General features: G+C 32.6%; 53 protein-coding genes, 1 tRNA gene and 1 other RNA gene (1 of these 55 running past the window's edge). 12 read left to right on the forward strand and 43 right to left on the reverse strand.

Going from position 1 to position 57,671, the window contains the following annotated elements:
* Window positions 1–433: 433 nt before the first annotated feature.
* The 12 genes from ssrA to HMPREF2897_RS02935 form a co-directional block, all read right to left on the reverse strand.
* Window positions 434–795: a transfer-messenger RNA gene (gene ssrA / locus HMPREF2897_RS02880) on the reverse strand.
* Between the two features lie 105 nt (window positions 796–900).
* Entirely contained in the window at window positions 901–1,371 is a 471-nt protein-coding gene (smpB, locus tag HMPREF2897_RS02885; RefSeq protein ID WP_001829588.1) for an SsrA-binding protein SmpB, read from the reverse strand.
* A gap of 24 nt (window positions 1,372–1,395) precedes the next feature.
* Window positions 1,396–3,774 carry a ribonuclease R gene (gene rnr, locus HMPREF2897_RS02890; protein ID WP_070592641.1) on the reverse strand — a complete coding sequence of 793 codons (2,379 nt, stop codon included), beginning with the start codon at window positions 3,772–3,774 and terminating at the stop codon, window positions 1,396–1,398.
* A 34-nt stretch (window positions 3,775–3,808) separates the two neighbouring features.
* The gene (locus HMPREF2897_RS02895) at window positions 3,809–4,549 is read right to left on the reverse strand and encodes an alpha/beta hydrolase (RefSeq protein WP_002457574.1); all 741 of its coding nucleotides are present in this window, start codon (window positions 4,547–4,549) and stop codon (window positions 3,809–3,811) included.
* Between the two features lie 299 nt (window positions 4,550–4,848).
* The gene (gene secG / locus HMPREF2897_RS02900; protein WP_001829669.1) at window positions 4,849–5,082 is read right to left on the reverse strand and encodes a preprotein translocase subunit SecG; all 234 of its coding nucleotides are present in this window, start codon (window positions 5,080–5,082) and stop codon (window positions 4,849–4,851) included.
* 68 nt (window positions 5,083–5,150) lie between these two features.
* On the reverse strand, window positions 5,151–5,609 hold the full coding sequence (locus tag HMPREF2897_RS02905) for a hypothetical protein (RefSeq protein WP_002445967.1): 459 nt from the start codon (window positions 5,607–5,609) through the stop codon (window positions 5,151–5,153).
* Between the two features lie 165 nt (window positions 5,610–5,774).
* Window positions 5,775–7,079 carry a surface-displayed alpha-enolase gene (gene eno / locus HMPREF2897_RS02910; RefSeq protein WP_001829595.1) on the reverse strand — a complete coding sequence of 435 codons (1,305 nt, stop codon included), beginning with the start codon at window positions 7,077–7,079 and terminating at the stop codon, window positions 5,775–5,777.
* Between the two features lie 138 nt (window positions 7,080–7,217).
* Complete coding sequence (gpmI, locus tag HMPREF2897_RS02915) at window positions 7,218–8,735, reverse strand: 2,3-bisphosphoglycerate-independent phosphoglycerate mutase (RefSeq protein ID WP_070592642.1); 1,518 nt, start codon at window positions 8,733–8,735, stop codon at window positions 7,218–7,220.
* A gap of 2 nt (window positions 8,736–8,737) precedes the next feature.
* A complete protein-coding gene (gene tpiA / locus HMPREF2897_RS02920; RefSeq protein WP_002476189.1) occupies window positions 8,738–9,499 on the reverse strand; it encodes a triose-phosphate isomerase in 762 nt (253 codons plus the stop codon).
* A 130-nt stretch (window positions 9,500–9,629) separates the two neighbouring features.
* Window positions 9,630–10,820 (reverse strand): phosphoglycerate kinase, encoded by a 1,191-nt coding sequence (gene pgk, locus HMPREF2897_RS02925; protein WP_002445963.1) that lies wholly within the window; start codon window positions 10,818–10,820, stop codon window positions 9,630–9,632.
* A gap of 193 nt (window positions 10,821–11,013) precedes the next feature.
* Window positions 11,014–12,024 (reverse strand): type I glyceraldehyde-3-phosphate dehydrogenase, encoded by a 1,011-nt coding sequence (gene gap, locus HMPREF2897_RS02930; RefSeq protein WP_001829667.1) that lies wholly within the window; start codon window positions 12,022–12,024, stop codon window positions 11,014–11,016.
* A gap of 51 nt (window positions 12,025–12,075) precedes the next feature.
* On the reverse strand, window positions 12,076–13,089 hold the full coding sequence (locus tag HMPREF2897_RS02935; RefSeq protein WP_002476209.1) for a sugar-binding transcriptional regulator: 1,014 nt from the start codon (window positions 13,087–13,089) through the stop codon (window positions 12,076–12,078).
* 353 nt (window positions 13,090–13,442) lie between these two features.
* Here HMPREF2897_RS02935 and HMPREF2897_RS02940 point away from each other — a divergent pair, with 353 nt between their 5' ends.
* On the forward strand, window positions 13,443–13,679 hold the full coding sequence (locus HMPREF2897_RS02940; RefSeq protein ID WP_002476210.1) for a hypothetical protein: 237 nt from the start codon (window positions 13,443–13,445) through the stop codon (window positions 13,677–13,679).
* 172 nt (window positions 13,680–13,851) lie between these two features.
* Here the strand turns inward: HMPREF2897_RS02940 and HMPREF2897_RS02945 are convergent, their stop codons facing one another.
* Complete coding sequence (locus HMPREF2897_RS02945; RefSeq protein ID WP_002491243.1) at window positions 13,852–14,463, reverse strand: DUF4887 domain-containing protein; 612 nt, start codon at window positions 14,461–14,463, stop codon at window positions 13,852–13,854.
* 865 nt (window positions 14,464–15,328) lie between these two features.
* Between HMPREF2897_RS02945 and HMPREF2897_RS02950 the strand changes: the two genes are divergently transcribed.
* Complete coding sequence (locus tag HMPREF2897_RS02950) at window positions 15,329–16,228, forward strand: TIGR01777 family oxidoreductase (RefSeq protein WP_070592644.1); 900 nt, start codon at window positions 15,329–15,331, stop codon at window positions 16,226–16,228.
* A gap of 30 nt (window positions 16,229–16,258) precedes the next feature.
* Window positions 16,259–16,450, forward strand: a complete 192-nt coding sequence (locus HMPREF2897_RS02955) for a hypothetical protein (protein WP_002476206.1) — start codon at window positions 16,259–16,261, stop codon at window positions 16,448–16,450.
* A gap of 152 nt (window positions 16,451–16,602) precedes the next feature.
* On the opposite strand, the gene clpP is transcribed toward HMPREF2897_RS02955, so the two are convergent.
* Window positions 16,603–17,187: an ATP-dependent Clp endopeptidase proteolytic subunit ClpP gene (clpP, locus tag HMPREF2897_RS02960; RefSeq protein ID WP_001829659.1), complete on the reverse strand. Its 585-nt coding sequence runs from the start codon at window positions 17,185–17,187 to the stop codon at window positions 16,603–16,605.
* Between the two features lie 189 nt (window positions 17,188–17,376).
* Between clpP and HMPREF2897_RS02965 the strand changes: the two genes are divergently transcribed.
* Window positions 17,377–17,448: transfer RNA gene (locus HMPREF2897_RS02965), tRNA-Arg, on the forward strand.
* 67 nt (window positions 17,449–17,515) lie between these two features.
* Here HMPREF2897_RS02965 and whiA read toward each other — a convergent pair.
* The 19 genes from whiA to fakB1 form a co-directional block, all read right to left on the reverse strand.
* Window positions 17,516–18,460 (reverse strand): DNA-binding protein WhiA, encoded by a 945-nt coding sequence (gene whiA / locus HMPREF2897_RS02970; RefSeq protein WP_002445957.1) that lies wholly within the window; start codon window positions 18,458–18,460, stop codon window positions 17,516–17,518.
* 130 nt (window positions 18,461–18,590) lie between these two features.
* Complete coding sequence (yvcK, locus tag HMPREF2897_RS02975; protein ID WP_002499912.1) at window positions 18,591–19,586, reverse strand: gluconeogenesis factor YvcK family protein; 996 nt, start codon at window positions 19,584–19,586, stop codon at window positions 18,591–18,593.
* Window positions 19,586–20,494: an RNase adapter RapZ gene (gene rapZ / locus HMPREF2897_RS02980; protein WP_002457583.1), complete on the reverse strand. Its 909-nt coding sequence runs from the start codon at window positions 20,492–20,494 to the stop codon at window positions 19,586–19,588. The genes yvcK and rapZ overlap by 1 nt, the downstream gene beginning before the upstream one ends.
* 175 nt (window positions 20,495–20,669) lie before the next feature.
* On the reverse strand, window positions 20,670–21,602 hold the full coding sequence (trxB, locus tag HMPREF2897_RS02985) for a thioredoxin-disulfide reductase (protein ID WP_002438914.1): 933 nt from the start codon (window positions 21,600–21,602) through the stop codon (window positions 20,670–20,672).
* Between the two features lie 64 nt (window positions 21,603–21,666).
* The gene (locus HMPREF2897_RS02990; protein WP_070592646.1) at window positions 21,667–23,106 is read right to left on the reverse strand and encodes a tetratricopeptide repeat protein; all 1,440 of its coding nucleotides are present in this window, start codon (window positions 23,104–23,106) and stop codon (window positions 21,667–21,669) included.
* Window positions 23,073–23,609: an acyltransferase gene (locus tag HMPREF2897_RS02995; RefSeq protein WP_083310219.1), complete on the reverse strand. Its 537-nt coding sequence runs from the start codon at window positions 23,607–23,609 to the stop codon at window positions 23,073–23,075. Before HMPREF2897_RS02995 ends, HMPREF2897_RS02990 begins: the two co-directional genes overlap by 34 nt.
* Window positions 23,606–24,445 (reverse strand): prolipoprotein diacylglyceryl transferase, encoded by an 840-nt coding sequence (lgt, locus tag HMPREF2897_RS03000; protein ID WP_002499910.1) that lies wholly within the window; start codon window positions 24,443–24,445, stop codon window positions 23,606–23,608. Before lgt ends, HMPREF2897_RS02995 begins: the two co-directional genes overlap by 4 nt.
* A gap of 5 nt (window positions 24,446–24,450) precedes the next feature.
* Window positions 24,451–25,383, reverse strand: coding sequence for an HPr(Ser) kinase/phosphatase (hprK, locus tag HMPREF2897_RS03005; protein ID WP_002445950.1), 933 nt, complete (start codon window positions 25,381–25,383; stop codon window positions 24,451–24,453).
* Between the two features lie 352 nt (window positions 25,384–25,735).
* Entirely contained in the window at window positions 25,736–28,570 is a 2,835-nt protein-coding gene (gene uvrA, locus HMPREF2897_RS03010; RefSeq protein WP_002486662.1) for an excinuclease ABC subunit UvrA, read from the reverse strand.
* Window positions 28,571–28,577: 7 nt separating this feature from the next.
* Window positions 28,578–30,563, reverse strand: a complete 1,986-nt coding sequence (gene uvrB / locus HMPREF2897_RS03015; protein ID WP_002445948.1) for an excinuclease ABC subunit UvrB — start codon at window positions 30,561–30,563, stop codon at window positions 28,578–28,580.
* Window positions 30,564–31,119: 556 nt separating this feature from the next.
* Window positions 31,120–31,353, reverse strand: coding sequence for a CsbA family protein (locus HMPREF2897_RS03020; protein ID WP_002445947.1), 234 nt, complete (start codon window positions 31,351–31,353; stop codon window positions 31,120–31,122).
* A gap of 5 nt (window positions 31,354–31,358) precedes the next feature.
* On the reverse strand, window positions 31,359–32,000 hold the full coding sequence (locus tag HMPREF2897_RS03025; RefSeq protein WP_070592648.1) for a YfbR-like 5'-deoxynucleotidase: 642 nt from the start codon (window positions 31,998–32,000) through the stop codon (window positions 31,359–31,361).
* A gap of 308 nt (window positions 32,001–32,308) precedes the next feature.
* Window positions 32,309–33,109 carry a COG3942 and LysM peptidoglycan-binding domain-containing protein gene (locus HMPREF2897_RS03030; RefSeq protein WP_070592651.1) on the reverse strand — a complete coding sequence of 267 codons (801 nt, stop codon included), beginning with the start codon at window positions 33,107–33,109 and terminating at the stop codon, window positions 32,309–32,311.
* A 346-nt stretch (window positions 33,110–33,455) separates the two neighbouring features.
* A protein-coding gene (prfB, locus tag HMPREF2897_RS03035; protein WP_141751279.1) for a peptide chain release factor 2 occupies window positions 33,456–34,572 on the reverse strand; the annotation gives its coding sequence in 2 pieces (ribosomal slippage) (window positions 33,456–34,499 and window positions 34,501–34,572; 1,116 coding nt in all).
* Window positions 34,573–34,767: 195 nt separating this feature from the next.
* The gene (gene secA / locus HMPREF2897_RS03040) at window positions 34,768–37,302 is read right to left on the reverse strand and encodes a preprotein translocase subunit SecA (RefSeq protein WP_002476191.1); all 2,535 of its coding nucleotides are present in this window, start codon (window positions 37,300–37,302) and stop codon (window positions 34,768–34,770) included.
* Window positions 37,303–37,969: 667 nt separating this feature from the next.
* A complete protein-coding gene (gene hpf, locus HMPREF2897_RS03045) occupies window positions 37,970–38,539 on the reverse strand; it encodes a ribosome hibernation-promoting factor, HPF/YfiA family (RefSeq protein WP_002445942.1) in 570 nt (189 codons plus the stop codon).
* 60 nt (window positions 38,540–38,599) lie between these two features.
* Complete coding sequence (locus HMPREF2897_RS03050; protein WP_070592653.1) at window positions 38,600–39,274, reverse strand: ComF family protein; 675 nt, start codon at window positions 39,272–39,274, stop codon at window positions 38,600–38,602.
* Window positions 39,267–40,349 (reverse strand): DEAD/DEAH box helicase family protein, encoded by a 1,083-nt coding sequence (locus HMPREF2897_RS03055; protein WP_070592654.1) that lies wholly within the window; start codon window positions 40,347–40,349, stop codon window positions 39,267–39,269. The genes HMPREF2897_RS03050 and HMPREF2897_RS03055 overlap by 8 nt, the downstream gene beginning before the upstream one ends.
* 323 nt (window positions 40,350–40,672) lie before the next feature.
* Window positions 40,673–41,539, reverse strand: coding sequence for a fatty acid kinase binding subunit FakB1 (gene fakB1 / locus HMPREF2897_RS03060; protein WP_002445939.1), 867 nt, complete (start codon window positions 41,537–41,539; stop codon window positions 40,673–40,675).
* Window positions 41,540–41,683: 144 nt separating this feature from the next.
* Here fakB1 and HMPREF2897_RS03065 point away from each other — a divergent pair, with 144 nt between their 5' ends.
* Window positions 41,684–42,325 (forward strand): YigZ family protein, encoded by a 642-nt coding sequence (locus HMPREF2897_RS03065; RefSeq protein WP_002445938.1) that lies wholly within the window; start codon window positions 41,684–41,686, stop codon window positions 42,323–42,325.
* Window positions 42,326–42,384: 59 nt separating this feature from the next.
* On the opposite strand, the gene HMPREF2897_RS03070 is transcribed toward HMPREF2897_RS03065, so the two are convergent.
* Complete coding sequence (locus HMPREF2897_RS03070; RefSeq protein ID WP_002457593.1) at window positions 42,385–43,464, reverse strand: glycosyltransferase family 4 protein; 1,080 nt, start codon at window positions 43,462–43,464, stop codon at window positions 42,385–42,387.
* A gap of 341 nt (window positions 43,465–43,805) precedes the next feature.
* Here HMPREF2897_RS03070 and HMPREF2897_RS03075 point away from each other — a divergent pair, with 341 nt between their 5' ends.
* The 4 genes from HMPREF2897_RS03075 to pepT all read left to right on the forward strand — a co-directional run bounded on the left by HMPREF2897_RS03075 (window position 43,806) and on the right by pepT (window position 47,602).
* Complete coding sequence (locus tag HMPREF2897_RS03075; RefSeq protein ID WP_002457594.1) at window positions 43,806–44,876, forward strand: GGDEF domain-containing protein GdpS; 1,071 nt, start codon at window positions 43,806–43,808, stop codon at window positions 44,874–44,876.
* Between the two features lie 195 nt (window positions 44,877–45,071).
* Complete coding sequence (locus HMPREF2897_RS03080) at window positions 45,072–45,833, forward strand: threonine/serine exporter family protein (RefSeq protein ID WP_002445935.1); 762 nt, start codon at window positions 45,072–45,074, stop codon at window positions 45,831–45,833.
* Between the two features lie 15 nt (window positions 45,834–45,848).
* Window positions 45,849–46,343 carry a threonine/serine exporter family protein gene (locus tag HMPREF2897_RS03085; RefSeq protein WP_002445934.1) on the forward strand — a complete coding sequence of 165 codons (495 nt, stop codon included), beginning with the start codon at window positions 45,849–45,851 and terminating at the stop codon, window positions 46,341–46,343.
* Between the two features lie 20 nt (window positions 46,344–46,363).
* Entirely contained in the window at window positions 46,364–47,602 is a 1,239-nt protein-coding gene (gene pepT, locus HMPREF2897_RS03090) for a peptidase T (RefSeq protein WP_002499906.1), read from the forward strand.
* 91 nt (window positions 47,603–47,693) lie between these two features.
* Here the strand turns inward: pepT and HMPREF2897_RS03095 are convergent, their stop codons facing one another.
* The 3 genes from HMPREF2897_RS03095 to HMPREF2897_RS03105 form a co-directional block, all read right to left on the reverse strand.
* Complete coding sequence (locus HMPREF2897_RS03095; RefSeq protein WP_070592656.1) at window positions 47,694–48,824, reverse strand: glycerate kinase; 1,131 nt, start codon at window positions 48,822–48,824, stop codon at window positions 47,694–47,696.
* A 270-nt stretch (window positions 48,825–49,094) separates the two neighbouring features.
* Window positions 49,095–49,415 carry a bacillithiol system redox-active protein YtxJ gene (gene ytxJ, locus HMPREF2897_RS03100; protein ID WP_001829675.1) on the reverse strand — a complete coding sequence of 107 codons (321 nt, stop codon included), beginning with the start codon at window positions 49,413–49,415 and terminating at the stop codon, window positions 49,095–49,097.
* A 148-nt stretch (window positions 49,416–49,563) separates the two neighbouring features.
* Window positions 49,564–50,454: an EMYY motif lipoprotein gene (locus tag HMPREF2897_RS03105; protein ID WP_070592658.1), complete on the reverse strand. Its 891-nt coding sequence runs from the start codon at window positions 50,452–50,454 to the stop codon at window positions 49,564–49,566.
* A 116-nt stretch (window positions 50,455–50,570) separates the two neighbouring features.
* On the opposite strand from HMPREF2897_RS03105, the gene HMPREF2897_RS03110 reads away from it, so the two are divergent.
* The 3 genes from HMPREF2897_RS03110 (at window position 50,571) to HMPREF2897_RS03120 (ending at window position 52,483) form a co-directional block, all read left to right on the forward strand.
* The gene (locus tag HMPREF2897_RS03110; RefSeq protein WP_070592660.1) at window positions 50,571–51,098 is read left to right on the forward strand and encodes a GrpB family protein; all 528 of its coding nucleotides are present in this window, start codon (window positions 50,571–50,573) and stop codon (window positions 51,096–51,098) included.
* 116 nt (window positions 51,099–51,214) lie between these two features.
* Window positions 51,215–52,147, forward strand: a complete 933-nt coding sequence (gene murB, locus HMPREF2897_RS03115) for a UDP-N-acetylmuramate dehydrogenase (RefSeq protein ID WP_002445929.1) — start codon at window positions 51,215–51,217, stop codon at window positions 52,145–52,147.
* Between the two features lie 21 nt (window positions 52,148–52,168).
* The gene (locus HMPREF2897_RS03120) at window positions 52,169–52,483 is read left to right on the forward strand and encodes a CHY zinc finger protein (RefSeq protein ID WP_001829567.1); all 315 of its coding nucleotides are present in this window, start codon (window positions 52,169–52,171) and stop codon (window positions 52,481–52,483) included.
* A gap of 150 nt (window positions 52,484–52,633) precedes the next feature.
* On the opposite strand, the gene HMPREF2897_RS03125 is transcribed toward HMPREF2897_RS03120, so the two are convergent.
* The 6 genes from HMPREF2897_RS03125 to nrdF form a co-directional block, all read right to left on the reverse strand.
* The gene (locus HMPREF2897_RS03125; RefSeq protein ID WP_070592661.1) at window positions 52,634–53,677 is read right to left on the reverse strand and encodes a ferrated catecholamine ABC transporter substrate-binding lipoprotein SstD; all 1,044 of its coding nucleotides are present in this window, start codon (window positions 53,675–53,677) and stop codon (window positions 52,634–52,636) included.
* Window positions 53,678–53,756: 79 nt separating this feature from the next.
* Window positions 53,757–54,536, reverse strand: a complete 780-nt coding sequence (locus HMPREF2897_RS03130) for an iron ABC transporter ATP-binding protein (protein ID WP_001829596.1) — start codon at window positions 54,534–54,536, stop codon at window positions 53,757–53,759.
* Entirely contained in the window at window positions 54,533–55,492 is a 960-nt protein-coding gene (locus tag HMPREF2897_RS03135; protein ID WP_046044482.1) for an iron chelate uptake ABC transporter family permease subunit, read from the reverse strand. The genes HMPREF2897_RS03130 and HMPREF2897_RS03135 overlap by 4 nt, the downstream gene beginning before the upstream one ends.
* Window positions 55,476–56,450 (reverse strand): ABC transporter permease, encoded by a 975-nt coding sequence (locus tag HMPREF2897_RS03140; protein WP_002491228.1) that lies wholly within the window; start codon window positions 56,448–56,450, stop codon window positions 55,476–55,478. Before HMPREF2897_RS03140 ends, HMPREF2897_RS03135 begins: the two co-directional genes overlap by 17 nt.
* Window positions 56,451–56,513: 63 nt before the next feature.
* On the reverse strand, window positions 56,514–56,735 hold the full coding sequence (locus HMPREF2897_RS03145; RefSeq protein WP_002445924.1) for a hypothetical protein: 222 nt from the start codon (window positions 56,733–56,735) through the stop codon (window positions 56,514–56,516).
* Window positions 56,710–57,671, reverse strand: the 3' portion of a protein-coding gene (nrdF, locus tag HMPREF2897_RS03150) for a class 1b ribonucleoside-diphosphate reductase subunit beta (protein WP_002445923.1). The gene runs 7 nt beyond the window's last position; the window shows 962 of its 969 coding nt (coding positions 8–969); its start codon lies off the right edge, out of view; the stop codon is at window positions 56,710–56,712. The genes HMPREF2897_RS03145 and nrdF overlap by 26 nt, the downstream gene beginning before the upstream one ends.

Raw genomic sequence — 57,671 nt, forward strand, 5'->3', positions numbered from 1 at the left:
ATTGTAGCCATTTTTATTATTTTGGATGAAAAACGTTTTTTGGAATTTTCCATTTTTATAATGTGCAACTACACTACGCCTTTTACTAATATCAACACCTAAGTAATCGATAAAAAAACCTCCTTTGAATAGTTGAGAAGCTAAAAACTTTACTTAACCTTTCTCATTTCATTTTCCTATACACGGTTTCAGGAACCCAACATACTACAAACGAATTTCAAAAGGCGAGAGTAAAGCTGACTTGTTTTTTATACGGATTTAAAATCCAAGAGTCTGGACAGTCTACTCCTCTCTATAACTATAAAAAATAGCTATGAAAAAATCTATCGTCATAGATTTCTTCATAGCTAATCTTAGTATGTTTTTTATGTGCTGTGCACTTTTTGTGGACCCAAAAACAAAAAGCCCACAACCACATGGGTTGCAGGCTACATAATGGAGACGGCGGGATTCGAACCCGCGTCCAGAGGTCCTGATACAAATCTTTCTACGTGTGTAGTTTATTGATAATTTTCGCATCATGCTAAGCAATAAACAACCAACATGATACTAGCTTGATTATATTTCATCTAAACAGACTTCAAGCGGCAGTGTTTAGCATATCCTACTAGGGTTGAATCGCGTTAACAGCACGTAGGAGATGCTGTTAGGCGATGCAGTGGCTATTACGCAGCTACTGCGAAATTATTGTTTGATTTGTCAGTTATATTTAACCGAAATGTGTTGATAACGGAGACAGCCCTCCGACACGCTTAATAAGCTCGGGGGACCCCTGTCGAATCCAAGAACGTCCCCTCAATTCAAATCAATCTAACAAAATACTTTGTTAAATCATTAATAAAACAATTTGACACTGCAATCAATCATATCAAAGATGGCCCGATTAAGCAATGATATTGCTTAATAACGGGCTTTAACTGCGCGATCAATATCTCGTTTTACCGCTTTTTCTTTAAGTGCTTGACGTTTGTCGTATTTCTTTTTACCTCTAGCAACGCCTAATAAAACTTTACATTGACCATGTTTTAAATATAACTTCAACGGAATAATAGAGTAACCTATTTCTCGTGTACGCTCACCTAATTTTTGAATTTCTTTTTTGTGCAATAGTAATTTACGTGTACGTAAAGGATCATGATTAAAACGATTTCCTTCTTCATATGGTGCAATATGCATATTATTCAGGTACATTTCGCCTCGTCTCACTTGCGCAAAGCTATCTTTTAAATTGGCACTACCACGACGTATGGATTTAATTTCAGTACCTCTTAAAGCAATACCCGCTTCAATTGTATCTTCAATATTGTAGTCATGTCTTGCTTTACGGTTTTCAGCTAACGTACCTGGTGATTTTGATTTTTTCTTAGCCACTATTACTCACCTCATCTTTGCTGACTATTTTTTCTTTCGACGTGATTTCTTCTTCACACTTTTATCTTTATAAAAAGGTTTGTGGTGCGTATTACCTTGTTTATCTTTTTTACGAGCATTTTTACCTTTACGTTGCTTACGCTTTTTCTTTTTACCTTTACCATTACGATCACTTTTAGTATGGTCTAAAGACTTGCCACGTGTTTTAGCTTGAATGGTTTTCTCACGAGCAGGTCGTTGTGATGATGTTTTTTTAGGTAATGGCATGCCAACAATTTGGAAATCTATCATGCGTTCTTCCACATCAACATGTGTCACTTTAACTTTGACCTCATCACCAATGCGAAAGACTTTTGCTTGACGTTCACCGATTAGTGCCATTTGTCGTTCATCAAAATGATAATAATCGTCTGTCATATTAGCGATATGAACCATACCCTCAATAGTATTAGGTAATTCTATAAACATACCAAAATTAGCAACCGAGCTAATGATACCTTCAAATTCATCACCAATATGTTGAATCATATACTCAGCTTTTTTCAATTCATCAGTATCACGTTCGGCTTCAATGGCACGACGTTCACGTTGTGATGTGTGCTCGGCTAATTCTGGCAACGTCTCTTCCCAATGACGTATTTCTTTCTTATCCATGGAATTCTCTATTAAATATTTACGTATTAATCTATGCACTGTTAAATCAGGATAACGGCGTATTGGAGACGTAAAGTGAGTATAGTACTCAGCAGACAAACCAAAATGCCCTAAATTAACATCATCATAATGTGCTTGTTGCATAGAACGTAACATCATGGTTGAAATAACCATTTGTTCTGGTCTACCTTCAACTTCTTCTTGAATGTTTTGTAATGTTGTCGGATGAATATCTTCACCTGTACCTTTAATCATAATACCAAAATTGGTAATAAAGTCGAAGAACTGTCTTAATCGGTCAGATTTTGGTTGTTCATGAACACGATAAATAAATGGTACTTCCAATTTATTGAAGTGTTCAGCTACTGTTTCATTGGCTGCTAACATGAACGATTCAATTAAACGTTCTCCTTCGCCGCGTTCTCTCATTAGCACTTCTGTTGGAATACCTTCGTCATTCACAAGTACTTTCGCTTCATTAATATCAAAATCAATTTCTCCACGACGTTTACGCATACGAATTAATCTATTTGATAAATCTTGCGCTAAATCTAACATAGGTGTTAAATCTTTATATTGTGAACGTATTTCAGAATCTTGATCAGTGATAATTTTGTTAACTGCATCATATGTCATTCTGTAGTTTGAATGTATTACACTATCAAAGATTTCATGCTTTACAACTTCGCCTCGTTCATTTATTTCCATTCGACAACTTAATGTTAAACGATCTTCTTCCGGATTTAATGAGCATATTCCATTACTTAGACGATGTGGAATCATCGGGATTACTCGATCGACAAGATACACACTTGTCGCACGATCATATGCTTCTTTATCTAAAGCTGAGCCTTCTTTTACATAGTAACTTACATCTGCAATACTAACTGTAAGCTCGGTGTTGCCATTTTTTAATTTTTTTACAGCAATGGCATCATCTAAATCTTTAGCATCTGCACCATCTATAGTGATTGTTAATTCATCTCTTAAATCACGACGCCCTTCGATTTCAGAGGGTTCTATTACATCTGGTACTTCTTCAGCTTCTTGTAATACAGCATCTGGAAACTCGATTTCTATTCCATGCTGGTAAATGATGGAAAGTATATCTACACCTGGATCATTTTTATGACCTAATATTGCTGAAACGTGGCCTTCTGGATTGTCTGTACTATCGGCATACTTCGTAATTTGTACTAATACTTTATGCCCATCTACAGCACCTAAATTTTGTCCTTTAGGTATAAAGATATCTTGCATGATACGTTTGTCATCCGGTAATACAAAACCAAAATGCTTTGCTTCGCTATACGTTCCAACAACTTGTGTAACTGAATGCTTTTCAATAGATTTTACTTCACCTTCAATTTTACCTTTATGTTCTCCACGAGATTTTTGAATTTCCACGATGACGGTATCTCCATCTAATGCTCTATTGATTTTAGTTGGTGGAATAAAAATATCGTCCATCTCGTCATCTTCAGGTCTTAAAAAAGCAAAGCCTTTTTTGTTTTGACTTAACGTTCCTTTGATTAGTTTTGAATTTGTTTTGTTGGATTGTTTACGTTGATATCTGTCTGTTCTTGTACGTTCAATTAAACCAGACTGTTCTAATTCAACGAGTATTTTAATTAAATCTCTAAATGAGTCGGCACTGTTTAAACCTAACGCATCTTGAAAGTCAGATACTGACATGGGTTCATAGTCAGGTTGTTTTATCATTTCTTCGATGGATTGCTTTAAATTCATTATGCCCCTCCTTTCTCTCCTACATCTTTATTTTTTACTCTGTCCATTCCAATGATTCTAAAAATTGATATACATCTTCAAAGACTTTCTCTTTTTCTTTATCAATGGTAATCACATGACCTGAATGTTGATACCATTTGATTTCTTTCTCATCAGAATCGACATGATTATATATATAATTTGCTGATTGAGGATCAATCATTGTATCTTGTTCTGCTTGTACGACAAGTATTGGATCAATTACTTCATCGACATGTTCTTTAACTCCATTTAGTGTGTCACTCAGTTCTTTCAGTGTTTCAGTTGGATGAAATTGTTCCATTTCTTGATCAATCGTTTGTTGATCTTTGCCTTCATATTTTTTAAAGTTACGTGCATATTCAAGAAATCCTTCATAAATCGAACCTTCTGTTTTATTCTCCATAGGTGCACACATAGTTATAATCCCCTTCACATCACGATTTAAACTTAGTTTTAATGCGAAGGCGCCACCTAATGATAAACCAGCTACTGCTATTTCTTCGTAACCTTGGTCTACTAAATAATCATAACCATCTAAAACATCTTTAAACCAAACAAAAGGGCTAGATTTTAATATTTCTTCTGGAGGCGCTGCATGTCCTTCATATTGTGGAGCATAAGATGTATAGCCCTTTTTTTGAAGGTAACGCCCAAGTTGTCTTACATCAGCAGAGTTACCTGTGAAGCCGTGAAGAAGTAACACTGCACGTTTACCTTCTTCAAAAAAGAATGGTTTTGGTAGTTTAATTTGCATGATTAAAATCCCTCTCCCTTATGATAAGTACTCAATCTATCCTAAATAAGTTAAGTCTTTCATCATATTTGATATATTTAAAAACTCTTCATTATTATCAAAATTACTTGATAAATCATTATTCCCTTTAACATATGATTTAAAAACATGGTTGTCTTAATTATAAAATAAAAAAGTCCGACAAGTATATCGTCGGACTCAGGCTGATAATACTTAATAGCAAATGTGATTCATTTGCCCTATCATTTATCAGTCTTGGTTAAGATTCATTTACTTCATTAAAACAAATATAATATTCTCTACATACCTAAGTAACTAATACAAAACATAAGTACAAAGAATAAAATAGCTAAAATTATTGTTAATCTATGCAAGAATAAATCGACGCCACGTTGTTTTTGTTTACCAAACAATTGTTCAGCGCCACCACTAATAGCACCTGAAAGTCCATTACTTTTACCTTCTTGGAGTAATACAACAGTCACTAATGCAATACAATCTATTATTAATAAAACGATGATTAATGTATGCATAAAAATTGTCCTCCGTTCATTATATACGAAAGAAATTATAACACATCTTTATTGATGTAATCAAACTTCTATCTATTGAAAGTACTTTTACGTTTAATAGAAACAACTAGCATATAAATTGCTAGAATAATAGATCCAATCACTACAATTAAAATTGGTAAAACTGCAAGTACATTTTTTACATCTAAAATACCTTGAATAAATAAGTAAAGATTTACGAGTGTAAATAGTGCATTAGAAATATATACGGCAAACATAAACCACCATAAATATGGATGGCGATTCCAGAAAGCAACAGTACCTGCCAAATAAGCTAAAATGTACATAATGCCAGTGTATCGGTCACTATTTAAAATGTTTTTTACTGCTGTATCTGATGTTTTTTGACCAGCTAAAGATAAAATTGATTTAGCTGTTGATTCATCTAATACAATAAAGTGGTGAAGGATAAGTAAAATACAAAACACTAATGAACTTATCGCAATTAAACGTCCCGTTCTTATTTCTTTAGCATTTGAGTCTGTCATAATTGTACTCCTTTTACAAAATTACTCACATTATTATATCAGTTTACATTAATAATTTAAAATGTACTTAACTAAAAAAGCCCGTTGCAGCCTCAACTCTGCAACGGACAATTCAATTAAGATATTAAATCATAAGCGTGAACTCTTATAAAAATTAAAGAGATATTATTTATCTAAATTGTAGAAAGATTTAATTCCTTCAAATTTAGCTGTTTCGTATAATTCATCTTCAATACGTAATAATTGATTGTATTTAGCAATACGGTCAGTTCTAGATAATGAACCTGTTTTAATTTGACCTGCATTTGTAGCAACTGCGATATCAGCAATTGTAGTATCTTCAGTTTCACCAGAACGGTGAGATACAACCGCAGTATATCCAGCTTTTTGAGCCATTTCAATAGCATCGAATGTTTCAGTTAATGTACCGATTTGGTTTACTTTGATTAAGATTGAGTTACCAATACCTTGTTCGATACCTTTAGATAAAATTTCAGTGTTAGTTACGAATAAATCATCACCAACTAATTGAACTTTATCACCGATACGATCAGTTAATTGTTTCCAACCTTCCCAATCGTTTTCATCCATACCATCTTCAATAGTGATGATTGGATATTTACCAATTAATTCTTCTAAGTAGTCAACTTGCTCTGCTGCACTGCGTTTAGCGCCGTGTTCACCTTCGAATTTAGTGTAATCATAAACACCATTTTCGTAGAATTCAGAAGAAGCACAGTCAAATCCTAAGAATACATCTTCACCTGGTTTGTATCCTGCTTTTTCGATAGCTTTAATAATAGTTTCAACAGCGTCTTCAGTACCTTCAAATCTAGGAGCGAAACCACCTTCATCACCTACTGCAGTTTCTAAACCGCGTTCACTTAAGATTGATTTAAGGTTATGGAAGATTTCCGCACCCCAACGTAATGATTCTTTGAATGATTCTGCACCTACAGGTAAAATCATGAACTCTTGGAAAGCAATTGGTGCATCTGAGTGAGAACCACCATTAACAATATTCATCATAGGCACTGGTAATTGTTTACCATTGAATCCACCTAAATATTTATATAATGGTTGACCTAATAAATCAGCAGCTGCACGAGCTACGGCAATAGAAACACCTAAAATTGCATTTGCACCTAATTTACCTTTGTTGTGTGTACCGTCTAATTGAATCATCATTTTGTCAATAGATACTTGATCTAAAACTGAAAATTCACCTTCAACGATTTCTGGTGCGATCATTTCGTTAACATTTTCTACCGCTTTAGTCACACCTTTACCTAAATAACGTGATTTATCTCCATCACGTAATTCAACTGCTTCATGTTCACCAGTAGAAGCACCAGAAGGTACTAATGCACGTCCGAAAGCACCGCTTTCAGTTAATACTTCAACTTCAACTGTTGGGTTACCACGTGAGTCTAAGACTTCGCGAGCGTAAACATCTGTAATAATTGGCATGTTTAATATCTCCTTTAATTATATTATATGACTATTATAGCCTTTTTCTAAACTTTTATAAAATGATAATACATATAAAATCAAGAAAATTTGAACATCTATACGTTGCTGTAAATTCTTAACCTTAATGCATCTATACTAATTTTTAATCAATGATTCACCTGTCATTTCAGATGGTTGCTTAACGTTTAATAAATCTAATAATGTCGGCGCTAAATCTCCTAAGCGTCCAGTTTCTCTTAATGTAACACCGTCTTTAGTTACAATAACTGGAACAGGATTAGTTGTGTGTGTCGTCATAGGTTGGTCGTCATCAGTTAACACTTGATCTGAGTTACCGTGATCTGCAGTGATGATGGCATGACCACCCATATCAATAATTTTGTCAACGACTTCACCAAGACACTCATCTACTGCTTCGATTGCTTTAATTGTTGGTTCTAGCATACCACTATGTCCAACCATATCTGGGTTAGCAAAGTTCAATAGAATTAAATCTAAGTCACCTTTATCTAACTCTTCTAATAATGCATCTTTAACTTCATATGCACTCATCTCAGGTTTCAAATCGTAAGTCGCTACTTTAGGAGAATCGATGAGTCTACGACGTTCTCCTTCAAATTCTTCATTTCGTCCACCACTCATAAAGTATGTCACATGTGGATACTTTTCAGTTTCAGCGATACGTAATTGTTTCAAGCCATTATCTTGAGCAACTTCACCGATTGTATTATTTAAGTCAACTTTTTCAAATACAATTTCAGCATCTACATTGTCATTATATTTCGTGAATGTAGCGTAGAATAAGTTGTCCACTTGTTCAACTTTAAATCCATCAAACGCTTTATTAGTAAAGATTTCTGAAAGTTGAGCTGCTCTATCTGGACGGAAATTATAGAAGATTACTGCGTCACCGTCGTTCACACCATCATTTTGGCCCTCAACTATAAACGGTTCGACGAATTCATCAGTCACATCATTTTTGTAATTAGCTTCAACGCCTGCTTTAGCTGAAGTAAATGTAGGACCTTCAAAGTTACGAATAGCATTATATGCACGTTCCTCACGATCCCAACGCTTGTCACGATCCATAGCATAATAACGTCCTGAAACCGAAGCGAATTGACCTACACCTAATTCCTTAAATTTATCTTCAGTTTCCTCTATATATTTCAAAGCAGATTTTTGATCAACATCACGACCATCTAAAAATGCGTGGACATATACTTTATCTATTCCTTGCTTTTTAGCTAATTCTAAAATAGCAAATAGATGCTTATAATGACTGTGTACACCACCATCAGAAAGCAATCCGAATACATGAAGTGCAGAGTCATTGTCTTTAACATGTTTAACAGCGTTATTTAATACAGTATTATCGAAGAATTCTCCGTCTTCAATCGATTTATTAATACGAGTTAAACTTTGATATACGATGCGTCCTGCACCAATATTCATATGTCCTACTTCAGAGTTACCCATTTGACCTTCAGGAAGACCTACATCTAAGCCACTTGCTTCTATTTGTGTTGTAGGATATTTTTCATAATATCGATCAAAATTAGGTTTGTGTGCTTGCTTAACTGCATTGCCATGTTCACTTTCACGATTTGCAAAACCATCTAAGATGATTAAGGCAGTTGGTTGTTTTGCCATAATTATTTTGCACCTTCTAACAATTGTACGAAATCTTCAACTTTTAATGATGCGCCACCTACTAGAGCACCATCGATATCTGATTGAGCCATATATTCTTTAATGTTATTAGGTTTAACACTACCACCATATTGAATACGTGTAGCGTCAGCAACCTCTTGACTAGATAAGTCAGCTAATGTTTGACGTACGTGAGCACACATTTCATTTGCATCTTCAGATGTAGATGACTTACCAGTACCGATAGCCCAAATTGGTTCATATGCAATAACAACTTCTTTAAGTTGATCATCTGATAAACCTTCGACAGCTTTTTTCACTTGATTACCTACGATTTCATTTGCTTTACCAGCTTCACGTTCTTCATCAGATTCACCTACACAAATAATAGGTGTCATACCGTGATTGAAGATAGCATGCGCTTTTTTGTTTACTTCTTCGTCAGTTTCGTGGAAATAGTCACGACGCTCTGAGTGACCAATCACTACATATTTAACACCTAATTCAGATAATGCTACTGGTGAAGTTTCTCCAGTATAAGCACCACTTTCTTCAAAGTAAGCGTTTTGTGCCCCAATTTTTAACCCTTTTGCTTTACCATCTTTAACAGCTGTTACTAAAGCGTCTAATTGGATTGTTGGTGCACAAATAACTGATTCTACTTCTTTAGGATCAGGTAATGTTGGTAATTCGTTTACAAAGTCTTTAGCTTCTTGAACTGTTTTATTCATTTTCCAGTTTCCGGCTATAATTGGTGTTCTCATTCATTACACTCCTTAATTTTTAGTGTTAAATTTGTAAGCTTTTATCCAAATACTTGCTTATTTCGAAATAAACATTGAAAGCAAAAATAACTTTCTCTTGTTTTATTCCCACATCAAAGTATTTAAAAACTTATTTATCATTAATAGCTTTTATACCAGGTAATTCTTTACCTTCTAAGTATTCTAATGATGCTCCTCCACCAGTAGAGATATGTGTGAAGTCATCTTCGAAACCTAATGAAATTGCTGCTGCAGCAGAGTCACCACCACCAATAATAGTAGTAGCGTCTTCCAATTTAGCAATAGACTCACATACACCGATTGTACCTTTAGCAAAATTACTAAATTCAAATACACCCATAGGTCCATTCCATACTACAGTATGTGCACCTTGTAATTCTTTATTAAATAATTCTACTGTTTTAGGCCCAATATCCATTGCTTCTTGATCTGAGGGGATTTCATTGATAGATACTTCAGTGATTTTTGCATCATTAGAAAATTCTTTAGCGATTTTACAATCTACAGGTAATACTATTTGATCGCCATTATTCTCTAACAAGTCTTTAGCAAAATCAATTTTATCTTCTTCCAATAATGAAAGACCTATTTCCTTACCTTGCGCTTTAATAAACGTATAAGCCATACCGCCACCGATTAAGATTTTATCTGCGATATTAACTAAATTTTTGATAACATTAATTTTATCTGAAACTTTAGCGCCACCTAAAATAGCAACTACCGGTTTTTGTGGATCATTCACTACGCCACCAATAAATTTAATTTCTTTTTCCATTAAATAACCGGCTGCTGTTTCTAAATGAGTAGAAATACCTACATTTGACGCATGTTCACGATGCGCTGTACCGAATGCATCATTAACAAATACATCACCTAATGACGCCCAATATTTACCTAATTCAGGATCATTTTTAGACTCTTTTTTACCATCTAAATCTTCGAAACGTGTATTTTCAACTAATAAAACATCGCCTTCATTTAAGTTTTCAATTGCTGTTTCAAGTTTTTCGCCACGTGTTTCAGGAACGAATATAACTTCTTTACCTAATTGCTTAGATAAGTTTTCAGCAACAGGCTTAAGTGAAAGTCCTTCTTTATCACTTTCTTCTTTAACTTTACCTAAGTGAGAGAATAAAACTAATTTACCACCTTGTTCAATAATGTATTTGATTGTTGGTAATGCTTGAACAATTCTGTTGTCATTAGTGATTTCACCATCTTTAATTGGAACGTTAAAATCAGCGCGCTCAAGAACAACTTTACCTTTTAAATCTAAGTCTGAAACGATTTTTTTAGCCATTATCTATTTCCTCCTTCGTATAGGAAAACTTTATATAAAAATAAGCGGAGAAGCGTATGTGCTCCCCGCTTACTCATAAGCTTATATATCTAATTAAACAGTACAGAGCACTAGTCAAATTATGAACGTATAGAAGAGCTTTACACTCTTCACGCTATAACTTTAAATAACGTGCTTATCCGTTAAGCTTCAATTATTTAGAAAGTTCAGCTAAGTGAGCTAATGTACGTACTAATTGAGCAGTGTAAGACATTTCATTGTCGTACCAAGCTGCAACTTTAACTAATTGACGATCTCCAACAGTCATAACACGAGTTTGAGTCGCATCGAATAATGAACCGTAAGTCATACCAACGATATCAGAAGATACGATTTCGTCTTCAGTGTAACCGAATGATTCGTCTGAAGCTTGTTTCATAGCACTGTTAACTTGGTCAACAGTTACATCTTGTTTGTCTAATACTACAGTTAATTCAGTTAAAGAACCAGTAGCAACTGGAACACGTTGTGCTCCACCGTCTAATTTACCATCGATTTCTGGAATAACTTTACCGATAGCTTTAGCAGCACCTGTTGAGTTAGGGATAATATTTTCTGCTGCTGCACGTGCACGACGTTTGTCACCTTTTCTGTGAGGTGCGTCTTGTGTATTTTGGTCACCAGTGTAAGCGTGAATTGTAGTCATGAAACCTTCAACTAAACCGAATTCATCACTTAAAACTTTTGCAACTGGTGCTAATGAGTTAGTAGTACAAGAAGCACCTGAAACAACTGTTTCTGAACCGTCTAATGTGTCATGGTTAGTGTTGAATACGATTGTTTTTACATCACCTTTAGCTGGAGCTGAGATTAATACTTTTTTAGCACCTGCATCGATGTGAGCTTGTGCTTTTTCTTTATCAGTATAGAAACCAGTACATTCTAATACTACGTCGATATCTAAATCGCCCCATGGTAATTTACCAGCATCTGGTTCATCGAATGATTTAATTTCTTTACCGTTAACACGGAATCCACCTTCGATAACTTCAACTTCTCCAGTGAAACGACCTTGCATAGTATCGTATTTTAATAAATGAGCTAACATATCGTCATCTGTTAAGTCGTTAACTGCAACTACTTCAAGACCTTCTACATCTTGAATTCTTCTGAATGCTAAACGACCAATTCTACCAAAACCATTAATTGCTACTTTAATTGCCATTATAATGGCCTCCTTTAAAATGATATTTAAAAAGTATTAAACTTTTTATTACTATTGTAAAATGACTTTTGCTGCGGCTTCATCTGTAATCAATACAGTGTTTTCCGGTGCAATTGAAAGATAAGCTTTAATAGCTTCTCCTTTTGATTGTCCACCAGCAACCGCAAAAATAAACTCTTTGTTCTCAAGATTCTCTAGTTGAAGGCCAATCGTTTTGACCTTATGAACTATTTGACCCTGAGCGTCAAAATAATATCCAAAAGCTTCTCCAACGGCTTGATGATGTTGAAGGTTATCAATCACATCTTGAGATGATTGACGTCGATGCGCCATCTTCAGCGCATCACCAATGCCGTGTATTGTAATATTAGCTTGCTTGATTTTATCCAGTGTATGCATGACAGAAGGTTCCAACATTAACGTATCGTATGTGGACTCACTCACGTTGTCTGGGACATAGAGTGTTGTGTAATAACCACCAGCTTGTTGGGCCATACTCGAAGCGATTGTATTCGCTTGATAAACGACATTTTCTCCAAGTCCACCTCTAGCTGGAACAAAGAATACGTTAAAAGGTAATAAATGTATCGACTCACTCACGCACGCCATTGTTGAACCACCAGTTACAGATACAATAGCATCTTCATAAAGTATACCTTCTAAAAGTTGCCCAGCCTGTTGACCCATTTCACGTTTTACAGTTCGGTTAGAATCGGAATCTCCTGGAATGACATGTACATCTTTAATATGAAATTTATCTTTGATAGCTCTAGCCAATTTATGGTCATCGCTATAAACGTTAAAGTATTCACCTAGTTGTGCTAATACTTCAGTACCTTCATTAGTAATTTCCATTCCCGTAGGCTTGACACGAATTAATTCTTGCTTCTTTAACATATCTGTTTCCGACCGTAATACTCTCTCAGTCATATCCATATGTTCACTTAGACTTCGTCTTCCTACAGGTTGATTTTGAGAGATAGTAGATAAAATATAAAAGCGTCTATACATCTTATCAATAAGATCAGGTATAAGCTTTTGTTGAACTTTAATTAAGTCTTTCACTACTACCTTCCTCCTTATATCTTTGTAACAAAGGTACCTGAGAGGCAATCATAACTAAGCTTTGACTTTTTAAGTCCCGCCTGGGACAAAATCTAACCTCTTTACACTTGCAATACTACTATTACGTATTATAAATTGCAAGTGAATTCACTCATTTTCTAAGTTAAATTATAAAAGTTTGCAGGAAAACGATTACAAACAAAGTATAGGCCTCATTCTTGTATAGTAATTTAATTAATCTTCGCTGTTTAAATTACTCTACCCAAATTAAATTTTATTCATACATTTGTTTTATTTAGTTGTTATGATTAACTATAATTTAAATATGAATAAAACTAGAGTGAGGTAAAACAATGTCGAATTATAATCATTCTGACGAAAAAATCGAAGTTATAGATCCGAGTGATGATAGATATAAAAGAGATGATTATTTTAATAAAAATTCATCTCAAAATAATCAAAATTTAAAAACTTTTAATCAAACTTATTCTTATAGTTGCACTCATTCAGGATGCGGCTGTATGTTAGGCTGTTTAACTATTTCACTTATTTCATTCTTACTTTCATTACTAATTTTTTGGATTATATAAATATAAAAAGGGTGGGACTGAATTCATTTTGAATTCGAAGTCCCACCCACTGGGTTAACTCGAGTTAATAAAGATTAAAATGAACAAATCATGACTTACTGAAGTGACCTTAAACCTGTTTTTAGGAATAGTCACAAGATGAACTTTACAGAAATTTTTATGTTCTTTCTTATTAATCCTTTTTTGAGCTTTGAGAATTTTGATTGTTATTATTTTGTTTTTGTGTATTTTGTCCTGAACTAGCATTTTGATTGCCACTATTTCCATTGTTTTGTGGTCTGGTTGACTGTGTTTGATTTGATTTATTTTGGGTGCTTTGACGATTTGCTGATGACTGGTTAGATTTATTTTGTTGTGGCTTTTGTTGTGTTGGCGATTGATCTTTTTGACTTGGGCTTTCTTTAGAATTTGAACTGTCTTGTCTAGATTTTTTTCTTTCGTCAGTTTTTGGCTCTTTTGCTCTCTTTTCTCCTGTTTGTGGATTTTGTTTCACCGGAGTTTGAGTCGTAGGTCTTTGTGGCGTTTGAACAGTTTGCTGCGTTTGTTGAGTTTGAGGAACTTGTTGCGTTTGTTGTGTATTATTCTTTTTTTCTTCCTCCGATTTTTTGTCTTTTTTTTCCTTTTTATCTTTATCGTCTTTTTTCTTTTCTTGCTGTGTTGTTTTATCATTGAGTCGTTCGTTGCCTTTTTTTGAACTATCGACAAATGAGTAAATACCAAATGCTAAACCTATTAATAATAGCAAAACTACAATCGCACTAATAAATTTGGAGATACCGCTCATCTTGTTTACCTCTCTTTCATTCTTAAACACGAATTTATCTTAAAAACAATACTATTGAATCATTGTAAAAAATCAAATCTCAACTATTTTCAATAATTAAAAGTAGTATTTCCCTAAAATTATTTTTAACAGATCCTTTGGGAATAATTAAATAACAAAGTTCAATGAGATTATATAACAGTGATATTTGAGTTTAATCAATCAATACAACTTTATATTTAATTATCTCATACATGATAACATCATACTGATTGATTAACATCATTTTTAAATAACTTAATCAAATCTTAACACGAGAGTTCTTAGATTTACCTATTACATTTACCTGTGCAAAATGATTCACAACATCTTTTAAAAAAGTTTAAAATAAATAATGATATAAAATGAAACTATTTCACAAGTATAAAAAGTAGAATTAGTTTTAACTTCTTTTTTACTGGTTTATAATTATTTAAAAAAACTTTTATAGTTAGAACATAGATACTTTATTTTATTACCAATTTAACCTTTTATTTTACGGAATAAACAATGTTAAAAATTAATCTTTTATAAAGTATTTACTATTAAAAGGGGTATATGTATTTTAGAATAGAAAAAAGGATCCATACGTTGCTCGCACGGATCCACTACTAAAGGGAGTCAAAATTTACCTTCGTTAGTTTATTATGGGGTATACTCATACTAATTAAGAGATGTTTAATTAATTATCGAAGGTACAATTTTATTATAACTAATCTGTTTTTATTTTAAATGCATATTAAAAAAAGTCTTTGACATCTTATTGGCTAAAAAATGTATAAAATATGAATAATAATAATAACTATCAATAAGATGACAGCTTTTTATTTTCAGACGAGGTGAAACTATGAAACGCTATTTAATCACTGGTGGAACTGGCATGGTCGGTTCACACTTAGTCAATGAAATTAAACAAACCGATGCACATATTACAATTTTAACCAGACAGGATAAAACTTCTAATCATCCCAAAATCACGTATATCAACTGGTCAAAAGAGGGATGGCAACATCAAGTACCAGACATAGATATTGTTATTAATTTAGCTGGTGCAACGTTGAATAAACGTTGGACACCTTCCCACAAACAAGCGATGATGCTTAGTCGTATTCAATCAACGCAAACACTATTTGAACTTTTTGAAACACGTGAACACAAACCAGAAGTTTTATTTAACGCAAGTGCAATGGGCTACTACCCTCCAGATTTATTTACAAGTTATACCGAGTTATATCAAACACTTCCATTTGATTTCTTATCAGAAATTGTATACCAATGGGAACGTTTTGCGAATAAATTTAAGCAATTCGGTACACGTGTCGTTTTAGGTCGATTCGGCCTTATTCTATCAGACGATGGTGGCGCTCTTGAAATGATGGAACTTCCGTATCATTTATATGTTGGGGGAAAACTCGGCTCTGGAAGACAATGGTACTCATGGATTCATATAGATGACTTAATTAGAGGTATTTTATTTACTATCAATCACGATAACGCTGAAGGTCCATTTAATTTAACTGCACCTATTCCTGAAAGACAAAATTTATTCGGTTATACATTAGCACGTGCGATGCATAAACCACATGAAACGTGGACACCTAAATTGATACTCCGTACAGTGTTAGGTCAGATGTCTACTGTCATATTAGATACACAAAAAGTACTTCCAAATAAATTATATGCACTAGGTTTTGAGTTTAAGTATAATAATTTAAGAAATGCTTTAGATGATTTAATTAAAGCTTAAGAATTACATCGTAAGAAGAAGGGGTATAAAATGAAAGATACTCAATTAACATATATATTATTAATCATTGCGAGTGTTTTATTAATTGCAAATGGTATATTTGCATTTGAACGTACGTTATCAATGATATTAATGTCAATATTATTTATATTAGTTGGAATCATTTTATTATCAACAACATTGAATACCATGTATCAATCATCAAAACATTCTAAACGTTAAATTTCATCGGTTTAAAGAAAATAATCATTTCATTCTAAATTTACATTCATATATTATTTAAAATAAAAACCCTAGTAGACAAATGATAAAATATACATTTTCGTCTACTAGGGTTTTGTGTATTAATCAATAATCATGCAACGTTTATTTTATTATTTTTCTGGCTCCATTACTTCATCAATTAATCCATATTCTTTAGCTTCTGCAGCTGTTAAGAAGTTGTCGCGATCAGTATCTTGTTGAATTTTTTCAATAGATTGACCTGTACGTTCTGATAAAATACGATTTAATTTTTCACGTGTTTTTAAAATATGATTTGCTGCAATCTCAATTTCAGTTGCTTGTCCTTGTGCACCACCTAAAGGTTGGTGAATCATAACTTCAGCATTAGGTAGTGCAAATCGTTTACCTTTTGCACCTGCTGCTAACAAGAATGAACCCATAGACGCTGCCATACCAATACAGATTGTTTGTACGTCTGGTTTGATATGCTGGATAGTATCATAAATAGCAAATCCAGCAGTTACACTGCCACCTGGTGAATTAATATATAAATAAATATCCTTTTCAGAATCTTGCGCTTGCAAGAATAATAATTGTGACACAATAGAGTTAGCTACGTTATCATCAATTTGAGAACCTAGCATGATAATACGGTCTTTCAATAAACGTGAATATATATCATACGCACGTTCACCGCGGTTAGTTGTTTCAATAACTGTAGGAATTAAATTCATTTATTTTTCCTCCTTATAATAACTGTTAAAATTATTTTACCTTAAAAGTCAAAAATGGTCAAAGATTAAGCTTATTAATCAAAATTTCAATTTGACGCTTAACCTTTTCATTTGTAAACTATAATTATCGTTTTTTATTGTACCGTCATTATTGAACGACGTACAGAAATGTGATTATTTCACTATTTACCCCTCGTAGTGTAATGGATAACACATAAGATTCCGGTTCTTAAAATAGAGGTTCGATTCCTCTCGAGGGGGTTACTTAATAATGTTGAGATTTTACTGTCTGAGATTATTTGTAATCTCAGTCTTAAAATCTCATTTTTTATAATTCAATTTGTTCACCATTTCTTATTTTATCCGCTAATTCATTCAACTTTCTTAAACGGTGATTCATACCTGATTTAGATATAGGCCCTGTAGAAACCATCTCACCCAATTCTTTTAAAGATATTTCTTGATGTTCTACTCTGAGCTTCGCTACTTCTCTCAAACGATCAGGTAAATTTTCAAGCCCAATCTCTTCATCAATTAATTGTATACTTTCTACCTGTTTCATTGCTGCGCTAACAGTTTTATTAAGATTTGCTGTTTCACAATTTACGAGACGGTTAACCGAATTACGCATATCACGGACAATTCTTACATCTTCAAACTTTAGTAATGCTTGATAGCCACCTATCAAACTAAGAAAGTCGGAAATTTTTTCAGCTTCTTTAAGATACGCAATACTCCCTTTTTTACGTTCTAAATGTTTCGCATTGAGTTCATAACTATTCATCAATTTAGTAAGACCTTCGGAATGATCTTCATATTGTGAAAAAATTTCGAGATGATATGAAGACGTTTCAGGGTTATTTACAGAACCACCTGCTAAGAAAGCCCCTCTTAAATAACTTCTTTTCATTTCATCATCTTTGATCATATCCGGATCAATATCGTGAGTAAAAACTCCCTCTTTTAAAATACCTAAATCATTTAGTATTTCTTTCGCTAACATCTTTGTTCGACATATATAAATATTGTTTTTTTTCAATTTCATCTTTTTTCTAACTAAAATTTCAACTTCAACATTAAATATACGTTTGATAAGAGAATATATTCGACGAGCTGTTGTTGCATTTTCTGTCTGTACATTAATTACAAACTGTTGATTTGATAGACTAAGTGCGCCATTCATGCGAATTAATGCACTGAGCTCTGCTTTAGCATTCGATTCGTCAACTTCTATGCGTGTTAGTTCATTTTTCATATCTGATGCAAAGCTCATTGAACACTCATCCTTCCTAATCCTTTTTTTTTATTCTTGTTTATAGTATCGCCAATGAGGTGTAAAGTTATTTTCTAATTCTAAACACACACTTAAGTTATCATATCATAAACTACGATTTCGCTTATAATTATTTCTTTTTATCACTAGGAGTAAAGCGAATTGTACTTGTTAAATCTAAGGCAAGTTCATAAATCATTTTTGATAATACTTTTGTGTTATGTCTGACATAGTGTTCATTAGATATTTCAACTAAATTAGACGCCGTTAAAACTCTAATTCCACTATCTTTTAATTGTTCTTTATGTACTGCTACTGGTTTTGAATTCTTTTCTTCATATCGTTGTAAAACATCTTTACTATATGATTCTGAGCTACATATGACAAAATCAATAAATGGTTCACCAACTTGTCGAGTAAGTGCATCAATATGCTCTTTAACATCATAATTATCTGTCTCGCCTGGTTGTGTCATAACATTAGATACATAAAGTTTTGGGGCAGAGGTACGTAATAATGCTTCTGAAATGCCTTTGACACATAAATTTGATATAACACTTGTATATAATGAACCTGGACCTAAGACGATTAAATCTGCTTGTTCTAAAGCTTCTACCGCTTCATTCATTGGTTCAACATCACTTGGCTCTAAAAACACCCGATTTATTTTTTTATGTGTTTTAGGTATATTGGTTTCTCCATGTACAATTTCACCGTCTTCCATCACCGCGTTGAGTTGCACACTTGTGTTTGTTGAAGGGATGACTTGGCCTTTAATATTTAAAACTTTGCTTAATTCTTTAATAGCGTGCCCAAAGTCATTGGTAATATTAGTCATTCCAGCAATAACTAAATTACCTAATGAATGTCCATCTACTTGATTTTCACCAAAACGGTACTGGAACAATTGAGTTAATATCGATTCCGAGTCACTTAAAGCAGCAATGACATTACGAATATCACCAGGCGCTGGAATATCCATGACATCTCTAATTTTCCCCGTGCTCCCACCATTGTCCGCTACAGTAACGATGGCAGTAATGTCTATTGGAAATTCTCTAAGGCCTCTAGCAAGGACAGAAAGTCCAGTGCCACCACCAATAAGTACTACATTCATTTGTTTCATTATCTCTCTCCACTTTCAATATGCGCATCTCTATGATGCACATAAACATTATATTCAAAAATCTCATTAAGATATTCAGCTAAACGTTTAGCTAATGCGACTGATCGATGTTGTCCACCCGTACAACCTATAGCAATAACCAATTGCGATTTACCTTCTTTTTTGTAGCCAGGAATCATATATTTTAGTAAATCTGTTAATTTATCAAAAAATATTTGAGTTTCTTTCCACTTCATAACGTAATTGTACACTGGCTCATCTAAACCAGTAAATGGACGCAATTCCTCTACATAGTATGGATTAGGTAGAAATCTGACATCAAAAACTAAATCAGCATCCATTTGTATACCATGCTTGAAACCAAAACTTGTCACGTTGATAGTAAATGTTTCAAAGTTTTCATCTAAATAAAACTTTGAAATGCGTTGCTTTAATTCTTTAGGTTTTAATTTTGTTGTATCAATCACGTAATTAGCGATACTTCGGATTTCTGATAGATGTTCACGTTCCTCATTTATTGCATCTATTAATGATCTTTGTCCTTGTTCATTTAGTGGGTGCGCTCTTCTTGATTCTTTATAACGTGAAATAATTTTTTCTGTTTTAGCTTCCAAAAACATAACATCTAAAATCACGTCATTGCGACTTTTAATAATATCAATTTCTTTAACTAGAGATTTAAATAATTCCTTACCTCTTAAATCTATTGCAATTGCTACTTTTTGCAATGAAGGATTTCCTTGAGCCATCAATTCTACAAATTTAGGTAACAGTACAGGTGGTAAATTATCTACACAGAAAAAACCCATATCTTCGAGACTTTGAATCACCAATGATTTACCCGCTCCAGACATACCTGTAACAACTAACAATTCACTTTTACCCATTTCTTTTTCGTTGCTTGCCATTTTCTTAAGTCACCGCCAATTATAATCTTCAATCAATATCATTATATTAAATTCATCTTATCACACTCAAATATGCAAAGTAACATACTTATATTGTAATTAAAAAAGCTAGAATCATTGATGACGATACTTAGACGCAAACAATGTTCTAGCTATGTGTAAAATGAGTTAAATTTTAATTATCTTTTAATTCTGTAATATAATCAGCTGCACTTTGCGCCGCAATACTACCATCTCCTGTAGCAGTAACAATTTGACGTAATCCTTTATCACGAACGTCACCTGCAGCAAAAATACCTCGTACTTTAGTACTCATGTCATCTTGTGTGACAATGTATCCTGCGTCATTTGTAATACCAAGATTTTTAAATGGCGCTGTGAGTGGTTTCATTCCAATATAAATGAATACACCATCGGCATCATAAGTCTGTTCAGCACCATCTTTAGTTGATTCAAGTGTAACTGAACCAACTTTACCATCTTTTTCATTAATTGTCTTAAGTGTATGACTCCAAATAAAGTCAACTTTATCATTTTTGAAGGCACGTTCTTGCAAGATGTTTTGTGCACGTAATTCATCTCTACGATGAACAATCGTTACTTTATCTGCAAATTTAGTTAAGAAAGTTCCTTCTTCTACCGCTGAATCTCCACCACCAATTACGAAAAGACGTTTATTTTTAAAGAATGCTCCATCACAAACCGCACAATAACTTACTCCACGTCCTCCTAATTCTTGTTCACCAGGAACGCCAATCTTTTTATACTCCGCTCCAGTTGAGATAATAACTGCATGTGCTGTTATCTCTTTATTCCCTAAATTGATAACTTTATAGTCACCTTTATCTTCAACAGATTTAATATCGCCATATTGGTATTCCGCACCAAATTTTTTAGCATGTTCAAACATTTTAGTAGATAAATCAGGGCCTGTGATCATCTCAAATCCTGGAAAATTCTCTACTTCTTCAGTGTTTGCCATTTGACCGCCTGGCATACCGCGTTCAATCATGACAGTTTTTAAATTGGCACGTGATGCATATACTGCTGCTGTCATGCCGGCAGGACCTGCACCGATTATTGCTACATCAAAATCTACTTCAGTCATTTTAAATGCCTCCTACTTATTAATCATTATGCGCATTATATATCATACTTTTCATTTCATAAATTTATATGCTCAATATAAATTCAATTGCTTTATTCAGTTTGTATCTAGAAACATTAAAATCGTCCATCAATTGCTTCTTGGTGAATGGTTGGCTAGAACGACAATACGTTAGGTAAACAAATGCAGCGACATATCTATCGACATCTACTAAATCTACATTTTCAGCTATAATCATTTCTGCTTGATTAATCCAATCTGTAAATAAAGACGTGTTATATTTGAATTGCTTAAAATTATACAACCTTTGCATACCTCTGTGTATAAAATCTAATTTATTGAGTGTGAGTCCTTGTACCAAATATGTGAGATAAAGTTTCTCATAGTCATTCATTGATTCAAGAATTGACCAAATATCTTCAGTCATTAGTATTTCTTTTCCATTTAATTGATGAAGTAAAAAAATACCGTAAAGTCGATAATGATTATTATCATCTAGTAATAATGGTAACACTCGTGATTCAAATACCGTTTTACTTTCCTCAATTACCCAAGGTGCATAACCTACATCAACTTTAGAAATTTGAGTGAGCTTGTTCCACATCTCAATACTTTCGTCTTTATTTCCTAGGTAATAAAAATTGAAGCTCAATGCATTATACAGTTGAATAGAGACAAATTTACCTTTTTTATAAAGTGGATAAAGTAAATTCTGAGAAGCACGATACTGTTTTAAATAACTCAATACAATTCCTAATTTAAAGGTTTCGTCGTCATTTAGTGGTACTACTTTATTAAGTATTTTAAGATATTTTTGATATTTTTCTGTTTCCTTTTTATTATAAAGTAATAATGTGTAGTGACAAAGTGCATGCACATCTGAATTATCTTCCTTTAAAAGTTCTTCAAACATTGCTTTGGCACTATCATACTCACCTAGATACAAATAACACATTGCAAGTAAATTCCTAATCACCCTATGCTGTTGTATCTCATAAGATTGATTCAAAATAAATGTTCGGGCTTCTTCTAACCTACCTTGCGAAAAGAGAAATTGAAATAAAAGTTGTGTTGAAAACAATTGTGCTTCTAATTCAATTTTTTGTTCACTTGTATACGTGACTTCGAATGTTTTTTCAAGCATTTCTCTAAAATCTTTATCATCTGACAATATTACATAATTAATACCAAACAAGAATGCCTTGTTTGGCTCGTTTAATTCTATATTCAATTGACTTAGTTCATAGAAGCTTTCTTCTACATGAAAGTCTTTAACAATATTCTCATAAAAAAGATGCTCTGCTTTTTTGCCGATATTTAATTTAACTAAACATTGCGCATAGTGTTGTTGAATATCAAAATCCTCAGGTGACAACTCAAGCACTTTTTCATAATATTCTGCCGCCTTCTTGTAATCTTGTTGTTGCCACTTTTGGGTAGCCATTTTACGGTAAAAAGTCTCATCAAAAATCATTGGAATGATGTTATTTTCTTTTTGTGCCATTCATTGTCACCTCCTGAATCTAATTGTATTTGCATAGGATTACCAAATGCAAAACTGTAATCGGGAACATCTTTAGACACAACCGTACCCGCACCAATTTTAACATGATTTCCTATAGTTATCCCTGGTAATATTGTCGTATTTGCACCTATTAAAGTGTAATCGCCTATAATGACTTTTCCCACTCTCCACTCATCAACAAGAACTTCGTGAGTTAATATTGTTGTATTATAACCAATGACTGTATTCTTGCCAACCGAAATGTATTCTGGATAAAACAAATCAGGCAACACTTTATATGCAAATGAAGCATGATTCCCGACATCCATTTTTAAAAGCTTTTTATATATTTTATTTTTAAGTTTCATACTAGGAACAAATCTTGCAATTTCTATAACCACCGTTTGCTTTAGCACTTTTACGAATTTAATTTTTCTATATATATGCCATAAAGGATTCACTTGATGATACTTCTCTTTACTTAATCGTCTCAAAATAATCACTTAGCCTTTTTAATCGGCCATGTTAATGGTCCTGAATTTTCATATTTTATTGGTTGATGTTTAACTCTTCTATAAATTACGAATATCACACTAATCATAATAAGCACGACAGAAACAAGTTGCGCGACACGTATATGACTCGTAAGCATCAAACTATCGGTTCTCATCGCCTCAACGAAGAAGCGTCCTACAGAATACCAAATAAGATAACCAAAGAATGTCTCTCCAAGTTTTAGACGTTTCCTTAAAGTAATTAAAATGACAAAACCTATCACATCCCAAATTGACTCATATAGAAATGTCGGGTGATAATATTGACCTTCAATATACATATTTCTAATAATAAAGTCTGGCAAATGTAAATGTTCTAGAAAAGCTCTAGATACTGGACCTCCATGCGCTTCATGATTCATAAAGTTCCCCCAGCGTCCTATCCCTTGAGCTAAAATAATACTTGGTGCCACAATATCTCCTATTTGAAACGGATGTAGATTTTTGATTTTACAAACAATAATCCCAGTGATAAGTCCACCAATTAAACCGCCATGTATGGCTATACCACCATGCCAAATTTTTGGTATCTCACTCAAGTGATTCATGTAATATGGCCATTGAAATGTAACAAAGTATATTCTCGCAACTATGAATCCAACAATCGCGCTATAAAATATTATATCGATTAAAGTGTCTTTATGTAATCCAACCTGTTTCAATGCTTCTTGTGCAATGAAATATCCAAGTAAGATACCACAAGCAATAATAATTCCATACCATCGAACTTGGATTGGTCCCAAGCTAAAGGCAACAGGATCGATATATCCTAATGTTATATTCATTTGTGTTACTCCTCACTTTTATGACTATTTCGAACGATTTCTTCATTGAGTCTCTCATTAAATTCAACTGCTGTATTAATACCCATGATATTAAGACGATAATTCATAGCCGCTACTTCAATAATTACTGCTACATTACGCCCTGGTCTAACTGGTATCGTTTTTTTAGTGATTTCCGTATCAAGAATCTTCAATGTTTCTTCATTAAGACCTACACGATCGTATAACTTATTCTTATTCCAATTTTCTAAATTAATATTTAATCGAATTTGTTTTTCAGTTAATATTGATCCTGCTCCAAATAAAGTCATAACATTAATGATACCGAGACCACGAATCTCTAGCAAATGTTCGATAAGTTTAGGAGGTTTTCCAACAAGTTCATCCTTAGTAATTTCTTTGATTTCTACATTATCATCAGCCACTAATCTATGACCACGTTTGACTAATTCTAATGCAGTTTCACTTTTTCCAATGCCAGAATCTCCTGTAATTAGTACACCTACTCCGTAAACATCAACAAGTACACCGTGCAAAGAAGTGGTTTTCGCGAGTTCATGTTCGAGAAATGTCGTTAACCTACTCATTAAGCTCGTTGTGGCATCTTTCGCAACAATAATTGGTGTATGCGTTTCTTGAGATGCACGTATGAGTTCTTCTGGTGGTTCTAACCCACGTGTAACAATAATCGCTGGAGTTTCAGGTCGGCATAACTTTCTCATTCTTCCTTTTTTCTCTTCATCTGGAAGTAAATTATAAAATGATAACTCCGTTGTCCCTAATAATTGAATACGGTCTGAAGCATAATGTGAAAAATATCCAGCCATTTCTAAACCTGGACGTGAAATATCTGTGTTTTTAATTGGTCTATCTAAACCTTCTTCACCAGTAAGTAATTCTAAATTTAACGTATTAACTAATCTATCTGTTGTTAACATGCATTCACCTCAAATTTCATAAGCCATTCGTATCTTCCTTTTCTATTATCATATCAAAAATCAACTCATGTTTTATATTAAAATGATGATTTAAAATTTTAAAAGTTTCTTAAATCATTACTGTTTTGAGACAAACTAGATTTTTTCCATTATACAATTGAGTAGTTGATTGATTGAGTTAAAAAATATACCTTAAATAACAATCTAAATCGAAATTCAAATAACTATTTGATGATTTATGCTCAAATTAATGAAATTAATTTGATATATAAAGCTCTAAGATTCTTTGTGTAAAAGTCATCTTAGAGCTTTTTAAGTTAATCTATCATTTTATTACTAGTCATACATCTTACTATTCAACTCTGTCTCTCTCTAATACTGGTTTTAAGTATTGACCAGTGTAAGATTCTTTATTTTGAGCGATTTCTTCAGGTGTACCAGTTGCGATGATTGTTCCTCCACCTTCACCGCCTTCTGGACCTAAATCAATAATATGATCTGCCGTTTTAATAACATCAAGATTGTGTTCGATAATAACGACCGTATCACCATTTTCCACTATACGATTCAATACCTTTAACAAACGACTTATATCATCAACATGTAATCCTGTAGTTGGTTCATCAAGAATATAAATAGAACGCCCCGTTGAACGCTTGTGCAATTCTGATGCGAGTTTTACACGTTGCGCTTCACCACCAGATAATGTAGTAGCTTGTTGACCTAAAGTAATGTACCCCAACCCAACATCTACAAGTGTTTGTAATTTACGCTTAATCTTAGGGATATTTTCAAAGAAATGCGTAGCTTCTTCAACAGTCATTTCTAACACATCCGCAATATTTTTTCCTTTGTATGTTACCTCTAGAGTCTCACGATTATAGCGTTTACCATCACACACTTCACAAGGTACATAGACATCTGGTAAAAAATGCATTTCAATTTTTATAATTCCATCACCTTTACAAGCTTCACATCGTCCACCTTTGACATTAAAACTAAATCTACCTTTTTGATAACCTCGTATTTTGGCTTCATTCGTTTGTGCAAAGACATCTCTTATGTCATCAAAGACACCCGTGTATGTGGCTGGGTTAGAACGTGGAGTTCTACCTATTGGCGATTGATCAATATCAATGATTTTATCTAATTGATCGATTCCTTTGATTTCATCAAAATTCCCAGGTTTCACTTTAGATTTATTAATTTTTTGAGCTAATGCTTTATATAAAATTTCATTGACGAGTGAACTTTTACCAGAACCTGACACACCTGTAACTACAGTTAAGACGGATAGTGGGAAGTCTACATTTACATTTTTTAAATTATTACTTTTAGCACCTTTAATTTGAATCTTTCTATCGGTGATTTCGCGTCTGTATTCAGGGACTTCTATTCGTTTTTTTCCACTTAAATATTGACCCGTTAAGGACTTTTTATCTTTCATTACTTTATTAGGGGTGCCACTTGAGACAACCTCTCCACCGTGGTTACCGGCTCCCGGACCCACATCAACTAAATAATCAGCTGCTCTCATTGTATCATCATCATGTTCAACGACAATGAGTGTATTACCTAAATCACGCATTTCTTTTAAAGTATTAATTAATCTATCATTATCTCTTTGATGTAATCCAATTGAAGGTTCATCTAAAACATACAGTACTCCGGTTAATCGTGAACCAATTTGTGTTGCTAAACGAATACGTTGTGCTTCCCCTCCAGATAAAGTTCCGGATGAACGATCTAAGGTCAAATATTCCAAACCAACATTATTTAAAAATGATAATCTTGAAATAATCTCTTTTAAAATTTGATCTGCAATCGATTTATCTTGATCGCTTAATTTTAAGTTTTCGAAATAATAAAGTGCATTTTTAATTGAATATTCAACGACTTCACCTATATTATAGTCGCCTACATATACAGATAACGCTTCTTTGCTTAAACGTTTGCCATGACAAGTTTCACACGGTAACTCTGTCATGTATTTACTCATCATTTCGCGTGTATATTCAGAGGGAGATTCATGGTATCGACGGTCAATATTAGGTACCACACCTTCAAAAACCATTTTACGTTTACGAGTACCACCATTTCGTTGCGTAAATGTAAATTCAATTTCTTTTTCTCCAGAACCATTCATAAGTATGTTTTTTTGTCTATCAGTCAATTTTTTATATGGCTTATCCATATTAATTTTGTAGACTTCACATACACGTTTTAATAAAGTTGGATAAAAATCGGAACTTGTTGGTTCCCATGGTTCAATTGCGCCTTCATTTAAAGTTTTATTTTTATCTGGAATGACTAAATCTAGGTCTACTTTTAGTTTTTGACCTAAACCATCACAAGTTGGACACGCACCAAACGGACTATTGAAACTAAACATTCTAGGTTCTAATTCACCAATAGAGAAACCACAAATTGGACATGCGTGGTTCTCAGAGAATTTAAGTTCCTCTCCATCAATAACGTCAACTGTTAAATTACCTTCAGCAAGTTCAAGTGCTGTCTCAATAGAGTCCGCTAGACGCGTCTCAATGCCGTCTTTAACTACAAGTCTATCAACAACAACTTCAATTGTGTGATTTTTATTTTTATCCAATTGAGGCACTTCATTTACATCGACGATTTCATCATCAACACGTAAACGCACATATCCTTTCTTACCTATATCTTCAATTAACTTTTCATGACTTCCTTTTCTATGTGAAATGACTGGTGCAAGTAATTGAATTTTTGTACGTTCTTCCAATTCTAAAATACGATCAACCATTTGTTGAACAGTTTGTGATTCAATTTCTATACCGTGATAAGGACAGTACGGTTTACCGACACGCGCATATAATAATCGAATATAATCATAGATTTCAGTCACAGTGGCAACGGTAGAACGTGGGTTTTTACTTGTCGTCTTCTGATCAATAGATATTGCCGGTGACAAACCTTCAATGGTATCTACATCAGGTTTGTCCATTTGTCCTAAAAATTGTCGTGCATATGCACTTAACGATTCCACATAACGTCGTTGACCTTCAGCATAAATAGTATCAAACGCTAACGAAGACTTACCTGAGCCTGAAAGTCCAGTCATGACAATCAACTTGTTTTTAGGTAATTCAATATCTACTCCTTTTAAATTATGTGCTCGCGCACCTTTTACTACAATTGACGGTCCTTTCATTTAATCGTCACCCTTCTGCTTTTAATTCAAATAACATATCTCTTAACTCTGTAGCTTTTTCGAAATCTAAATCTTTGGCTGCTTTTTTCATTTCTTTTTCTATATTTTCTATTGTTTTTTGACGTTCTTTCTTTGTCATTTTCTTAGGTAATTCAGTTTGTTGTTGTTGATTTGTTTCATCGCTCTCCACAGTAGCACTAATGACGTCGTGAATCTTTTTATTAATTGTTTTCGGCGTGATGCCATGTTCTTTGTTATGGGCAATTTGTATTTCTCTACGTCTTTGTGTTTCATCAATCGCATATTGCATGGAATCTGTAATTTTATCCGCATACATAATGACTTCTCCTTTGTCATTACGTGCTGCACGCCCAATAGTTTGAATAAGAGATCTATCAGAACGTAAGAAGCCTTCCTTATCCGCATCTAAAATTACAACCAAAGATACTTCAGGTATATCTATCCCCTCTCTCAGCAGATTGATCCCAACTATTGCGTCGTAAGTACCCATACGTAAATCTCGAATAATTTCTATTCGTTCTAATGTTTTAATTTCTGAGTGTAAATAATTAACTTTAATCCCGGCTTCTTTCATATATGTAGTTAAATCTTCACTCATTTTTTTAGTAAGTGTTGTCACAAGTACACGCTCATCTTTGTCAACGCGATCTTGGATTTCACTTAAAAGATCATCGATTTGATTCTCAGTTGGACGCACATCAATTTTAGGATCAAGTAAACCAGTAGGTCGTATAATTTGTTCAACCATTTCATCTGTATGTTCTAACTCATATGGGCCTGGTGTAGCTGAAACATAAACAAGTTGTTTTGTTTTTTCTTCAAATTCTTCAAATTTTAATGGTCGGTTATCCAACGCACTTGGCAAACGAAATCCATGGTCTATTAATACTTGTTTACGAGCTCTATCCCCATTGTACATACCACGAATTTGAGGTAACGTAACGTGTGACTCATCAATCATGACAAGCCAATCGTCTCCAAAATAATCAAGTAATGTATATGGTGTTGAACCTAATGGTCTTAAAGTTAAGTGAACAGAATAGTTTTCAATACCTGAACAAAAGCCCATTTCTCTCATCATTTCTAAATCATAGTTAGTACGTTGTTCTAACCTTTGTGCTTCTAATAATTTATTCTCATCACGTAATTCTTTTAGTCTCTCTTCTAATTCTTTTTCGATTCGTTGAATAGCTACTTTCATTTTCTCTTCACGAGTAACGAAGTGCGAAGCTGGGAAAATTGTAAAATGCTCACGTTCTCGAATTACTTCCCCAGTTAAATAGTTAACCTCTCTGATACGATCAATTTCATCACCAAAAAATTCTACGCGAATACACATTTCTTCTCTAGAAGCCGGGAATATTTCAACAACATCCCCACGCACTCTAAATGTACCACGTTGAAAATCTATGTCATTACGTGAGTATTGTACATCAACTAACTTTCTCAACAATTCGCTTCGTTCCATCTCCATACCAACACGTACACTAACAACCAAATTTTTATATTCTTCAGGATTACCTAAACCATAGATACAACTAACACTTGCAATAATAATGACATCATCACGTTCAAATAAAGAACTTGTAGCAGAATGTCGTAGTTGGTCAATTTCATCGTTAATGGAGGCGTCTTTTTCAATAAAGGTATCTGTTGAAGGCACATATGCTTCAGGTTGATAGTAGTCGTAATAACTAACGAAATATTCAACTCTATTTTCTGGGAAAAATTCTTTAAATTCACTATATAGTTGACCTGCTAATGTCTTGTTATGTGCAATAATAAGTGTAGGTTTACCAACCTCTTTAATTACGTTACTCATAGTAAAAGTTTTACCTGTCCCAGTTGCACCTAATAAGGTTTGATGACGTTTCCCTTCATTTACGCCATCCACAATTTTTTGTATCGCTTGTGGCTGATCACCTTGTGGCTCAAATTCAGACTTTAACTTAAATGGAACATGTTCTACCATTCCAAAATACGCCTCCTATTATTGTAATCATTTATAAAGATTTTACACATCTCGTATCAATTACTTTTTCATGAATATCATTTTCTATTTTAACAAATTCTAAAAGAACAATACAAACATTTGTTCGCTTGTGAAATTTAACATTTTTAATGCTTATTCTAAAACAAGAGCTCTAAGATGATTTCTAATGCAAGAAATTGTCTTAGAGCTTTATTTATCAGTAATGTATGCTGTGCGATGTTTTTTTAAAAAGTACGATCAAATACATATTATATACACACTGTACTTCAAAATCTTTCGCTTTTATATTCACAATGTATCAATTATTATGTTCTAGCAATTAAAATATTTACTAATTAATATTTAGTTATTAATGTTTACACCATGAATCACTTAATATTCAAAATAATATAAACATTAATTTAAAGTGAAAAATGAACAATAAATAATAATCCAACAATTTTTAAATTAAATCATAATCACTATAATTACAGTTTAAAGTAATAATAAATCAAAAAAACAAATACTTCAAAATTTTTGTTTGCATAAATACATCTTAAGAATCATTTTGGTTCTTATGAAATTCAAGTTGATCAATTATTAAATAACCAGCTAATAAACTTGTCACATCTATAAAAATAATCCATTCGTTGTGAAAGAATCCTTTATAAACTGATGCACCTATTATTATCAATGTGACTAATGTACCAATCCATTTACTTCTAGTCACCACACTAAACAGCACAACTAATATACAAGGAAAGAAGGCCGCACAAACATACCAAATCATTATCGTCACCCATTTCTTCTGCTTAGAATTGACATTGTTGTTTCACGTAATTCAGTTCGAGGAATAAAGTTTTCTGTGAGCATTTCAGGTATTACATTTTCAATAAAATCTTTTACAGATTCTAAGTGATCAAATTGTATAATAGTTTCTAAACTCATTTCATATATTTCAAAAAATAGTGGCTCAGGATTACGTTTTTGTATTTCTCCAAATGTTTCATACAATAAATCAATTTTATCAGCAACAGATAGAATTTGACCTTCTAGAGAATCATCCTTACCTTCTTGTAAACGTTCACGATACACGTGCTGATATTGTGTCGGTATCTCCTCTTTGATAAACGTATCTACCATTTCTTCTTCAACTTGGGAGAATAAATGTTTTAATTCCTTACTTGCGTATTTTACCGGTGTTTTGATATCACCTGTAAACACTTCAGCAAAGTCGTGGTTGAGTGACTTTTCATAGAGACTCTTCCAATCGATTTTATTTCCATGATATTCTTCGACAGTAGCTAAATATTGCGCAATTTTAGTTACTTTAAAAGAATGAGCAGCAACATTATGTTCAAAATATTTAAATTTACCTGGTAATCTTATTAATTTTTCTAAATCTGATAGTCTTTTAAAATATTGATGCATTCCCATAATAAGACACCTCCTTAATATTAAAATTAGTCTATATTCTTATTGTTATTATATCAATCAATATTATTATTGAAAGTAAATTATCATGTAAATCATTTCTATTTTATTATAAAAGAAAAAGTAGAATAATGAATTCATTTTGAACTCACTATTCTACTCTAATACGTAACTTATGGATAAAACATGTTGATATATATGAAGAAGTTGTTCTACCAACATAATTTTCAATTTAATTGTCTAGAACGTTTATATAACATAAGAGACAGTTATACGCGAAGTTCATTCACACCTTGAATATAAATAGTCATTTAGTGAATGTAATTATATACATTAGGATTGCTAATAGTTCTGTAAGATTTTACGTTAACGCCACCATTCCAGTTCATTTCCGAAACAGTTACAGAACCATTAGAATTGATTGATTCAACGACGCCAACATGTCCATAAGCGCCAGCTCCATTTTGCCCCGAACCACTTTGGAATACAGCACCAACCTCAGGTGTGTGATCTACATTAAAGCCAGCCTGATTAGCTGAATATACCCAGTTACTAGCGTTGCCCCATAGACTTCCAATAGGTTTTCCTAGCTCAGCGCGACGATCGAATGCATAATAAGTACATTGGCCAGTAGTGTATAAATTACCTGAGTTAGATACACTTCTTAGACCATTATAGGCGTTTAGCACAGAGTATGTATCAGTTGATTCACTGTTATAATTATCATAAGTAGTGTTGGATGTATCAGTTGATACATTATTATATCCTACTGGAATATAGTTAGTTTCATAATTTACGAATGTGTTTGTGTTATTAAATTGTTCAAATGCAGTTTCAGATACTACAATTTCATCTCCTGGAAAAATAAGAGGTTCTATACCAGGATTTAAAGCATAAAGTTCTTCTAAAGTAAGATGATGTTCTAAAGCAATTTTATATAAACTATCTCCAGGTTTTACAATGTAAATACCTAAATTTGATTGATTTGTAATTACATCACTCGTTGCATATGAGTCTAGTTGCGACGTCTCAGATTCTTGTGCGTTAGCTGCAGTGTTAATTGCAATAAAAGCTGCAATCGAACTTAACGTTACAGTTAGCGTTTTTTTCATCTAGTTGTCATTCCTTTGCTAGTTGATTATTAATTCACAAATTTAATATAGCACAATCAAATGAGGCTAAGGGTATTGTTATATTGATGTAATATAATAGTTAAAAAGAGCGTTTTTACACTAAGGGATAATTATCTACTCTACCAGTTCCTAACCTTATGATGTACAGGTCAAATTTAAGTCATTCTTGTCTGAGACTAAATTTACTTCGGTAACATTAGAAAATGCAGACTACATATAAAGTAAATATAGCTTTAAAAATTAACTCCCTATTTTGTCTGTTTTCTGTTTAATGAAAAATACGCATAATCATCGATAAATCAAATAATGATTATGCGTGTATCAATTACATGTCTTGTCGGTCCATTTCTTTTCTTAAATAAGCTTCTATGAATGGGCCTATTTCTCCATCCATAACAGCGTCTACTTTACCAGTTTCTTCATTCGTACGATGATCTTTAACCATTGAATATGGATGAAAGACGTAAGAACGAATCTGACTTCCCCATCCAATGTCTTTTTGTTCGCCACGAATTTCAGCCATTTCTTGCTCTTGCTCTTCTAACTTTAATTGATAAAGTTTGGACTTCAACATTTTCATTGCAGCTTCTCTATTTTTTATTTGAGATCGTTCATTTTGGTTGTTGACTACAATACCTGTAGGGTGATGTGTAATTCTAATTGCAGACTCAGTTTTGTTAATATGTTGTCCACCAGCGCCTGAAGCTCTAAAAGTATCCACTGTAATATCATCTGGGTTAATCTCAATTTCAATTTCATCATTATTAAAATCAGGAATAACATCACATGATGCAAAAGAAGTATGTCGTCTACCAGATGAATCGAAAGGTGAAATTCTAACTAAACGATGAACACCCTTTTCTGCCTTTAAATATCCATAAGCATTATGCCCTTTTATAAGTAATGTAACACTTTTAACGCCTGCTTCATCTCCTGGAAGATAATCAACTGTTTCAACTTTAAAGCCATTTTGTTCACAGTAACGTTGATACATCCTAAGAAGCATACTTGCCCAATCTTGTGATTCTGTACCGCCAGCACCGGGATGAAGCTCTAATATAGCATTATTGGCATCATGTGGTCCGTCGAGGAGTAATTGTAATTCATATTGATCAATTTGTTCTTCAAATTGTTGAACTTCCTCTTCTAATTCTTTCTTCATATCCTCATCATATTCTTCTTGTAATAACTCTCTCGTCGCACTCATATCATCAACAGCATTTGTCAGTTGATAATACCCATTTACTATAGATTTTAGTGCATTGTTCTTATCAATGATATCTTGTGCTTTAGTTTGATCATTCCAAAAATCAGGATCAGTCATCATTTCTTCATACTCTTGTATGTTGGTCTCTTTATTTTCTAAGTCAAAGAGACCCCCTAATTTGATTTAAGTGATTTTGATATTCTTCTAAATTTCGTTTAATCTCAGATAATTCCATTCATCTTCTCTCCTATTTAATCATACTATGTCATAATATTTATATCATACAGTATATGCCTATTTTTTAAAAATAAACGGCCATTTCATCTCTATATCATATTACTAAGCATTTAACTTACAAGCGATGTAAATAAAGACTGAGTCATTCATAATTAGATATGCCTCAGCCTTTAAATTTAAACTATTTTATTGATTACGCTTTTCCATGACAATTTTTATATTTTTTACCACTACCACATGGGCATGGATCATTTCTACCTACCTGATCACCTTTTACAATCGGTTGGGGCTTTGCTTTTTCTTTGCCATCTTCAGCAGTTACATGTTTTGCTTCACCAAAGCTTTTAGATTTTTCACGTTCTACATCATCTTCAAACTGAACCACTGATTTCAAGATATACTTACATGTATCTTCCTCGATATTTTGCATCATGATATCAAATAATTCATGACCTTCATTTTGATAATCACGAAGTGGGTTTTGTTGTGCATATGAACGTAAATGAATACCTTGACGCAATTGATCCATCGTATCAATATGATCAGTCCAATGTGTATCAATTGAACGTAATAAAATCATCCGCTCAAATTCACTCATTTGGTCTCCTAATGTTTCTTGTTGCTGTGCATACGCTTTTTCAATTTTAGACCACACAATTTCAAAAATATCTTCTGAATCTTTACCTTTAATTTCTGTATCTTGAAGATCTCCTTCTTGCAAGAACACATCATTAACGTAATTAATAAATGGCGTATAGTCCGGATTATCGTCTTCTTCATTAATAAAATGATTAATCGCACGTTGCAATGTAGAACGTAACATCGCGTTAACGACTTGAGAACTGTCTTCACTATCAATGATTTCATTACGCTCATTATAAATAATTTCACGTTGCTTACGTAAAACTTCATCATATTCTAGAATACGTTTACGCGCATCAAAGTTATTACCTTCTACTCGTTTTTGAGCTGATTCTACAGCACGAGATACCATTTTCGACTCGATTGGCGTCGAATCATCCATTCCTAAACGGTTCATCATTTTCTGTAAGCGTTCTGAACCAAAACGTACCATTAATTCATCTTGTAAAGATAGGTAAAAACGACTATCTCCTCTATCACCTTGGCGTCCTGAACGTCCACGTAATTGATCATCAATACGTCTTGATTCATGACGCTCAGTACCAATAACAGCAAGTCCACCTAACTCTTCAACACCATCACCAAGTTTAATATCTGTTCCACGTCCAGCCATATTTGTGGCAATTGTAACTGCACCTTTTTGCCCCGCGTTTGAAACGATTTCCGCTTCTCGCTCATGATTTTTAGCGTTTAATACGTCATGTCTGACACCACGTTTTTTTAGTAAATTTGAAATATATTCAGAAGTCTCAACAGCAACAGTACCTAGTAAGACGGGTTGCCCTTTTTTATGTTTTTCTACAACATCTTCAACTACCGCATCAAACTTACCTTTTTGACTAATATAAATTAAATCTGAATTATCTTTACGTTGAACAGGTTTGTTAGTTGGAATTTGAGTAACTGTCATATTATAGATATTACGAAATTCTTCCTCTTCGGTTTTCGCTGTACCAGTCATCCCCGCTAACTTATTATACATTCTGAAATAATTTTGGAAAGTAATGGATGCCATCGTTTTAGACTCATTTTGAATTGCTACGCCTTCTTTAGCTTCAATTGCTTGGTGTAAACCTTCAGAAAAACGACGTCCAGGCATTGTACGTCCAGTAAATTGGTCAACTATTAATACTTCACCGTCAACGACCATGTAATCAACATCGCGTTGCAATGTAACATGAGCTCTTAAAGCTGTATTAATATGACTAATCACTTCCACATTTTGAACATCATAAAGATTATCTACCTTGAACATACGTTCAGCTTTATCTGCACCTTGTTCTGTAAGATGTACAGCTTTGGTTTTTTCGTCATAGTTATAATCATCTTCAGCTTTAAGCATTTTTGCAAAAACATTTGCTTGAGTATATAAAGAAGTAGATTTTTCCGCTTCACCAGAAATAATTAAAGGCGTTCTTGCTTCGTCGATCAATATGGAATCGACCTCATCAATAATTGCAAAATGTAGAGGACGCATTACTCTCTCTTCAGCATAGTTCACCATATTATCTCTAAGATAATCAAACCCAAGTTCATTATTCGTACTATACGTGATGTCTTGTGCGTAAGCCTCACGTTTTTCTTCAGTTGACTTACTATTTAAGTTCAAACCTACAGTTAAGCCAAGATAGTTATATAGTTCAGCCATTTCTTCACTTTGTGAACTTGATAAATATTCATTGACTGTAATAACATGTACACCTCTACCGGCTAAAGCATTCAAATACGTCGGCATGGTTGCAGTCAATGTTTTCCCTTCACCTGTTCTCATTTCCGCAATATCACCTTTATGTATAGCAATACCACCCATTACTTGTACTTTATAAGGAATCATATTAAATACTCTCTTTGACCCCTCACGTACAAGTGCATAAGCTTCAGGTAAAATTTTATCTAAATAATCATTTTGTTTTTTTACATCTTCAATTTCTGCTAACTCTTTTTGAAAAGATTTTGTTTTTTCACGTATTTCTTCATCGGTTAATATCGCAGTATCTTCCTCTAAAGCAAGTACTTTATCTGCTAACTTACCTAATCTTTTAATTTCTTTTTTATTGCCGTCAACAATTTTCGATAAAAATCCCATTGCACGCGTCGCTCCTTTAACTAAAAACTGTTTGGCTTACAACAATTTATCTTATCATTTATATCGCTAAATTTATACTTATATACTCATGAAGTAATGCGTGTTAACTCAATATTTCACAACACTTCACTTTGATTCAACTAGCAACAGCCTCTTTTCTATAGACAATCATTTATATTGTAAAATGTCTATAGACACTTCAATTAACAATAATTTTATTTTAACACGTTGCAATCATTTTTTTCTCGCAATCAAACACGTTTTTAAAAAATAACGTAACGCAATACCTTTAACTAATATAGAAATTTAAAATCAAAGTTTAAATATAAATCGTCAAATCACACTAGCATATTTGTAAGCATACTGTCTATTAATTACTCATTTAGGTTGTGAATTCAAAATTTAAACAAACAAAATAAGCTGAGACACTTTTTAAGAATACGAACTCCAAAGCTTGATTAATGTCATATCTACTTTGAAGTGAACATATCAAAACAATGCCCCAGCCTATGTTTATTAACTTCTATATTTGTAGTCAAGCAAACTAAGAATACATATGTGTATTGGTAACCCTGATTCTATTAATCATTATTACCTTATTCAATAAACTGATAAGAATTCTTAATTCAACTTTGGCAATATTATAGTCTATAATATACAAGTCAATTTATTCAGTTGTTTCAATCAGACCGTATTTGCCATCTTTTCGTCTATAAACAATGCTCGTACCATCAGTTTCTCTATCGGTAAAAATAAAGAAATCATGTCCCAATAAATTCATTTGCAATACTGCTTCCTCAGAATCCATTGGTTTTAAGCTAAATTGTTTAGAACGAATAATTTCAATATCATTTTCACTTTCTATATCATCTGCTTGATTGTTTGCTGTAGACTCTTGTACTTCAGCAACAAAGATATCTTGATCTCCACGATCTCTATGTTTACGATTTACACGAGTTTTGTATTTACGTACTTGTCTTTCCAATTTGTTAGTAATTAAATCAATACCTGCATATAAATCATCATGTCTTTCTTCAGCTCTAAGAGTGACATCTTTTAAAGGAATTGTAACTTCAATTTTAGTTGTAGAATTAGAATAAGTTTTAACTCTAACATGTGCTACAGCATTTGGCACATTGTTAAAATATCTTTCTAATTTACCTACTTTCTCCTCAATATAGTTGCGAATTGCATCTGTGATAGTGAGGTTATCTCCATGAATTTCAAATCTAATCATAGTAATCTCTCCTTAAACCTCTATATTGATACTTCTTACCTATATTTTACCATGTTTATGTTATCGTGCAAACGCAAACACTTTGAATTTTCTGACTTTTTTATCGTACAATTTACACCCCGCGTGATGAATCGTTAACCCTGTTGTATAAATATCATCTATGAGTAGTATTACTTTCCCTTCGATATTTATCTCTTCATCTTTTATATAAAATGGATTAGAGGCTTTTGAACGTTCAACCTTTCCTAACTTTGACTGCTTAGGACGTATATGTGTACCTAATACATCTTGATATGAGATCCCCATTTTGTCTAAGACAGTGGTCACCGGATTAAATGTACGTTCAATGTCGCGTTCAATTGGAGAAGGAATTGGAACTATATAATCATATTGAGTTTGAGGTAAATCTAATCTTCTTGCCAATACTTCTGCTAAATAGAAGTCTCGCATAATCTTATATTGGTGTATGATTTCTTTCATCACACCATCATAACTATAATCACAAAACAATTGTTCCATTAAATAAAATGTTTTACTTAAAAATTGACAGTCATGACATTCGCCATCAGTAGAGATTTTGTTATTAAGACACTTAGGACACCTACCATCTTTATGAATTTTGGAGTTAAGCCATAATGTTTCACATCTTTCACAAAATATCTGAGGTGGTTTAAATAAGTTATAAATATGAATGGTCTCTTTAATAGTTTGATTGCACTGGATACATTTACGCATCAACCCATCCCCTTTTAATTGCCAAACGATTCATTGAAATAATGTTTCTTTTAGCTAAAACCATTGATAATGTAACACCTTCATGAAGAAATAAAACTAAGCCACTTGGAGACTGTTGTTTACGTCCTACGCGACCAGCAATTTGAATTAAAGCCTCTTGTTGAAAACTTCCTGCATCAACTACAACGACATCTAAGTGTGTCATGGTGAATCCTCTTTCTAAAATAGTTGTAGTGAATACAATTTTGTGTTGTCCTCGTCTTAAATCTTCAATTTTTTCAAATCGTAAATCATCTTCACTGTGAACGCAAATCAAATCAGCGATGTCCATTTTATACTGTTGATACGTTTTATTCATTATCTCTATATTATTAAAAAAGACCAAAGTAAAACGTTGTTGGTTAATTTGATTTCTAAATAAATTAAGTAATAAATTTTGTTTTCGTGTTGATTTTAATTTGAAATATTTGAACTTAGGAATAGGTAGAGGGTGTCGGTGAAAACGGGCTGGTAACTTAATTATTTTTTCTGGGGGGAATTGTTTTAAAAAATGACGCGGTGGTGTGGCCGTCATGAAAATATGTGAATGATTCAATTTTGAAGCAAGTTGTATTGCATTTGATAATTGTGGATCCATAGACAACGGAAAAGCATCTACCTCATCGACAAATACAGTATCAAAATGCTGTTTAAACCTCAATAATTGATGGATAGTAGCAATAACAAAATGACCATTATATTGCTGTCTACTGGATTGATGTAGCACATCTATACGTTCATCGATAAAAGCATCTTTAATTCGATGACTTATCTCAATAATAACGTCTACACGAGGTGATACGATGGCAATATTATGTCCAATTTGACGAGCTATCCTTATACCCTCAAACATCATTTCAGTTTTCCCTGCTCCTGTGACAGCATATAACAAGAGATCATTATTATTTTTTATAGCTTGAATGATAGCTTCTGAAGCGTATTGCTGTTGCTTTGATAATTCAAAGGGTAACTGATAATTCGCTTTTGTTGCTTTTTGAAAACTTTTTACGATACATATATCTGTAATACTATCCATTCTGCCTAGTTGAATGCATCGCCTACAGTATGTGATTTTTTTATTCAATATCGTTGAATTGTAAGTCACAAAATATTGCAAAGAAGTGTTTCCACATTGAATACAATACCAACGCTCACTGTCTTTTATAACACCTTTTGAAACTTGAGATACTAATTCATTTTCAAGTTGATGCGTTGGAGAAATCAGTCTGCCGTAATATTTAATTTTATTTCACTACTTTCAAAAAAGTCTGAAATACTCAAATAAGCGAACACAAGTGATATCTAATGATATTACCACTGTGTTCTTTCCTATCAAGCTTTCAGACTTTTGATTATATATTAATTAATGTCTATTCTTCTTGGGAAGTAACCCAATCCTAAACCGCCTGATCCTAAATGTGATGCTATCACTGGTCCAAATTCACAATACTGAATATGAACATTAGGATGATCTTCCTTTAATTGCTGAAGAAATGACTTTCCATCTTCTGTTTTATCACCGTTTATTACAAATACAGTCACATCTTCCAAGCCTTCTATTTCTTTAAAAATGTTTGTTTCTAAAGATTTTAGCGCACGTTTTTTTGTACGTACTTTTTCGTGTGGATGTATTTTACCATCTTCTTCAAAATGCAAGACAGGTTTCATTTTCAACAATGTACCTACCCAAGCTTGAGCTCCAGTGATACGACCACTTTTTTGTAAATTTTTTAAATCATCAACAATTAAGTATGCACCAATATGTTGTCTTATTTCAGTTAGTTCATTAATAATATCATCAGGTTTATATCCCTTTTGTACCAATTGAGCAGCGTAAATTGCAAAGCTACCTTCAATCATCGCAGCAAGACGGCTATCAAACGTATGTACTTGAATATCTTCAACCATTTCACCAGCTTGTGTTGCTGAAGGATAGCTTCCGCTTATACCACTTGATAAGTTAATCACGATGACATCAGTGTATCCTTGTTCTCTTAATCTTTCAAAATTCTCAATCCAATCGCCAATAGCAGGTTGGCTTGTTGTTGGTATAGTTTTAGATGAAGCCATTTTTTTATAAAAATCATCTACAGAAAAATCATCACTCTCAGTGAAATTCACTCCATCATCGAAAGTTACACTTAGTGAAGCGACTGGTATGTTATATTGATCTATTATATGTTGTGGTAAATAACTTGTAGAATCGGTCATAACTGCAATCTTCATCTTAATACTTATCCTCCTCAATTATACTCATAGTCATGATACAATAATTTTTAAAAAAAGAAAATATCATCGTAATAATTTAGAACCTATCTTGTTACGTGTATAATAATGTTAGAAAACTGAATTGTAGGTGGCAAAAATAAGATGGATAAATCCATAATTACTATTAAACAAGCACATTCAATTGAAAATGTGATAAGTAAATCACGCTTTATAGCATATATTAAGCCTGTTTCGACTGAAAATGAAGCAAAAGCTTTTATAGATGAAATTAAAATAAAGCATAAAGATGCAACTCATAATTGCTCAGCCTATACTGTCGGACCGGAGATGAATATTCAAAAAGCAAACGACGATGGCGAACCAAGTGGAACAGCCGGCATCCCAATGCTTGAGATACTGAAAAAATTAGAGATACACAATGTTTGCGTCGTCGTGACACGCTACTTCGGTGGTATCAAATTAGGTGCAGGCGGTCTTATTAGGGCATATAGTGGCGCCGTGCGTGACGTGATATATGATATGGGTAGAGTCGAATTAAGAGAAGCTATTCCAGTAACCGTTACGTTAGATTATGATCAGACAGGAAAATTTGAATATGAACTTGCCTCTACCACATTCTTATTAAGAGAACAATTTTATACCGATAAAGTAAGTTATCAAATTGACGTAGTAAAAAATGAATATGATACTTTTATAGACTTTTTAAATCGAATTACTTCCGGAAATTATGATTTGAAACAAGAAGACATTAAACTATTACCTTTTGATATTGAAACCAATTAAATAAAAAACACTATGTAAGTTAAAGCAACGCGTGCTTATGACCTACATAGTGTTTTTTATTATGAACGATGATGTTCATCATAATGATGTGGCTTGCCATTCCCTTTTTTTGTAATTAAATTTAATATTGGTCGATAATTATCATCTATTAATCCAGTAAATTCAACGATCAACTCAATCGTAAAGACAATGAGAATGAACATCATAAGTGCACCCAAAGGTTGGGACAAATAGAGGATAACACTAGATAAACTAAACATAATCGCTATTGAATAAATAAGTAAAACGGTTTGTCTATGGGTATATCCTAAAGCAAGTAATTTATGATGTAAATGTGACTTGTCTGCTTGCATTATATGTTGTCCTTTTTTCATTCGACGAATCATTGCAAACAATGTATCAATAAATGGCACTGCTAATATAACAATAGGAAAGAATAAAGCAATAAATGTGATGTTTTTAAAGCCGAGTAATGATAAGAAACCGATAATAAATCCTATCATTAATGCGCCACTATCACCTAGGAAAATTTTCGCTGGGTGAAAGTTATAAAACAAGAAACCAAGTAAAGACCCTAAAAGTACACAACAAATCATGATAATAAATATGTTCGCTTGTAAAATAGCGATGAATCCAATAGTCATTAATGCCAATGCTGAGACGCCTGAGGCAAGTCCATCAAGTCCGTCGATAAGATTAATAGCATTGGTAATTGCTACAATCCATATTACTGTAATAGGAATACTAAATATGCCAAAATGAATCGTTGGTCCAATTGGCAATGAAATAAAGTCTATTGTAATTCCATAAAACGTAACAATTAAAGCTGCAACAATTTGACCTGCTAACTTTAAATAAGGTCTTAGATCGTAAATATCATCAATCAATCCAACCATATACATTGTAATTGCACCTAATATAAGCGGTTTAACCTCACGTTCAATAGGGTGTCCGAGCCAAATCCCTATTAAGAAAGAAAATAAAATGACCGTTCCTCCCATCACTGAGATAGGTTTCGTATGTACTTTTCTGAAATTAGGACGATCTACTAAATCTAATTTTTTTGATATTACAATAATAATGGGTGTAATTATTAAACTGACTATCATAGTAAAAGCTATAAGTAATAGTGTATACATCAGTTCACCTTCATTGAATAAGTTGTACCTCACGCTATGTAAAATTTGTTATCTATCATTTTTAATGCAATATTTATATGCGCAAATATTTATCAACCATAAATGTCGTTTTCATTGAACTAAAATCATAAATATCCATGTTACATAGCTATTGTCTAAATTACAAAGATTAACCTTTACATTATCTTTGTATTGTCTATACATTTTTTTAATCATACCATTTAAGTGCTTATTTTAACATTAAATACCATTGTTTGTGTGTAATTTCTGTTGCTAGATGATGACAAATTGTAAGTTTTCACTTACAATAGCTAATGGTTAAAAAAGGAGTCGGTATGGAAATGTTTGAAGCTATCATATATAACATATCTGTCATGGTGGCAGGAATATATTTATTTCATAGGTTACAATATTCTGAAAATAAAAGAATGATTTTTTCTAAAGAATATGTAACTGTACTAATGACATTCGTTTCTTTACTTTTAGCGGCATACCCTATCCCGTTTCAGAACGAATACCTCGTTCATTTAACATTTGTACCTCTTTTGTTTTTAGGACGTTATACCAACATGATATATACACTCACGGCTGCTTTTATCGTATCTTTAGTCGATGTATTTATCTTTGGAAACTCAATTATTTATGGTATTACATTAATCGTTATTGCAGGTATTGTCAGTGCAGTTGGACCATTTTTAAAGCAAAACGATATCATTTCTTTACTTATTTTAAATTTGATTAGCATTGTCATTTTGTTATTTTTAGCATTATTAAGTCCTATTTATGAACTCGTAGAGATTTTAGTGCTTATCCCTATTTCATTTATTATTACAATTGCTTCAGCAATAACATTCGTTGATATATGGCACTTTTTCTCTTTAGTCAATCGTTATGAAAATGAAGATAAATACGATTATCTTACAGGTCTAGGTAATGTAAAAGAATTTGATAGACACTTAAATGAGGTCTCAAGTAAAGCTGAAGAAAAGAAACAAAGTTTAGCCTTACTTCTCATTGATATCGATGGCTTTAAAGATGTAAACGATCATTATTCACATCAATCAGGAGATGCTGTTCTCAAACAAATGTCTCAACTATTAAAAAACTATGTTCCAAACCAGTTCAAAATCTTTAGAAACGGTGGCGAAGAATTTTCTGTTGTAATCAGAGATTACACACTAGATCAAAGCGTGAAATTAGCAGAAAATATTCGAAGCGGTGTTGAAAAATCTTCTTTCCACCTACCAAACAAAGAAGTAATCAAGCTATCAGTTTCAATTGGTGTTGGATACTTAACTCAAGATGATCGTAAATCTCAACGTAAAGTATTTAAAGATGCTGATGATATGGTACATGTGGCTAAAAGTGAAGGAAGAAATAAAGTCATGTTTAATCCTATTGTCAAATTATAATCAATCTAAATGCTATGTTAACTGCTACGTAAAAAAATCATTAAAGCGTATACAGTTATGCATAGCATTTTTTTACTATTTTTAATTAGTATTGAAAATGTTATTAAAATCAAGCTCTCTATTGAAACTTAAGTCTTCAAGTTGTAAACTTCAATTGTTCATAAAAATATTAAATAGCTTCGGAGGTGATGAGATATGTCAGATTCAATCACTATCATTGATGAAAATAAAGTAATTGATGTAGTCTTAATTGCTGGGCGAATCTTACTTGAAGCAGGCGCTGAAACATATCGAATTGAGGATACAATGAATCGTATTGCCCATAGTTATGGTTTACATGATACATACAGTTTTGTGACATCAACTGCAATTATTTTCTCATTAAATGATCGTACTAGTACGAGATTGATTCGTATTCGCGAGCGTACAACCGACCTTGAGAAAATTGCTTTAACCAATAGCCTATCTCGTAAAATTTCGAGTAAGCAACTTACAATTGACGAAGCAAAAAACGAGTTACTGCAACTTAAACGTGCGTCTCTTCAGTTTTCTTTCTTAACAAATCTCATTGCTGCCTTTGTAGCTTGTGGTTTTTTCTTATTCATGTTTGGTGGCGTAGCTTCCGACGCTTGGATTGCATGTCTAGCGGGTGGCATAGCTTTTTTAACGTTTAGTTTCGTGCAAAAGTATATACAAATTAAATTCTTTTCAGAGTTTGTGGCATCTGCTGTTGTTATTAGCATTGCAGCAATATTCACTAAACTAGGTATAGCTAAAAATCAAGACATTATTACTATTGCAAGTGTCATGCCTCTCGTTCCTGGTATTTTGATTACTAACGCTATTCGTGACTTACTTGCCGGAGAGTTACTTGCTGGTATGTCACGTGGTGTTGAAGCTGCTTTAACTGCATTTGCTATTGGTGCAGGCGTAGCTATTGTATTACTATTATTATAAGAAAGGCTGTTAGTTATGTTTATTTATCTGTTTCACTTTATCATTAGTTTCATTGCCACAGTCCTTTTTTCAATTATATTTAATGCACCTAAAAAATTGCTGTTAGCTTGTGGATTTGTTGGAGCTGTTGCTTGGACAATATATCAGATGACAGTAGGTATGGATTTAGGTAAAGTTGGCGCTTCATTTTTAGGAAGTCTAATATTAGGATTAATGAGTCATACAATGAGTAGACGGTACAAGCAACCTGTTATTATATTTATCGTCCCCGGCATTATACCTCTCGTTCCAGGTGGCGCAGCATATGAAGCTACAAGATTTTTAGTATCAAATGATTACACGAATGCAGTTAATACTTTTTTAGAGGTAACACTCATTTCTGGTGCAATTGCATTCGGTATACTTGTATCTGAAATCGTCTATTACATTTATTCACGCATCAAGCAATATTATGGTAAAATCAAGGGTAAAACTTATAAAAAATCCTATAATATGAATAATAGAGTATAAATCTAAGGGGATGAACTCGTATGAAGAAACAAATTATCGAAAGATTAACGAGATATGTAAAAATTGATACACAATCTAATCCTGATTCCAAGACTACTCCATCTACGAATAAACAGTGGGATTTATTAAATCTATTGGAAGAAGAGCTTCAATCATTAGGGCTTAAAACAGACATGGATGAACATGGTTACTTATTTGCTACACTCGAAAGCAATATTAATTATAATGTACCTACTGTCGGTTTTTTAGCACATGTAGACACTTCACCAGATTTCAATGCTTCTCATGTAAATCCGCATATCATTGAAGCCTATAATGGGCAACCTATCAAACTTGGTGAATCTCAGCGTATCTTAGATCCTGATGTTTTTCCTGAATTAAATAAAGTTGTGGGGCATACACTAATGGTGACAGATGGTACATCTCTACTAGGCGCCGATGATAAAGCAGGTGTTGTGGAAATAATGGAAGGGATAAAGTATTTAATTGATCATCCTGAAATTAAACACGGTACAATTCGAGTAGGCTTTACACCTGATGAAGAAATTGGACGAGGCCCGCATCAATTTGATGTTAGTCGATTTAATGCAGATTTTGCATATACAATGGATGGCAGTCAATTAGGAGAACTACAATTCGAAAGTTTCAATGCAGCAGAAGTAACTGTCACTTGTCACGGTGTTAACGTTCATCCAGGTTCAGCTAAAAATGCCATGGTTAATGCAATTAGTTTAGGTCAACAGTTTAATAGTTTACTTCCTTCACATGAAGTACCTGAAAGAACTGAAGGATACGAAGGGTTCTATCATTTAATGAATTTTACAGGTAATGTTGAAAAAGCAACTCTACAATATATTATTCGCGACCATGATAAAGAGCAGTTTGAGCTACGTAAAAAACGCATGATGGAAATTCGTGATGATATTAATGTTCATTATAATCATTTTCCAATTAAAGTAGATGTACATGACCAATATTTTAACATGGCCGAAAAAATTAAACCTTTGAAACACATCATAGATATACCTAAACGTGTCTTTGACGCTTTAGACATCGTACCTAACACTGAACCTATTCGAGGCGGTACAGATGGATCACAGTTATCTTTTATGGGGTTACCTACACCTAATATTTTTACGGGGTGTGGCAATTTCCACGGTCCTTTTGAATACGCTTCTATCGATGTAATGGAAAAAGCTGTTCATGTTGTCGTTGGTATTGCTCAAGAAGTAGCAAACAGCCATCAATCTTATAAATAACATAAAAAGCCATTGTCAGTATGTAGCTCTAAAAGCTACTCTTACTGTCAATGGCTTTTAAATTGAATGTGTATAAAAACTTTTTTTAATATTAGGATGAAAGCGGTAAGTTTATTTGCGTTTTCAATAATTTTAGTGCTTGTACTGTGTAATGTCTGATTTGAATACCCATCTTAAAATCTGTATATGAATCAGGCATATCAATAAATGTATTAAACATTGCTATAACATTCAACGATTCAAACAAATCAAATTTATCATTTGTAGCACAAATTGCAATAGCTGGCTTGTTGTATTGTTGGGTAAGTTCTGCTATACGTATTGTTGTAGTCTCTAGAATTTGATCTTCTTCTTTCAAACCTTCTCCGAAAATAATAAGATCTGCCTGTTGAATTAAGTTTTCTAAATGTGTGATTTGATTCACTAATTCATGGCTTGTTAAAATCTCAGCTTGATAGAGACTATTTAATACAGCTGCTATACCACCTCCAGCACCACCGCGCTCGATTGGTCCCATTGCTATTTTCAATTCATTCTTAAATAATTCACTAAAATACCAAATTAAATTATCTATCTCGGCTGCTTCATTTTGAGACAGATCTAATGAATCGTATGTTTGCATGATTTCACTTTTTTTCCCATACAACCGACTTGAGAAATCTGACATTAATTGAATGTTTACCTTCGCTAATTGTGGATGAACACCTGATAAATCAATACGTCTAATATATTTTATTAAATCTGCACCTTTCCTCATATCGACAATTTGTGCTTCATCATCATAAAATCTTGCACCCAATGCTTGCAACATGCCTGCACCGCCATCAAAACTTCCTATTCCACCTAAAGAGATAACAAGATGTTCTGTATGATTGTCCAATGCTGCTTTTATAACCTCTCCCAAACCGTAACTTGATCGATGTTGAATAGGTTTTTTGCCATTTAAAAATAAGTGCCCTTCGATAATAGTCATACCACTATCCGTTTGTCCATATATTGCTTCGGTTTCTTTCATGTCAGCATCATGCGCACTCACACGATATTTATTTCCTGATTGCCAAAGAAAGACTGAATCTAATAATTCGTGACGACCGTTAAATAGTGGAACTTGAACGATATCTGCATCTTCAATTTGACTTGCTACCGCTTCTTCAACATATCTATTAGCTTGGTAACTAGAAATAATTTCATTAAATTCGTCCATGGCTACTAAAACTTTCATTGTCTTAACCACCTTATTTTTCTCTTTTCCAAAAATTATTTTAAACATACTAAAGGATGTATGAGAATAATCTATAAATCTAAGTAACAATGATTTGACATTAAAGAAATAACATATCTTCTGCATGTTCTTTATTATGTCCATTAATTATACTTATTATCACATTATACATAACTATTTTAAAATTTTCATAACATAAGAATAGCTTGCCTGTATCTGTCTAACATTGACATTTAAGGCAAGCTGCTTCATCATTTCATTCTTTTCTAATTATTCCTCAGCTTGAGCAAGTTGAGAAACGTTAATATCATCGTGATCTGCATTCCACTTCATTTCACCATCTACAAAATAAAAAGCTTGTGGTGATTCGTGTTTTACGTTTGTTTTCTCTGCGATATAATCAGATAGTTTACGCTCTTGTTGAACGATTAGATAATAACCATCTATGTCTCTTTCATATAAAAACTTATTAAATTGATCATACGCATTTGCAGAAATTGGACAAGTTTCACTGTGTTTTAATACAAAAACATATTTATTTTCTTCTAATACTTGTTCAAACTGGTCAATTGAACTCAGCTTAATAGCCATTCTATTCACCTCTAAAAATATTTATCACTTCATACTAAGCATATGCGTGAAATTTTTATCCCTAAAATCTTATCAATGGGTACAATTATACACACTCTGCTATGTAATGTTAACCATAAATTTTCAATTTTTTAAATTCAGATAGCATTTAATTTATACTTTCTTTTATTTTTTTAAATTCTCTTTTGAACGATTTATCCATTTCTGATATATCTTTTCCCTCTTTTGGCAATCGATCAACATCAATTTGAGCTAATTTTTCGCTAGTTTTAATCGTATCTACTCTCGTATCATAATAATTTTGCAAACTATAATACATCTCAATTGCATTTTTTCTAGCATTATCAACATGATTATCAGAAATATTTGTTTTATTAATATCCGTAATTTGTTTGTCAATAAGTGGTGAAATATGATCTTTGATTGCTTCTTTCGCTGAGTCAGAATCATTATTTGAAGAATTTAAATATTTTTTAGCAGTATCTTTTAATTGTTGATTATTTTCTTCTAATTTTGATTTAAGTTGACTGGCATCTTCTTTATTTTGTGCTTTATTAATGTCAGACTCCACTTCAGTTCTATTTTTCTCGAATAATTTAGTATAATCCAAAATATCTTCATTATCTTTAATTGAGCGATTACATAAATCTACAAATTCTTTTAAATCATATATAGATTTCTCTTTATTTTCAACAGTTTTTAGATAATCCTCTTTCAAGTGCTTAACTTCATTAGTATCTGCTGTTAAATGTTGAGTGGAATTTTTATATTTTTTAAACTCAGGTATCAAATAGTTATTAATATCCTGCTGAAGTGCACGAAATTCTTTTTTATTTTTATCAGTGGTATCAGTTTTACTTAAATTATCTAACTCTTTTAATGGTATTTTATCCATAACTTTTTCTACACTGTGTTGTTTTTGATGAATTTCTTTATATTGACTTTCAAATTGTTTAATATCTCTTTTTGATTCATTTCCACAAGCAGATACAACTATGGTTAAAATGATAATTGTTATGATAAATAGTAGTTTTCTCATATTTGCACTCCTTATCACTAAACATTATACATAAACGTATTTATTATGAAAATGAATTGTGTTATAGTATGTCAGACTTTATTGTATATATTATTTTCATAAATGAGGAGTATTTCATGTACGCTAATGTTCAACCTTTTATTAAAAAAGACTCTGTGAAACAATTTACATATGAATATAACAAAGTGAAAGACGTATTGTTTACTATTTTAGATTCTCCTATTAAATACACTCAGCATATCGGTGGTACCTGTCATTTTAATTATCAAACTGAACCCATCTTAGATATACTTGTTGGTGTAAATAACTTGCACGATATTACTTCACTAGATGAAAAGCGCCTAAATTATGCTGGTTTTTATCGTTTGCACCATTCTTACAAGAAGAAAGTTGTCATGGCACGTTTTAATAATTTAAGTGAATTAAAACAAGAAGTAAGATTACATATTATTCAAATGAAAACTCCTCTTTTTAAACAATATCAAACAGTCGATCATTTATTACATAACGATAAAGCAATAGCAGAATGGTTTGCAAGTAAGAAAAATGAAATTGTGCAACATGCTAAAAAGATACGTGAATATGAGTCTCAAAAACAAAATTTGTTTGAGAAATTGTATAAGGAATCTAATTTGTTATCGTAAATACTCATAAAGTACGACATAACCATTTTATATTTATAATCAATTCATATATCCAAATTTCGCAAATAACTTTTATAATTGATATAATAATGTTGATATTAAGAAGATGAGAAAGGATGTTCAAAACATTGAATAAAAATGACATCTTACGCGGACTAGAGTCAATTCTTCCTAAAGATATTATTAAAGTGGATGAACCTCTCAAGCGTTATACATATACAGAAACAGGAGGAAAGGCAGATTTTTATTTATCCCCTACCAAAAATGAAGAAGTCCAAGCCATCGTAAAGTTTGCCCATGAGAACAGTATACCGGTAACTTATCTAGGAAATGGGTCGAACATCATCATTCGAGAAGGTGGAATTCGAGGAATCGTCCTCAGCTTATTATCTCTCAATCATATTGAAACCTCTGATGATGCAATTATAGCAGGTAGTGGTGCAGCAATTATTGACGTTTCAAATGTTGCACGTGACCATGTATTAACCGGTTTAGAATTTGCATGCGGTATCCCTGGGTCAATTGGTGGCGCTGTATTCATGAATGCTGGTGCTTATGGTGGAGAAGTTAAAGACTGTATTGACTATGCATTATGTGTCAATGAAAAAGGTGATTTATTAAAGCTTACTACAGCTGAACTGGAATTAGACTATAGAAATAGTGTGGTACAACAAAAACATTTAGTTGTATTAGAGGCTGCTTTCACCTTAGAACCAGGTAAATTAGATGAAATTCAGGCTAAAATGGATGATCTTACTGAAAGACGTGAATCTAAACAACCACTTGAATTCCCTTCTTGCGGAAGTGTCTTCCAAAGACCACCGGGTCATTTTGCAGGTAAACTCATTCAAGATTCAAATTTACAGGGCTATCGAATTGGTGGCGTAGAAGTTTCAACTAAGCATGCTGGATTTATGGTTAATGTAGACAACGGAACAGCAACTGATTATGAAGCACTTATACATCACGTACAAAAAACAGTTAAAGAAAAATTTGATGTTGAATTGAATACTGAGGTACGTATTATAGGTGAACATCCTACAGATTAATTCTTCAAGGAGGGCACATCATTGGCAAAGGTTTATGGATCACTCATAGATAATGAAACACGATGTACACATTATTACTCATCTTTAGATGTTATTGCCATTAAATTTAAATGTTGCAACAAATATTATCCGTGTTATAAATGTCATAATGAACACGTATCTCATACAATTGAAAGATGGGCTGAAAATGAGTTTGATGAAAAAGCTATTATGTGTGGTGTTTGTAAACATGAGATGCGTATTCGTGACTATATGATGGTAGAAATGTGTCCCCGTTGTAAAGCGCATTTTAACAGTCGTTGTAAATTTCATTATCATTTATATTTTGAAGTATAAATAACTTGTTACAAAGTTTTTGAAATATTTGAGCTCCTAAAGTGAATTTTATTTAAAAATTCGTTTTAGGAGCTCTTCTTATATCAACATTCTATTCATGTATTTAAAGTTTTCTTCTTATACCATGGTTGATTTTCTCTTATTATAAGATTATTTTTCAACTTTCTCTACTACTTCATTTAATTCATCAATTTGTTTGATAGTTGTCGTTGAAGATCCTGAAGAGAAATACCATAGTTTTGGATCTAATTCGTAAATATGATTACTTTTTACTGCTTTTACATTTTTTATAACTTTATTTTTTAAAACTTGATTAGTTGTTGCTTTACCACCTACAACTGAACCACGATCCATAGCTAAAATAACATCTGGATTCTGCTTATTAATATATTCATTATTTATATTTTGACCATGTGGGCTTTTGCTAACCTTTTTATCTGCAGGTTTAAATCCTAATGTATCAAACACTAAACCACCAAATCTTCCTCCCGGTCCATATGTTGATAGTTCACCTTCGTTAACCAATAAATACATTACTTTCTTATTAAAGTCTTTAGTTTTATCTTTCATATCAGATATTTTTCTATCTAAATCTTTATTAATTTTTTTAGCTTTATCTTCTTTATCGTAGATTTTCCCTAAATTTTCTGTATTTCTTTTCATATCTTTAATTAAGTTGTCATCACTTGTACCTACATATACGACTTTAGCTTTTGGTGCAGCTTTTTTAAATTCATCTAAATTTTTCTGATTGGCTGTTCTTCCTGAAATAAAAATCACATCTGGTTTAGCTGATGCAACTTTATCAAAATTCACTTCTTTTAGATTTCCAGTATTAATATACTTATCATCTTTAAATTCATCTAAAAAATTAGGTAAAGATTGGTTATTTTCACCTTTAGGTAAGCCTTTTACTTTATCAGCCACACCTAATTCTTTCAACACATCAAGTGCCCCATAATCTAACACAACGGCATTTTTAGGATTCTTTGGTACCTTGACAGTATTAGAGATTTTTTTCTTATCACTGCCATTATTTTCTTTACCACTTGTTTCAAAACTATTCTTGATTGTTACAGTTTCTTTAGAATCACTATTATTTTTTTTCGAAGTTGAATTATTATTCGAACTATTATTACAAGCCGTTAAAACTAAAACTAGAGACAATAATAAAAATAAGACTGTTTTTTTCATATGTGCAACTCCCTAATCAAATTTATAATTTCTTTTTCGTATGGATAACCTCTTTTACTATGAGTCTCAATTTTAATTATTAAACTGAGTCAAAAGTAGTTTCATCATAATATAGACAAATACGTTGTCCCCTTATCTCTTCTATACGTACTTCCATTTCATATAAACTTTTTAAAATGTCAGACTGAATAACATTATCTTTATCATCAGCTTTAACTAGCTCACCTTGTTTAAGCGCAATGATGTCGTCTGAATAACAAGAAGCAAAGTTGATATCATGTAATACGATAATGATTGTTTTATTTAACTGACGACATAAATCTCGTAACGTTTGCATAATCTGTACTGAATGTTTCATATCTAAATTATTTAAAGGCTCGTCTAATAATATATAATCAGTATCTTGTGCTATAGTCATAGCAATATATGCACGTTGTCGCTGACCTCCAGATAGTGTTTTAATATTACGATGTTTAATTTCATTAAGCTGTAATAAGTCGAGAGCATATTCCACTTTGTCATAGTCTTCTTGCTTCATTCGACCTTTTGAATATGGAAAACGACCAAATTTAACTAGTTGCTCGATAGTTATGTTCATATCAGTGTGATTAGATTGTTTTAAAATACTTAATTTTTTAGCTAAATCGTCAGTTTTATATTCTGAAATTTCTTTGTCTTCAATCAAAATTGAACCATTCTCATAACTAAATAAGCGACTGATAGCAGATAATAATGTACTCTTACCAGCACCGTTAGGCCCTATGAGTGAAGTCAATTTTCCCTTTTTAATATCTACGCTAATATCTTTTAAAATAGGTTTATTGTCTATCGTTTTATCTAAATTTCGAATTTGAATCAATTTGCATTTCTCCTTTTGACAAGCAAATATATGAAGTAACTTCCACCAACTAAATCTACTATCAAACTGAATTCAGTTGTTGCTTCGAATAGATTTTCAACTACCCATTGCGCTATAAATAAACTAATCCAGCTGAATAATATTGTTGCCGGTAAAATAAATTTGTGTTCATAGGTCTTCATAAATTCGTGTGCTAAGTTGACAGTTAATAAGCCAAGAAATGTTACAGGACCTATTAATGCAGTAGATATAGAGACGAGTAAAGCAACCAAAATAAGAAACATACGCGTCATATTTTCATAAGAAACACCTAGATTAATTGCTTGTGCTCTACCTAACAAAAGAACATCTAAATATGGTCGAAGTATTATTGTAACAATTATTAAGATAACTAATAATATGCCTGAAACAGTTACTAATTTAGAATTTGATGCTTCAAAGCTAGCAAACATAACATTTTGAACTGCTAAAAAAGATTCAGGATTCATTATAAGTTGGAGAAAACTTGTAATACTACGGAAGAAAGTTCCTAATATTACACCAACTAGTAATATGAAGTAGACTGAAAAGTGACCTAGTTTAAATATAACTTGAAATAGCAGCAATGAAAAAAGCACCATTGCAATCAAAGTGATTAAAAAATTAAGATAGATATTTGTAACCACGGTTGCTTGTTCACCTAAAATAAAAATAGGTAAGACTTTGACAAATAAATACACAGAATCAAGTCCCATAATAGAAGGAGTTAACAATCTATTCGTAGTAATAGATTGGAAAATAACTACGGACGTTCCTATCGCTGCTCCTACTAATAATATAAGAATAAATTTTTTGAAACGGCTTTGGAATTGATATTCAAATATATCAAAATCTAAACCTACCAATAAATAAAAAATTGACATACAAATTGCCATAACGACCAGTATACTTATTTTTTTACTAGTGCTCATTTGCATAATTTTTCCTACCTTTCATCAGCAAGATTAGGAAAATAATTGTGCCAAATACACCTATCGTCAATCCAATATTAATTTCGTAAGGGTAAACAATTATTCTACCAATAATATCAGCAATTAAAACAAAAATTGCACCGAGCATAAGTGTATGTGGTAATGCATTTTTCAAATGATCGCCTCTATAGATAGATATGATATTCGGTACGATTAAACCTAAAAATGGTAATGTTCCAACAGTAACAACAACTAATGCTGTTAGTGTTGCTGTTATGAATAATGCTATTTTAATGATTTTTTCATAACTTACACCTAAATTATGACTAAAGTCTTTTCCCATACCTGCAATAGTAAAATGATTTGCAAATACAAATGCCAAAATAAGTAATGGTATTGTAAGATACAACACCTCAAAACGACCACTCGTTATAACTGCAAAGTTACCAGTTAACCAGTTCCCAATACTTTGTAAAGCGTTGGTTCTCAACGCTACAAATGTAGTAAAACTGGATAAAATGCCACCAATCATAATGCCTAAAAGTGGAACAAAGATTACATCTTTCGCACGGATAAGATTAATTAATTGGACAAATAGAAACGTTCCAACAATACTTAGGACAACAGCAAATAATAATTTGATTAAAATGTGACCATTAGGAAAGAACAACAATGACAATAAAATACCTAATTTTGCCCACTCCATAGTGCCAGCAGTCGTTGGGCTTACAAATTTATTTTGCATCATCTGTTGCATAATTAATCCTGATAAAGCTAGTGAACTACCTGAAAGTAGAATGCTAACTGTTCTGGGAATTCGACTCGAAAACAAAATGTTCATTTGTTCATCACTTAAATGGAAAATATCTATTAGAGAGAGTTGACTCACCCCTATAAATAAAGAGACAATAGTTAAAATCACTAATAAAATAAATAAGGTATAACCTTTAAAAATAAATTTCATTAGTTATTCTCCTTGCTAAATATTAAAGATGTATAAGGTCAATATACGAAAGTAATATTGATGTTAATGATAATGATTATCATTAACATCAATATTATAGACTCTATTTTCTTTTTTCAATAGTTTTTCATATTTTTTTAGAAATTTTATAAATGTTTTATCCAGCAGTAATAATTCATCAGAATATTTTATAATACCAACTTTCATAAAAAAAGAGATTCCTACTAATTTTAATAGGAATCTCTTTAAAAGTACTATACTAATTATCAAAAACAAAGTCTTCATCACGAAGAGGCTCAACATTTAAAGCCAATGTATAGCCATCACCTTTAACAGAGAAGAAATCGTGATTCTTTGTAGATGTATCTAAGGCATTTTCAATAATAGGATTAAACTCTCTTTCTTCGAAATATGGTTCAAAACCTAAATTCGATAATGCTTTATTTCCATTATATCGAACATAATTTAATACATCATCAGCAAGGCCAATATCATCATATAATAAATGTGTATATGAAACTTCATTATCATAAAGTTCATTTAATAATTTATACATTTCTTGATCAGCTTTTTGTTTCTCACTTTCAGATAACTCATTACGCAGACTTTGTGCATCTAAACCTGTGAACACGCCATGTATAGATTCATCTAAAAGTATCTTACGTATAATTTCACCTGACGTAGTCATTTTTCCTTGTCCTGCGAGATATAATGGATAATAGAAGCCAGAATAGAATAGAAATGTTTCTAAGAACACACTAGAAACACGAGCAATATATTGATCATAAATCGATGCTTCTTTACCCCAAAGTTTGTGGTAATTTTCTACAATTTTATCTGATTTATATTTTAAATGTGGCTCCTCAATAACCCAAGTATCCAATAAATAATTGGTTTCGCTAGATGGTAATAATGTAGTGAAGATATGAGAATAACTTTTCGCATGGATTTGTTCCATCATAGCCATAAATGAATAAACAGCTTTCTTTCTTAAATCAGTAGTATGAAGCATGATTAATGGCATACCATCATCAGCTTGATGTGTATCTAAACCTGTTAAACCTGCAAGCGCTTTTTTAAAAGTATTTTTCTCTGAATCTGTTAATGTTTTCCAACTTGCTATATCTTTTGATACTTTAAATTCTGTTTCCACCCACATTTGTGAGATATTTTGCCGCCAGAACATATTAGTCATATCTTCTTGGGTGTTCCAATTTACCG

The sequence above is a fragment of the Staphylococcus sp. HMSC065D05 genome (genome assembly GCF_001813195.1).
Lineage (GTDB): Bacteria > Bacillota > Bacilli > Staphylococcales > Staphylococcaceae > Staphylococcus > Staphylococcus epidermidis.

Bases quoted from the DNA above. Each gene is read 5' to 3' on its own strand.
- HMPREF2897_RS03020 (WP_002445947.1), bottom strand. From the start codon at position 31,353: ATGATTTGGTATGTTTGTGCGGCCTTCTTTCCTTGTATATTAGTTGTG.
- HMPREF2897_RS03080 (WP_002445935.1), top strand. From the start codon at position 45,072: ATGTCAGATTCAATCACTATCATTGATGAAAATAAAGTAATTGATGTA.
- HMPREF2897_RS02990 (WP_070592646.1), bottom strand. From the start codon at position 23,106: ATGGCACAAAAAGAAAATAACATCATTCCAATGATTTTTGATGAGACT.
- tpiA (WP_002476189.1), bottom strand. From the start codon at position 9,499: ATGAGAACACCAATTATAGCCGGAAACTGGAAAATGAATAAAACAGTT.
- clpP (WP_001829659.1), bottom strand. From the start codon at position 17,187: ATGAATTTAATTCCTACAGTTATTGAAACAACTAACCGCGGTGAACGT.
- HMPREF2897_RS02955 (WP_002476206.1), top strand. From the start codon at position 16,259: ATGAAAGATACTCAATTAACATATATATTATTAATCATTGCGAGTGTT.
- HMPREF2897_RS03105 (WP_070592658.1), bottom strand. From the start codon at position 50,454: ATGAGAAAACTACTATTTATCATAACAATTATCATTTTAACCATAGTT.
- HMPREF2897_RS03135 (WP_046044482.1), bottom strand. From the start codon at position 55,492: ATGCAAATGAGCACTAGTAAAAAAATAAGTATACTGGTCGTTATGGCA.
- pgk (WP_002445963.1), bottom strand. From the start codon at position 10,820: ATGGCTAAAAAAATCGTTTCAGACTTAGATTTAAAAGGTAAAGTTGTT.
- secA (WP_002476191.1), bottom strand. From the start codon at position 37,302: ATGGGATTTTTATCGAAAATTGTTGACGGCAATAAAAAAGAAATTAAA.
- yvcK (WP_002499912.1), bottom strand. From the start codon at position 19,586: ATGAAACAAATGAATGTAGTACTTATTGGTGGTGGCACTGGACTTTCT.
- hpf (WP_002445942.1), bottom strand. From the start codon at position 38,539: ATGATTAGATTTGAAATTCATGGAGATAACCTCACTATCACAGATGCA.
- HMPREF2897_RS03110 (WP_070592660.1), top strand. From the start codon at position 50,571: ATGTACGCTAATGTTCAACCTTTTATTAAAAAAGACTCTGTGAAACAA.
- uvrB (WP_002445948.1), bottom strand. From the start codon at position 30,563: ATGGTAGAACATGTTCCATTTAAGTTAAAGTCTGAATTTGAGCCACAA.
- secG (WP_001829669.1), bottom strand. From the start codon at position 5,082: ATGCATACATTAATCATCGTTTTATTAATAATAGATTGTATTGCATTA.
- rnr (WP_070592641.1), bottom strand. From the start codon at position 3,774: ATGAATTTAAAGCAATCCATCGAAGAAATGATAAAACAACCTGACTAT.
- hprK (WP_002445950.1), bottom strand. From the start codon at position 25,383: ATGTTAACAACAGATAGATTAGTTAATACGTTAAATTTAGAATTACTT.
- HMPREF2897_RS02950 (WP_070592644.1), top strand. From the start codon at position 15,329: ATGAAACGCTATTTAATCACTGGTGGAACTGGCATGGTCGGTTCACAC.
- HMPREF2897_RS02945 (WP_002491243.1), bottom strand. From the start codon at position 14,463: ATGAGCGGTATCTCCAAATTTATTAGTGCGATTGTAGTTTTGCTATTA.
- ytxJ (WP_001829675.1), bottom strand. From the start codon at position 49,415: ATGGCTATTAAGCTGAGTTCAATTGACCAGTTTGAACAAGTATTAGAA.
- HMPREF2897_RS03085 (WP_002445934.1), top strand. From the start codon at position 45,849: ATGTTTATTTATCTGTTTCACTTTATCATTAGTTTCATTGCCACAGTC.
- HMPREF2897_RS03055 (WP_070592654.1), bottom strand. From the start codon at position 40,349: ATGGATAGTATTACAGATATATGTATCGTAAAAAGTTTTCAAAAAGCA.
- HMPREF2897_RS03140 (WP_002491228.1), bottom strand. From the start codon at position 56,450: ATGAAATTTATTTTTAAAGGTTATACCTTATTTATTTTATTAGTGATT.
- eno (WP_001829595.1), bottom strand. From the start codon at position 7,079: ATGCCAATTATTACAGATGTTTACGCTCGCGAAGTCTTAGACTCACGT.
- HMPREF2897_RS02905 (WP_002445967.1), bottom strand. From the start codon at position 5,609: ATGACAGACTCAAATGCTAAAGAAATAAGAACGGGACGTTTAATTGCG.
- HMPREF2897_RS03070 (WP_002457593.1), bottom strand. From the start codon at position 43,464: ATGTATACACTATTACTTATAGCTTTTACTATGATAGTCAGTTTAATA.
- HMPREF2897_RS03030 (WP_070592651.1), bottom strand. From the start codon at position 33,109: ATGAAAAAAACGCTAACTGTAACGTTAAGTTCGATTGCAGCTTTTATT.
- HMPREF2897_RS03145 (WP_002445924.1), bottom strand. From the start codon at position 56,735: ATGAAGACTTTGTTTTTGATAATTAGTATAGTACTTTTAAAGAGATTC.
- murB (WP_002445929.1), top strand. From the start codon at position 51,215: ATGTTCAAAACATTGAATAAAAATGACATCTTACGCGGACTAGAGTCA.
- uvrA (WP_002486662.1), bottom strand. From the start codon at position 28,570: ATGAAAGGACCGTCAATTGTAGTAAAAGGTGCGCGAGCACATAATTTA.
- HMPREF2897_RS02940 (WP_002476210.1), top strand. From the start codon at position 13,443: ATGTCGAATTATAATCATTCTGACGAAAAAATCGAAGTTATAGATCCG.
- HMPREF2897_RS03075 (WP_002457594.1), top strand. From the start codon at position 43,806: ATGTTTGAAGCTATCATATATAACATATCTGTCATGGTGGCAGGAATA.
- rapZ (WP_002457583.1), bottom strand. From the start codon at position 20,494: ATGGCAAGCAACGAAAAAGAAATGGGTAAAAGTGAATTGTTAGTTGTT.
- whiA (WP_002445957.1), bottom strand. From the start codon at position 18,460: ATGAGCTTTGCATCAGATATGAAAAATGAACTAACACGCATAGAAGTT.
- gap (WP_001829667.1), bottom strand. From the start codon at position 12,024: ATGGCAATTAAAGTAGCAATTAATGGTTTTGGTAGAATTGGTCGTTTA.
- trxB (WP_002438914.1), bottom strand. From the start codon at position 21,602: ATGACTGAAGTAGATTTTGATGTAGCAATAATCGGTGCAGGTCCTGCC.
- lgt (WP_002499910.1), bottom strand. From the start codon at position 24,445: ATGAATATAACATTAGGATATATCGATCCTGTTGCCTTTAGCTTGGGA.
- HMPREF2897_RS03125 (WP_070592661.1), bottom strand. From the start codon at position 53,677: ATGAAAAAAACAGTCTTATTTTTATTATTGTCTCTAGTTTTAGTTTTA.
- HMPREF2897_RS03025 (WP_070592648.1), bottom strand. From the start codon at position 32,000: ATGGGAATGCATCAATATTTTAAAAGACTATCAGATTTAGAAAAATTA.
- pepT (WP_002499906.1), top strand. From the start codon at position 46,364: ATGAAGAAACAAATTATCGAAAGATTAACGAGATATGTAAAAATTGAT.
- HMPREF2897_RS03095 (WP_070592656.1), bottom strand. From the start codon at position 48,824: ATGAAAGTTTTAGTAGCCATGGACGAATTTAATGAAATTATTTCTAGT.
- fakB1 (WP_002445939.1), bottom strand. From the start codon at position 41,539: ATGAAGATTGCAGTTATGACCGATTCTACAAGTTATTTACCACAACAT.
- gpmI (WP_070592642.1), bottom strand. From the start codon at position 8,735: ATGGCAAAACAACCAACTGCCTTAATCATCTTAGATGGTTTTGCAAAT.
- HMPREF2897_RS03065 (WP_002445938.1), top strand. From the start codon at position 41,684: ATGGATAAATCCATAATTACTATTAAACAAGCACATTCAATTGAAAAT.
- HMPREF2897_RS02895 (WP_002457574.1), bottom strand. From the start codon at position 4,549: ATGCAAATTAAACTACCAAAACCATTCTTTTTTGAAGAAGGTAAACGT.
- HMPREF2897_RS03050 (WP_070592653.1), bottom strand. From the start codon at position 39,274: ATGCGTAAATGTATCCAGTGCAATCAAACTATTAAAGAGACCATTCAT.